56 protein-coding genes and 1 riboswitch (2 of these 57 cut by a window edge) are annotated in these 56,400 nt (G+C 70.4%); of the genes, 46 read left to right on the plus strand and 10 right to left on the minus strand.

The annotated features are described in order from the left end of the window. A protein-coding gene (locus ACTVCO_RS11275) for an AAA family ATPase (RefSeq protein ID WP_443728523.1) crosses the window boundary here: on the minus strand, nt 1-465 show its start. The gene continues 513 nt to the left of window position 1, outside the view; only the first 465 of its 978 coding nucleotides appear in the window; it begins with the start codon at nt 463-465; its stop codon lies off the left edge, out of view. Between the two features lie 435 nt (nt 466-900). Between ACTVCO_RS11275 and mraZ the strand changes: the two genes are divergently transcribed. The 26 genes from mraZ (at nt 901) to ACTVCO_RS11405 (ending at nt 28,906) form a co-directional block, all read left to right on the plus strand. Then, on the plus strand, nt 901-1,365 hold the full coding sequence (gene mraZ, locus ACTVCO_RS11280; RefSeq protein WP_443728524.1) for a division/cell wall cluster transcriptional repressor MraZ: 465 nt from the start codon (nt 901-903) through the stop codon (nt 1,363-1,365). A 170-nt stretch (nt 1,366-1,535) separates the two neighbouring features. Further along, nucleotides 1,536-2,543 carry a 16S rRNA (cytosine(1402)-N(4))-methyltransferase RsmH gene (gene rsmH, locus ACTVCO_RS11285; RefSeq protein ID WP_443728525.1) on the plus strand — a complete coding sequence of 336 codons (1,008 nt, stop codon included), beginning with the start codon at nt 1,536-1,538 and terminating at the stop codon, nt 2,541-2,543. After that, the gene (locus ACTVCO_RS11290) at nt 2,540-2,968 is read left to right on the plus strand and encodes a hypothetical protein (protein ID WP_443728526.1); all 429 of its coding nucleotides are present in this window, start codon (nt 2,540-2,542) and stop codon (nt 2,966-2,968) included. The genes rsmH and ACTVCO_RS11290 overlap by 4 nt, the downstream gene beginning before the upstream one ends. A 334-nt stretch (nt 2,969-3,302) precedes the next feature. Further along, the gene (locus tag ACTVCO_RS11295; protein ID WP_443728527.1) at nt 3,303-5,216 is read left to right on the plus strand and encodes a peptidoglycan D,D-transpeptidase FtsI family protein; all 1,914 of its coding nucleotides are present in this window, start codon (nt 3,303-3,305) and stop codon (nt 5,214-5,216) included. Between the two features lie 76 nt (nt 5,217-5,292). Beyond that, nucleotides 5,293-6,828 (plus strand): UDP-N-acetylmuramoyl-L-alanyl-D-glutamate--2,6-diaminopimelate ligase, encoded by a 1,536-nt coding sequence (locus ACTVCO_RS11300; RefSeq protein WP_443728528.1) that lies wholly within the window; start codon nt 5,293-5,295, stop codon nt 6,826-6,828. A 69-nt stretch (nt 6,829-6,897) separates the two neighbouring features. Then, on the plus strand, nt 6,898-8,298 hold the full coding sequence (locus ACTVCO_RS11305) for a UDP-N-acetylmuramoyl-tripeptide--D-alanyl-D-alanine ligase (RefSeq protein ID WP_443728529.1): 1,401 nt from the start codon (nt 6,898-6,900) through the stop codon (nt 8,296-8,298). Then, nucleotides 8,295-9,380, plus strand: coding sequence for a phospho-N-acetylmuramoyl-pentapeptide-transferase (gene mraY, locus ACTVCO_RS11310; protein WP_443728530.1), 1,086 nt, complete (start codon nt 8,295-8,297; stop codon nt 9,378-9,380). Before ACTVCO_RS11305 ends, mraY begins: the two co-directional genes overlap by 4 nt. Further along, complete coding sequence (murD, locus tag ACTVCO_RS11315) at nt 9,377-10,864, plus strand: UDP-N-acetylmuramoyl-L-alanine--D-glutamate ligase (protein WP_443728531.1); 1,488 nt, start codon at nt 9,377-9,379, stop codon at nt 10,862-10,864. Before mraY ends, murD begins: the two co-directional genes overlap by 4 nt. 10 nt (nt 10,865-10,874) lie before the next feature. Beyond that, complete coding sequence (gene ftsW / locus ACTVCO_RS11320) at nt 10,875-12,155, plus strand: putative lipid II flippase FtsW (RefSeq protein ID WP_443728532.1); 1,281 nt, start codon at nt 10,875-10,877, stop codon at nt 12,153-12,155. After that, nucleotides 12,148-13,278, plus strand: coding sequence for an undecaprenyldiphospho-muramoylpentapeptide beta-N-acetylglucosaminyltransferase (murG, locus tag ACTVCO_RS11325; protein ID WP_443728533.1), 1,131 nt, complete (start codon nt 12,148-12,150; stop codon nt 13,276-13,278). Before ftsW ends, murG begins: the two co-directional genes overlap by 8 nt. After that, nucleotides 13,275-14,714, plus strand: a complete 1,440-nt coding sequence (murC, locus tag ACTVCO_RS11330; RefSeq protein ID WP_443728534.1) for a UDP-N-acetylmuramate--L-alanine ligase — start codon at nt 13,275-13,277, stop codon at nt 14,712-14,714. Before murG ends, murC begins: the two co-directional genes overlap by 4 nt. Nucleotides 14,715-15,079: 365 nt before the next feature. Beyond that, entirely contained in the window at nt 15,080-15,898 is an 819-nt protein-coding gene (locus tag ACTVCO_RS11335) for a cell division protein FtsQ/DivIB (RefSeq protein WP_443728535.1), read from the plus strand. 180 nt (nt 15,899-16,078) lie between these two features. After that, the gene (gene ftsZ / locus ACTVCO_RS11340) at nt 16,079-17,434 is read left to right on the plus strand and encodes a cell division protein FtsZ (RefSeq protein WP_443728536.1); all 1,356 of its coding nucleotides are present in this window, start codon (nt 16,079-16,081) and stop codon (nt 17,432-17,434) included. Nucleotides 17,435-17,438: 4 nt separating this feature from the next. Next, nucleotides 17,439-18,224 (plus strand): peptidoglycan editing factor PgeF, encoded by a 786-nt coding sequence (pgeF, locus tag ACTVCO_RS11345; protein ID WP_443728537.1) that lies wholly within the window; start codon nt 17,439-17,441, stop codon nt 18,222-18,224. Between the two features lie 159 nt (nt 18,225-18,383). After that, on the plus strand, nt 18,384-18,863 hold the full coding sequence (locus ACTVCO_RS11350) for a cell division protein SepF (protein ID WP_443728538.1): 480 nt from the start codon (nt 18,384-18,386) through the stop codon (nt 18,861-18,863). 12 nt (nt 18,864-18,875) lie between these two features. Continuing rightward, on the plus strand, nt 18,876-19,172 hold the full coding sequence (locus ACTVCO_RS11355) for a YggT family protein (RefSeq protein ID WP_443728539.1): 297 nt from the start codon (nt 18,876-18,878) through the stop codon (nt 19,170-19,172). A 118-nt stretch (nt 19,173-19,290) separates the two neighbouring features. After that, complete coding sequence (locus tag ACTVCO_RS11360; protein WP_443728540.1) at nt 19,291-19,956, plus strand: DivIVA domain-containing protein; 666 nt, start codon at nt 19,291-19,293, stop codon at nt 19,954-19,956. 127 nt (nt 19,957-20,083) lie between these two features. Further along, nucleotides 20,084-20,545 carry a TraR/DksA family transcriptional regulator gene (locus tag ACTVCO_RS11365; protein ID WP_443728541.1) on the plus strand — a complete coding sequence of 154 codons (462 nt, stop codon included), beginning with the start codon at nt 20,084-20,086 and terminating at the stop codon, nt 20,543-20,545. Nucleotides 20,546-20,629: 84 nt separating this feature from the next. Beyond that, the gene (locus ACTVCO_RS11370) at nt 20,630-21,247 is read left to right on the plus strand and encodes a signal peptidase II (RefSeq protein WP_443728542.1); all 618 of its coding nucleotides are present in this window, start codon (nt 20,630-20,632) and stop codon (nt 21,245-21,247) included. Beyond that, nucleotides 21,244-22,173 carry an RluA family pseudouridine synthase gene (locus ACTVCO_RS11375; RefSeq protein WP_443728543.1) on the plus strand — a complete coding sequence of 310 codons (930 nt, stop codon included), beginning with the start codon at nt 21,244-21,246 and terminating at the stop codon, nt 22,171-22,173. Before ACTVCO_RS11370 ends, ACTVCO_RS11375 begins: the two co-directional genes overlap by 4 nt. Continuing rightward, on the plus strand, nt 22,170-22,706 hold the full coding sequence (locus tag ACTVCO_RS11380; RefSeq protein ID WP_443728544.1) for a GNAT family N-acetyltransferase: 537 nt from the start codon (nt 22,170-22,172) through the stop codon (nt 22,704-22,706). The genes ACTVCO_RS11375 and ACTVCO_RS11380 overlap by 4 nt, the downstream gene beginning before the upstream one ends. Before the next feature lie 10 nt (nt 22,707-22,716). Then, a complete protein-coding gene (gene dnaE / locus ACTVCO_RS11385) occupies nt 22,717-26,271 on the plus strand; it encodes a DNA polymerase III subunit alpha (RefSeq protein ID WP_443728545.1) in 3,555 nt (1,184 codons plus the stop codon). A gap of 49 nt (nt 26,272-26,320) precedes the next feature. Continuing rightward, nucleotides 26,321-26,728, plus strand: coding sequence for a pyridoxamine 5'-phosphate oxidase family protein (locus ACTVCO_RS11390; protein WP_443728546.1), 408 nt, complete (start codon nt 26,321-26,323; stop codon nt 26,726-26,728). A 63-nt stretch (nt 26,729-26,791) separates the two neighbouring features. Further along, nucleotides 26,792-27,019 (plus strand): RNA-binding S4 domain-containing protein, encoded by a 228-nt coding sequence (locus tag ACTVCO_RS11395; RefSeq protein WP_443728547.1) that lies wholly within the window; start codon nt 26,792-26,794, stop codon nt 27,017-27,019. A gap of 71 nt (nt 27,020-27,090) precedes the next feature. Then, nucleotides 27,091-28,419, plus strand: a complete 1,329-nt coding sequence (gene hisD, locus ACTVCO_RS11400) for a histidinol dehydrogenase (protein ID WP_443728548.1) — start codon at nt 27,091-27,093, stop codon at nt 28,417-28,419. A 1-nt stretch (nt 28,420) separates the two neighbouring features. Next, nucleotides 28,421-28,906, plus strand: coding sequence for an ASCH domain-containing protein (locus ACTVCO_RS11405; protein WP_443728549.1), 486 nt, complete (start codon nt 28,421-28,423; stop codon nt 28,904-28,906). Between the two features lie 76 nt (nt 28,907-28,982). On the opposite strand, the gene ACTVCO_RS11410 is transcribed toward ACTVCO_RS11405, so the two are convergent. Beyond that, the gene (locus ACTVCO_RS11410) at nt 28,983-29,891 is read right to left on the minus strand and encodes a DUF1697 domain-containing protein (RefSeq protein WP_443728550.1); all 909 of its coding nucleotides are present in this window, start codon (nt 29,889-29,891) and stop codon (nt 28,983-28,985) included. A gap of 107 nt (nt 29,892-29,998) precedes the next feature. After that, nucleotides 29,999-32,143, minus strand: a complete 2,145-nt coding sequence (locus tag ACTVCO_RS11415) for a RecQ family ATP-dependent DNA helicase (RefSeq protein WP_443728591.1) — start codon at nt 32,141-32,143, stop codon at nt 29,999-30,001. An 822-nt stretch (nt 32,144-32,965) separates the two neighbouring features. On the opposite strand from ACTVCO_RS11415, the gene ACTVCO_RS11420 reads away from it, so the two are divergent. The 6 genes from ACTVCO_RS11420 to ACTVCO_RS11445 are packed head-to-tail and all read left to right on the plus strand — an operon-like array spanning nt 32,966 to nt 37,508. Beyond that, nucleotides 32,966-34,105 carry a histidinol-phosphate transaminase gene (locus ACTVCO_RS11420; RefSeq protein ID WP_443728551.1) on the plus strand — a complete coding sequence of 380 codons (1,140 nt, stop codon included), beginning with the start codon at nt 32,966-32,968 and terminating at the stop codon, nt 34,103-34,105. Further along, entirely contained in the window at nt 34,102-34,710 is a 609-nt protein-coding gene (gene hisB / locus ACTVCO_RS11425; RefSeq protein WP_443728552.1) for an imidazoleglycerol-phosphate dehydratase HisB, read from the plus strand. Before ACTVCO_RS11420 ends, hisB begins: the two co-directional genes overlap by 4 nt. Continuing rightward, complete coding sequence (locus ACTVCO_RS11430; RefSeq protein ID WP_443728592.1) at nt 34,710-35,225, plus strand: hypothetical protein; 516 nt, start codon at nt 34,710-34,712, stop codon at nt 35,223-35,225. Before hisB ends, ACTVCO_RS11430 begins: the two co-directional genes overlap by 1 nt. Continuing rightward, on the plus strand, nt 35,222-35,869 hold the full coding sequence (gene hisH, locus ACTVCO_RS11435; protein ID WP_443728553.1) for an imidazole glycerol phosphate synthase subunit HisH: 648 nt from the start codon (nt 35,222-35,224) through the stop codon (nt 35,867-35,869). Before ACTVCO_RS11430 ends, hisH begins: the two co-directional genes overlap by 4 nt. Before the next feature lie 53 nt (nt 35,870-35,922). Next, nucleotides 35,923-36,654, plus strand: coding sequence for a bifunctional 1-(5-phosphoribosyl)-5-((5-phosphoribosylamino)methylideneamino)imidazole-4-carboxamide isomerase/phosphoribosylanthranilate isomerase PriA (gene priA / locus ACTVCO_RS11440; RefSeq protein ID WP_443728554.1), 732 nt, complete (start codon nt 35,923-35,925; stop codon nt 36,652-36,654). Further along, a complete protein-coding gene (locus ACTVCO_RS11445; protein ID WP_443728555.1) occupies nt 36,651-37,508 on the plus strand; it encodes an SseB family protein in 858 nt (285 codons plus the stop codon). Before priA ends, ACTVCO_RS11445 begins: the two co-directional genes overlap by 4 nt. Before the next feature lie 110 nt (nt 37,509-37,618). On the opposite strand, the gene ACTVCO_RS11450 is transcribed toward ACTVCO_RS11445, so the two are convergent. The 3 genes from ACTVCO_RS11450 to ACTVCO_RS11460 all read right to left on the minus strand — a co-directional run bounded on the left by ACTVCO_RS11450 (nt 37,619) and on the right by ACTVCO_RS11460 (nt 40,153). Continuing rightward, a complete protein-coding gene (locus tag ACTVCO_RS11450; protein WP_443728556.1) occupies nt 37,619-37,975 on the minus strand; it encodes a DUF1844 domain-containing protein in 357 nt (118 codons plus the stop codon). A gap of 156 nt (nt 37,976-38,131) precedes the next feature. Then, complete coding sequence (locus ACTVCO_RS11455; protein WP_443728557.1) at nt 38,132-39,634, minus strand: catalase; 1,503 nt, start codon at nt 39,632-39,634, stop codon at nt 38,132-38,134. Between the two features lie 75 nt (nt 39,635-39,709). Then, nucleotides 39,710-40,153, minus strand: a complete 444-nt coding sequence (locus tag ACTVCO_RS11460; RefSeq protein ID WP_443728558.1) for a Fur family transcriptional regulator — start codon at nt 40,151-40,153, stop codon at nt 39,710-39,712. 426 nt (nt 40,154-40,579) lie between these two features. Between ACTVCO_RS11460 and infC the strand changes: the two genes are divergently transcribed. The 7 genes from infC (at nt 40,580) to pheT (ending at nt 47,902) form a co-directional block, all read left to right on the plus strand. After that, nucleotides 40,580-41,512: a translation initiation factor IF-3 gene (gene infC / locus ACTVCO_RS11465; protein ID WP_443728559.1), complete on the plus strand. Its 933-nt coding sequence runs from the start codon at nt 40,580-40,582 to the stop codon at nt 41,510-41,512. A 103-nt stretch (nt 41,513-41,615) separates the two neighbouring features. Continuing rightward, nucleotides 41,616-41,810, plus strand: coding sequence for a 50S ribosomal protein L35 (gene rpmI / locus ACTVCO_RS11470; RefSeq protein ID WP_443728560.1), 195 nt, complete (start codon nt 41,616-41,618; stop codon nt 41,808-41,810). Nucleotides 41,811-41,872: 62 nt separating this feature from the next. Next, the gene (gene rplT, locus ACTVCO_RS11475; RefSeq protein ID WP_443728561.1) at nt 41,873-42,259 is read left to right on the plus strand and encodes a 50S ribosomal protein L20; all 387 of its coding nucleotides are present in this window, start codon (nt 41,873-41,875) and stop codon (nt 42,257-42,259) included. Nucleotides 42,260-42,306: 47 nt separating this feature from the next. After that, entirely contained in the window at nt 42,307-43,176 is an 870-nt protein-coding gene (locus tag ACTVCO_RS11480; protein WP_443728562.1) for a TrmH family RNA methyltransferase, read from the plus strand. A gap of 68 nt (nt 43,177-43,244) precedes the next feature. Next, a complete protein-coding gene (locus ACTVCO_RS11485) occupies nt 43,245-44,174 on the plus strand; it encodes an aldose 1-epimerase family protein (RefSeq protein ID WP_443728563.1) in 930 nt (309 codons plus the stop codon). A 105-nt stretch (nt 44,175-44,279) separates the two neighbouring features. Further along, nucleotides 44,280-45,347, plus strand: a complete 1,068-nt coding sequence (gene pheS, locus ACTVCO_RS11490) for a phenylalanine--tRNA ligase subunit alpha (RefSeq protein ID WP_443728564.1) — start codon at nt 44,280-44,282, stop codon at nt 45,345-45,347. Continuing rightward, complete coding sequence (pheT, locus tag ACTVCO_RS11495; protein WP_443728565.1) at nt 45,347-47,902, plus strand: phenylalanine--tRNA ligase subunit beta; 2,556 nt, start codon at nt 45,347-45,349, stop codon at nt 47,900-47,902. The genes pheS and pheT overlap by 1 nt, the downstream gene beginning before the upstream one ends. A gap of 76 nt (nt 47,903-47,978) precedes the next feature. On the opposite strand, the gene ACTVCO_RS11500 is transcribed toward pheT, so the two are convergent. The 4 genes from ACTVCO_RS11500 to ACTVCO_RS11515 form a co-directional block, all read right to left on the minus strand. Then, the gene (locus tag ACTVCO_RS11500; RefSeq protein WP_443728566.1) at nt 47,979-48,869 is read right to left on the minus strand and encodes a VOC family protein; all 891 of its coding nucleotides are present in this window, start codon (nt 48,867-48,869) and stop codon (nt 47,979-47,981) included. A gap of 102 nt (nt 48,870-48,971) precedes the next feature. After that, the gene (locus ACTVCO_RS11505; protein ID WP_443728567.1) at nt 48,972-49,778 is read right to left on the minus strand and encodes a GTP pyrophosphokinase; all 807 of its coding nucleotides are present in this window, start codon (nt 49,776-49,778) and stop codon (nt 48,972-48,974) included. Between the two features lie 58 nt (nt 49,779-49,836). Beyond that, nucleotides 49,837-50,196: a nucleotide pyrophosphohydrolase gene (locus ACTVCO_RS11510; protein WP_443728568.1), complete on the minus strand. Its 360-nt coding sequence runs from the start codon at nt 50,194-50,196 to the stop codon at nt 49,837-49,839. A gap of 4 nt (nt 50,197-50,200) precedes the next feature. Next, nucleotides 50,201-51,214 (minus strand): quinone oxidoreductase family protein, encoded by a 1,014-nt coding sequence (locus ACTVCO_RS11515; protein ID WP_443728569.1) that lies wholly within the window; start codon nt 51,212-51,214, stop codon nt 50,201-50,203. Between the two features lie 117 nt (nt 51,215-51,331). Beyond that, nucleotides 51,332-51,452: riboswitch (TPP riboswitch) on the plus strand. 120 nt (nt 51,453-51,572) lie between these two features. Here ACTVCO_RS11515 and ACTVCO_RS11520 point away from each other — a divergent pair. From ACTVCO_RS11520 to argJ, 7 genes are all read left to right on the plus strand, one after another. Beyond that, the gene (locus ACTVCO_RS11520; protein ID WP_443728570.1) at nt 51,573-51,866 is read left to right on the plus strand and encodes a thiamine-binding protein; all 294 of its coding nucleotides are present in this window, start codon (nt 51,573-51,575) and stop codon (nt 51,864-51,866) included. Further along, entirely contained in the window at nt 51,863-52,621 is a 759-nt protein-coding gene (locus ACTVCO_RS11525) for an ABC transporter permease (RefSeq protein WP_443728571.1), read from the plus strand. The genes ACTVCO_RS11520 and ACTVCO_RS11525 overlap by 4 nt, the downstream gene beginning before the upstream one ends. Then, a complete protein-coding gene (locus ACTVCO_RS11530) occupies nt 52,618-53,640 on the plus strand; it encodes an ABC transporter substrate-binding protein (protein WP_443728572.1) in 1,023 nt (340 codons plus the stop codon). The genes ACTVCO_RS11525 and ACTVCO_RS11530 overlap by 4 nt, the downstream gene beginning before the upstream one ends. After that, nucleotides 53,624-54,406: an ABC transporter ATP-binding protein gene (locus ACTVCO_RS11535; protein WP_443728573.1), complete on the plus strand. Its 783-nt coding sequence runs from the start codon at nt 53,624-53,626 to the stop codon at nt 54,404-54,406. The genes ACTVCO_RS11530 and ACTVCO_RS11535 overlap by 17 nt, the downstream gene beginning before the upstream one ends. A 146-nt stretch (nt 54,407-54,552) precedes the next feature. Then, nucleotides 54,553-55,134 carry a Dps family protein gene (locus ACTVCO_RS11540; protein WP_443728574.1) on the plus strand — a complete coding sequence of 194 codons (582 nt, stop codon included), beginning with the start codon at nt 54,553-54,555 and terminating at the stop codon, nt 55,132-55,134. A gap of 76 nt (nt 55,135-55,210) precedes the next feature. Then, nucleotides 55,211-56,260, plus strand: coding sequence for an N-acetyl-gamma-glutamyl-phosphate reductase (gene argC / locus ACTVCO_RS11545; RefSeq protein WP_443728575.1), 1,050 nt, complete (start codon nt 55,211-55,213; stop codon nt 56,258-56,260). Further along, nucleotides 56,257-56,400: the 5' portion of a bifunctional glutamate N-acetyltransferase/amino-acid acetyltransferase ArgJ gene (argJ, locus tag ACTVCO_RS11550; protein WP_443728576.1), read on the plus strand. The gene runs 1,026 nt beyond the window's last position; the window shows 144 of its 1,170 coding nt (coding positions 1-144); it begins with the start codon at nt 56,257-56,259; the stop codon falls past the right edge of the window. The genes argC and argJ overlap by 4 nt, the downstream gene beginning before the upstream one ends.

Here is a 56,400-nt window from a genome sequence, read left to right on the forward strand (position 1 = left end):
CGCGAGGACGAGGAAGGGGCGGGGGAGCTCGTGGGTTGTGCCGTCGACCGTGACCTGGCGCTCCTCCATGCACTGCAGGAGCGCGGACTGGGTCTTGGGTGAGGCGCGGTTGATCTCGTCGCCGATGACGATGTTGGCGAAGATCGGGCCCGGGCGGAACTCGAAGGTGCTGTCGTGGGTGCGGTAGATCGTCATGCCGGTGAGATCGCCCGGCAGGAGGTCGGGCGTGAACTGCACGCGTCCGACGGTTCCGCGGATCGTGCGGGCGAGCGCGCGCGCGAGGGTGGTCTTGCCGACTCCGGGAACGTCTTCGACGAGGAGGTGGCCCTCGGCGAGGAGGACCGCGATGGTCGTCATGACGACCTGGGGCTTGCCGGAGAGCACCTCCGCGAGGCCCTCGCGCATCGCGTCGCAGGTTCGGGTGATCTCGTTCAGCTCGTCGGGCGTCGGCGGTGTCGTCCTCACGGGTCCTCCTCGGTCGTGATTCGCAGCGTAGACGACTCGGGTGCCCCAGATCACGTTCGTCCGGCCACGGAAGTTTCCGGGTGCACGTGCGGCCGGGTCCGCGACGGGCGCTGGGTGCGCCGACCGCCGATCGTCGGGCGCGTGGGCGACGTCCCTCCACTTCGCTCCACGGGGGCGCGGCCGCGGGCGTCCGTCAGGTGCGTGGAGGCTGGCCGCCCGCGGATTCCTGTGGTTCTGGCATGCGGACGGTGCCGCGCTCCGCTGTGCACGGTCGGCGGCGGGGGCGGTGGTCCCGGAATGTCCCTCCACTGTTCACCACCGTCCTGACCTGCGGCGATATACCCCTCCGAGCCTAAGTCGCCGCATGTAGGCCTTGCTGGTGGGGGGAAGTGGAGTACAGTGGAGCAACCGGGGAGAGAGGGGAGGTGCATCCGGATGGCAGAGACGATCACTGGGGCGCCGAGCCTCCTGCTCGGGACGTACACGCCCCGGCTCGACGACAAGGGGCGGTTGCTCCTCCCGGCGAAGTTCCGGGGACAGCTCGCGTCGGGTCTCGTGATGACTCGCGGCCAGGAACGATGCCTCTACCTCCTGCCCATGGAGGAGTTCCGCCGGATGTACGAGCAGATCCGCCTCGCACCAGTGACGAGCAAGCAGTCGCGCGACTACCTGCGCGTCCTCCTCTCGGGGGCGAGCGACGAGATGCCCGACAAGCAGGGACGCATCTCGATCCCCGCCCCGCTGCGCGAGTACGCAAGCCTCGACCGCGACCTCGCCGTCATCGGCATGGGAACGCGCGTGGAGATCTGGGATGCGCCGACCTGGGAGGCGTACCTCGCCGAGCAGGAGTCCGGCTACGCCGACACCGCCGAGGAGGTCCTGCCGCCCTTCCCGTTCTAGCCCGAGGGTCCCGTCCGTACGACGAGGCCTCCTCCCGCCCCATCTGGCGCACTTCCCCGGCGCCAGCGGGGTCGCGGTGGGAGACCTGGTCGGGCGGAGGTCCACACCCTCCCGACCTGCCACTCACCACCCACGACGAATCGAACCAGTCCACAGAAGGGAGACACCGCATGACGCACGAGCCCGAGCGGGAGACGTCCGACCGCCACCGCCCAGTCCTCCTTCAGCGGTGCGTCGACCTCCTCGCCCCCGCGCTTGCGGCACCCGGTTCAGTTCTTGTCGACTGCACGCTCGGCATGGGTGGTCACACCGAGGCAGTTCTCGAGCAGATCCCGACGGCGCGTGTCGTCGGGATCGACCGCGACCCCCAGGCGATCGCGCTCGCGGGCGAACGCCTGGCCCGGTTCGGTGACCGCTTCACCCCCGTCCACGCCGTGTACGACGAGATCGGCGAGGTCGTCGCTGACCTTGGCCTCGACGGAGTCCAGGGCGTGCTCATGGACCTCGGCGTCTCGTCCCTCCAGCTCGACGAGGTCGACCGTGGCTTCGCCTACGCGCACGACGCACCGCTCGACATGCGCATGGACCCGACGACGGGGCTGACGGCTGCTGACGTCCTCAACACGTATGACGAGCGCGATCTCACGCGCATCCTGCGCGAGTACGGCGAGGAGCGCTTCGCCGGCAAGATCGCCCGGTCGATCGTCCGGATCCGCGAGGAGCGCCCCTGGTCGATGAGCGCCGAGCTCGTCGACCTCGTGCGCGCGTGCATCCCCGCGGCGACGCGCAAGACCGGGGGGCATCCTGCCAAGCGCACGTTCCAGGCGCTGCGCATCGAGGTGAACGGCGAGATCGACGTGCTCGCGCGTGCGGTTCCCGCGGCCGTCGAGGTCCTCGCGGTCGACGGTCGCATCGTCGTCGAGAGCTATCACTCGCTCGAGGATCGCCTCGTCAAGCGCGTCCTGCAGACCGGTGCCACGTCGTCCGCGCCCGCCGGCCTCCCCGTCGAGCCCGAGACGCACAAGCCCTACCTCGAGCTGCTCACGCGCGGCGCCGAAGAGGCCGACGACGCCGAGCTCGAGGCGAACCCGCGGGCACAGTCCGTGCGACTTCGTGCCGCGCGCCGGACCCGACCGACCCCCGACCACATGCGTCCTACCCGAGAGGCGGTGCGATGAGCGCCCAGCAGGCAGCGGCCCCCGCCGCATACGCCCCGCGGCCGATCGCGCCCGCGGCACCGCGGCAGCAGCCCCGTACCTCGGGCGGCCTTCGCCTCGTGCGGGCGCCCGAGACCTCGCGCTCGCGTGTGCCCTTCATCTTCCTGTGCATCGCGATCCTCGGCGTCGCTCTCGTCGGCGTCCTGCTTCTCAACACGACGATGGTGCACGGCGCGTACGAGCAGCGTGGGCTGCAGCGGGAGATCTCGCAGCTCGCGCAGGAAGAGCAGGCGCTGCTCGCCCAGATCGATGCGGCGTCCTCGCCTCATGCGCTCGCTGAGCACGCAGCACGCATGGGTATGGTTCAGGACTCGACCCCCGCCTTCGTCAGGCTCGCGGACGGTCGGGTCATCGGCGACGTCACTCCAGCACAGGCGAAGAACTGAGGTCAGCATGAGCGACGACGGTCGGGTCCGGCGCAGCGCACCGCGCCCCGCGGGCACTCGCGCGGCGGGGGAGGCTCCTGGGCGTCAGCCCGCGGCCCGCGGCACGTCCGGTCGTCAGGCTGTCGGTCGCGAAGGTTCTGGTCGCGGTGGCGCGGCTCGTCGTGCAGCGTCGGGCTCGGGGCGCCAGGCGGCGCCGAGCGCGGCGTCCCCGCGCGTTCCAGCAGGGGGCGCGGCCGCTCCGCGTTCTACGACCCCGCGCTCGGCGACCCCGCTTTCGGCGACCTCGCGCCCTGCGCGTCAGCGCGACTCCGCACCCCGCGAGGCTGCCGGGCGGATGTCACGCCCGGGTGCGAGCCAGCGTCGCACACCGGCAGAGGGCGCACGGGCGCTCGCGCAGCGCACGAGCCCGCGCTCGACCGCGGCACGTGGTTCGGGGACCCGGCGACCCCGAGCCGGCGCCTCGCCCGCACCTGCGCTCGCCATGCCCTCGTGGTGGACGGCGCGCACTGGCTCGCCCCACGCGCGCCAGCGCGCGCTGCTCGTCGGCGTCCTCACGATCCTCTGCGTCTTCGCCGGGCGTCTCGTGTACGTGCAGGCGGTCCAGGGGCCCGAGCTCGCGGCCGAGGCGCTCGCCGGCCGTCTCGTCTCCGGAGAGCTCGTCCCGAAGCGCGGCGACATCCTGGACGCGACGGGCACAGTCCTGGCGACCTCGGTGACCCGGTATGACGTCCTGGTGGACCAGACGCTCGTCCCCGACTGGAAGCGCGTCGAGGACGGCAAGCTCCTCGGGCAAGGTGCGGAGGCTCTTGCTGAGGTTCTTGCACCGATCCTCGCGCGTCCCGAGGCCGAGCTCGCGGCCGACCTCGTCGGTGACCGGCGGGGCAAGTACATCGCCCGTGGCGTTCTCCCTGAGACGTGGGCGGCGGTGAAGGCGCTCCGCATCGCGTTCATCAACGCGGAGGAGACGTCGGAGCGGAAGTACCCGAACGGGAACGTCGCGGGCAACGTCCTGGGCTTCGTCAACTCCGAGGGTGTGGGCTCTGCGGGTGTCGAGCAGTCGCAAGAGTCCCAGCTCCGCGGCACGAACGGTTCCTATCTCTTGGAGCAGGACCCGCGCGGGGCCCTCATCCCGACGGGTGAGAAGGAGCGCGTTGAGGCCGTCAACGGCCGCGACACGGAGCTCACCATTCACTCGGACCTGCAGTGGAAGGCGCAGTCGGCCATCGAGGCGGCTAAGCGCACCTACGGTGCGACGTACGCGAACATCGTCGTCTCGGATACGCGGACGGGTCAGATCCTCGCTCTCGCCGAGACTGACACGGTCGACCCTGCGAACCTCGCGAAGACTGACCCGTCGAACTGGGGCTCGCGTGCGATCTCCACCGTCTTTGAGCCGGGCTCGACCGCCAAGGTCATCACGATGGCTGCCGCGCTCGAGACGGGCGCGTGGACGCCGGCGTCGAAGTTCACGGTTCCGTACACGTACGTGACGGACAACAAGCAGACGATCCGCGACTCGCACGCGCACCCCGACCAGCGGCTGACGCTCGCGGGCGTCTTCGCTGAGTCGTCCAATACCGGAACCGTGATGATCGGCGAGAAGATCCCGATGCAGGTGCGGTACGACTACCTGGAGAAGTTCGGGTTCGGTCAGACGACAGGCATCGGCCTGCCGGGGGAGTCTGCGGGAATCCTTCACCCCGTCGAGAAGTGGGACGGGCGTACGCGGTGGAACGTCCTCTTCGGTCAGGGTGTCGCGGTGACCGCGATCCAGAGCAACGAGGTCTTCGCGACGATCGCCAACGGCGGGGTCCGCAACTCGCCGCGCATCATCAAGGGCTATCGGAACGCGGACGGGACGTACGAGCCGGTTGCGCCCGCCGAGACGACGCGCGTCGTGTCCGAGGAGACCGCCGACACGGTGCTCGCCATGATGGAGACCGTCGTCTCCGAGGGAACGGGCCAGAAGGCGGCCATCCCGGGCTACCGCGTGGCGGGCAAGACGGGAACCGCTCAGGCGCCCAACCCGCTCACGGGGACGTACGACCACTACGTGGCCTCGTTCAACGGGATCGCCCCGGCCGACGACCCGCGCATCGCGGTGTCGGTGTCGCTCTACGCGGACAAGCTGCTCTACGGCGGCAGCTCTGCGGGCCCCGTCTTCTCCGATGTCACGGCGTTCGCGCTGCAGTACCTCGGGATCGAGCCCAGCGGTTCGAAGGCGACAAAGTTCCCCACCGAATGGTGATCCTGCACGAACCTCTCACGTACGGCAGCGGCCTTCCCACGACGTCCTGCACGCGACGGCGGGTAGGTTCACACCCGTGACAGACCCCCGTACGCTCCCTGCACACCGTGACGCCGTGCCCGTCGGGCAGCTGGCCGACGACCTCGGTCTCGAGCTCCGCGGCGATCCCCACGTGAGCGTCTCCTCGGTCGTCCTCGACGATCGTCGGGCGATCGCCGGCGACCTCTTCGCTGCGCTCCCAGGCGCGCGCGCACACGGTGCGTCCTACGCCGCGGCAGCGATCGCGCGGGGCGCGCAGGCCGTGCTCACGGACGCAGCAGGCGCCGAGATGCTCGCCGACGCAGGGGTCCCGCTCCTCGTCGCGGACGATGCACGCGCCGAGCTCGGGCGACTTGCGGCACGGGTCCACGGTGCGCCCGCGTCGCGGATGACGACGTTCGGCGTCACCGGCACGAACGGGAAGACGACGACGACGTTCCTCCTCGAGCGGCTCCTGGCGACGATGGGCCGCCGGGTCGGGCTCGTCGGCACGGTCGTCTCGCGGTACGCGGGACGTGACGTCCCCAGCCGCCTCACGACCCCCGAGGCCCCGGAGCTCCAGGGATGGCTCGCCGCCATGGCCGAGGCGGAGGTGAGCGCGCTCGCGATGGAGGTCTCCTCGCACGCGATCGAGCTCCGCCGCGTCGACGGCATCGTCTACGACGTCGTCGGGTTCACGAACCTCAGCCAGGACCACCTCGACTTCCACGGGACCCTCGAGAGCTACTTCGCGGTCAAGGCCTCGCTCTTCACCCCGGAGCGCGCACGGCTGGGCGTCGTCGTCATCGACGACGAGGCAGGCAAGGCCCTTGCCGCTCGTGCGGGCGTCCCCGTGACGACCATCGCGACCCAGGGTGGTGACGCAGACTGGCGGGCCCTCGACGTCGTCGCGGGCGTCGACGGTTCGAGCTTCACGCTCGTCGGCCCGAGCGGGGAGCGCTTGAGGGCGCACGTGCCGATGCCCGGGAGCTTCAACGTCGCCAATGCCGCGCTTGCCGTCGTCATGGCGCTCGTCGGGGGAGCGACCCTCGCCGACGTCGCCTCGGCGCTGTCCCGGGACGGGCTCGACGCCGCCGTTCCGGGTCGGATGGAGGTGCTCGCGACGTCCCCGCGTGTCGTCGTCGACTTCGCACACAACGCCGACGCCCTCGGCCTCGCCCTCGCGGCGCTCCGCCCGACGACCCCCGGACGGCTCGTCGTCGTCTTCGGGGCGACCGGTGAGCGCGACACGGGCAAGCGTCCGGTCATGGGCGAGGTCGCCGCGCTCGGCGCGGACACCGTCATCGTCACCGACGACGACCCCCACGGTGAGCCTCCGGCGCCCATCCGTGAGGCCGTGCTCGCGGGGGCACGGGCCGCTGCAGCGACTCGCGACGCGGATCGCTGGCCTGCGATACTCGAGGTTGCGCCCCGGGCGGATGCCGTACGGCGGGCTGTCCTTGAGGCCGGCCCCGACGACACGGTGCTCGTCGCGGGGCGCGGTCACGAGACGATCCAGGACGTCAACGGTGTGGAGATCGCGCTCGACGACAAGGTCGAGGCGCGCGCCGCTCTTGCGGCACGCCACGACTGACACGGCACGGCAGGACGAGAACAGACTGCGGGACCGCGCCCGGCGCGGACGAACGGAGACGAGAACCACATGATCGATCTCGGAGTTGAAGAGATCGCGGCCGCGACCGGCGGCCGCGTCCTCGGCGACGTGGCAGCGCGTGTGACGGGCCCCGTCGTCATCGACTCGCGGCTCGTCGTGCCCGGGGCACTCTTCGTCGCCCTTCCTGGCGAGAACGCCGACGGACACGACTTCGTCGAGACCGCACTGGCCGCGGGTGCGTCCGCGGTCCTCGTCTCTCGCGAGGTCGAGGCCTCGGCGGCGATCGTCGTCGACGACGTCCAGCTCGCCCTGGGAGCGCTCGCACGCGAGGTGCTCGCGCGGCTGCGCGCCGCGGGTGAGATCGAGGTTGTCGGGATCACGGGCTCGGTCGGCAAGACGACGACGAAGGACCTCGTCGGGCAGCTCCTCGCGCCCGAGGCACCAACGGTCGTCCCGCAGGGGTCGTTCAACAACGAGATCGGCCTGCCGCTCACGGTCCTCGAGGCCGACGAGGCGACCCGGTACCTCGTGCTCGAGATGGGGGCGAGCGGGGTCGGCCACCTCACGTACCTCACGAGCATCGCTGCGCCCGACGTGGCCGCCGTCCTCGTCGTCGGTTCCGCGCACCTCGGCGAGTTCGGCGGGATCGACGCGGTCGCCCAGGCGAAGACCGAGCTCGTCACGGGGCTGCGTCCGGGCGGCACCGCTGTCCTCAACGCTGATGATCTGCGCGTCGCCGCCATGGCGGAGGTCGCCCACGGACCCGTCGTCACCTTCGGGACCGTGACGGGCGCGGGAATCCGCGCGGTCGACGTCCGCATCGACCGCGGTGGTCGCGCATCGTTCACCCTCGTGGCGGGGCAGACGCAGACCCCGGTGTCGTTGCAGCTCGTCGGCGAGCACCACGTGACGAACGCTCTCGCAGCTGCGACCGTCGCCCTTGAGCTCGGGCTCCAGCCCGACGTCATCGCCGCGCGCCTCGCTACGGCCGCGGCCGTGAGCCCGCACCGCATGCAGGTCTCGGAGCGGCCCGACGGCGTCACCGTCATTGACGACTCCTACAACGCCAACCCCGACTCGATGCGCGCCGCGCTGCGTGCGCTCGCCGTCGTCGCGGGGCGCGAGCGCCGCTCGATCGCGGTGCTCGGCGAGATGCTCGAGCTCGGCGAGGACTCGCGCGAGCGCCACGACGAGGTCGGCCGGCTCGCTGTGCGGCTCAACATCAAGCTCACCGTCGTCGTCGGCGAGGGTGCGTGGGCGATCCGCGAGGGCGCGATGATGGAGGGCTCGTGGGGTGACGAGGTCATCCATGTCCCGGACGTCGCGTCGGCGGCGGCGCTGCTCGACGACGAGCTCCTCGCGGGCGACGTCGTGCTCATCAAGGCGTCCCACGGCACGGGACTGTGGCGGCTGGGCGACCAGCTGACCGGAACGGGGGCGTCCGCATGATCGCACTTCTCGTGGCGGGGGGAACCTCGCTCGTCGTCTCGCTCCTTGCGACCCCCTTGTTCATCCGCTTCCTCGAGAAGCGCCAGTACGGACAGTTCGTCCGTCACGACGGCCCGACGTCGCACCTCACCAAGCGCGGCACGCCCACGATGGGGGGCGTCGTCATCATCGGGGCGACTCTCGTCGCGGTCGGCGCAGGGTCGCTCGTCTCGGGCCGGTTCCCCAGCGTCTCGGCGCTTCTCGTGCTCTTCCTCATGACAGGGCTCGGGCTCGTCGGCTTCGCAGACGACTTCACCAAGATCACGCGTCAACGCAGCCTCGGCCTCTCGCCCATGGGCAAGATCCTCGGCCAGGGCATCGTCGGTATCAGCTTCGCTGTGCTCGCGCTGCAGTTCCCGGACGAGGGCTTCCGCACGCCCGCGTCGACGCGGATCTCCTTCATCCGTGACACGGGGATCGACCTGGCGTTCGCCGGCGTGACGGTCGGTCTCGTGCTGTTCGTCCTGTGGTCGAACTTCCTCATCACAGCGTGGTCGAACGCGGTCAACCTCACTGACGGCCTCGATGGTCTGGCGACCGGTGTCTCGCTCGGCGTCTTCGGTGCGTACACGTTCGTCGGGATCTGGCAGTGGAACCAGCGGTGCTCGTCGGCCGCGTCGGCAGGCCCCGCCTGCTACGACGTCCGTGACCCGTGGGACCTCGCGATCGTGGCTGCTGCGATCACGGGCGCGTGCTTCGGATTCCTCTGGTGGAACGCGTCGCCAGCGAAGATCTTCATGGGGGACACGGGTTCGCTCGCGCTCGGAGGTGCCCTTGCTGGGCTCTCGATCCTGTCGCGCACCGAGATCCTCGCGGCGATCATCGGCGGGCTCTTCGTCCTGGTCGTGCTCTCTGACGTCATCCAGATCGGTGGGTTCAAGCTCACGGGCAAGCGGGTCTTCAAGATGGCGCCCCTGCACCACCACTTCGAGCTCTCCGGATGGGGCGAGGTGACGATCGTCATCCGGTTCTGGATCATCGCGATGATCTTCGCGGCGGTCGGCCTGGGGATCTTCTACGCGGAGTGGGTGGCCGGAGCGTGACCGACGACGTGCTCGGTTCGACCGAGACCGTTGAACCAGCCCGCCCCCTGTCCTCGGCGCACGTCGTCGTCGCGGGGCTGGGCGTGACGGGACGCGCGGTCGCGGCGGCCCTCGCGGGTCGGGTCGCCCGCGTGACGACGGTTGATGCCACGGCGTCCGACGCGGACGTCGCGGACGCGGCGCTCGTCGAGCTCTCGGGCGTCGACCTTGTCGTCACCTCACCGGGCTGGCGTCCCGATCATCCGCTGCTTGCCGCGGCGCTCGCCGCGGGAATCCCGGTATGGAGCGAGATCGAGCTTGCCTGGCGCCTGCGCGTCGACCGGGCATCCGGGCGTGGGCCGGCGCCATGGCTCGGAGTCACGGGGACCAACGGCAAGACGACGACCGTGGGCATGCTCACCGCGATCCTCGAGGCGGCTGGCGAGAAGGTCGCTGAGGTCGGCAACGTCGGGACGCCCGTGCTCGAGGCGGCGCTCGATCCCAGCATCGACGTCCTTGCGGTCGAGCTCTCGAGTTTTCAGCTGCGCTTCACCCACACGGCCGCTCTCGAGGCGGCGGCGGTCCTCAACGTCGCGCCCGACCACCTCGACTGGCACGGGTCGTTCGAGCGCTACGCCGCCGACAAGGGTCGCATCTTCGCGCGCGCCCAGAACGCGTGCGTCTACAGCACGACCGACGCGGTGACGCGCGCGCTGGTCGAGGACGCCGACGTCGCCGAGGGCTGCCGCGCGGTGGGCTTCGCGCTCGGGGCGCCCGGACGTGGCGAGCTCGGCCTCGTCGACGATCTTCTTGTCGACCGGGCGTTCCACACGGCAGCGGACGATCCTGCGCGGCACGGACACGCCGAGGAGCTCGCGACGCTCGACGACCTCGCACACCTCGGCGGGGGTGGGGCGCCACCCCCGCACGTCGTCGCGAACGCTCTCGCGGCTGCGGCACTTGCTCGCGCGCACGGCGTGAGCGCGCCCGACGTGCGCGCGGGACTGCGGGCCTTCACGGGCGGGCACCACCGCATCGAGACGGTTGCCGTGCGCTCGGTCGACGGCGGCACGGTCCGTTACGTCGACGACTCGAAGGCGACGAACGGCCATGCAGCATCAGCCTCGCTCGCTGCGTGCGAGCCGGGCACGGTCGTGTGGCTCGTCGGCGGCCTCGCCAAGGGCGCGGAGTTCGACGACCTCGTCGCGCAACGTGCTGACCGGTTGCGCGCTGCCGTCGTCATCGGGGTCGACGCGACGCAGATCATGGGCGCCCTCGAGCGACACGCGCCCCAGATCCGCGTCGTCCGCATCGATCCGTCCGACACTGGGAGCGTGATGACGCGTGCGGTCGCGGCCGCAGCGGAGCTCGCCCTCCCGGGCGACACCGTGCTTCTCGCTCCGGCGAGCGCGTCGATGGACCAGTTCCGTAGCTATGCACACCGCGGCGATGACTTTGCCGCCGCGGCGCGAGCGGGCGCGGGCGTGCCCACGGAGGACGACTGAAGGAGCAGCGATGACGGCGAACGAGACGGCAGGGCGCACGAGCGCCACGCCGACGCGACGCGCGTCCCTCCTCGGGTCCTGGGACACGCCCGTGACGAGCTACTACCTCATTCTCGGGCTCACGATCCTGCTCGTCGTCTTCGGGCTCGCGATGGTGCTCTCGGCGTCGTCCGTGCGCTCGATCTCACGCGGGGACAGCGCATACTCGATCTTCCTCGGACAGGCGGTCTACGCGGTCCTCGGCGTCGTGGCTCTCGCGATCACCGCGAGCCTGCGCCCCGCGGTCTACAAGAAGCTCTCGTGGATCATCCTGCTGGCCAGCCTCGTTCTTCAGTCGCTCATCTTCGTCCCCGCCATCTCGGTCTCCGCGCTCGGCAACACGAACTGGATCAAGGTTCCGGGGACGAGCTTCACGCTCCAGCCCTCGGAGATCGTCAAGCTTGCGCTCGCGCTCTGGCTCGCGGCGGTGCTCGCACGCAAGGGCGAGCTGCTGCGGCAGTGGGGGCATGTCATCGTCCCAGCGGTTCCCATCGCTGCGATCGCGATCCTTCTTGTGCTCTCGGGCCACGACCTCGGCACCGCGATCATCCTCATGGCCATCGTTGCGGGAGCGCTGTGGATCGCGGGTGTTCCTGTGCGCATGTTCGCGGTCGGCGGGGCTCTCATGGCCGCGGGCGTGACCGCGATGATTCTCTTGCAGGTCAACAAGAACCGGCTCGGGCGCATCGACGCCTGGCTCGGTCGCGACTGCGGTGTGGGTGATGCCTGCTACCAGACGAAGCACGGCCTGTGGGCGCTCGGCACCGGTGGGTGGACGGGCGTCGGGCTCGGCGCAGGTCGCGAGAAGTGGCTCTACCTGCCCGAGGCTCACAACGACTTCATCTTCGCGGTCGTCGGTGAGGAGCTCGGGCTGCAGGGCACGATCCTCATGCTCGTTCTCTTCGGCGCCCTCGCCTGGGCGATGTCACGCATCGTCGTGCGCCACCCGGATCCGTTCGTCAAGGTCGCGACCGGGGCGATCATGTGCTGGATCATCGGCCAGGCTCTCATCAACATCGGCGTCGTCATCGGGGCTCTTCCCGTCATCGGAATCCCGCTCCCGCTCGTCTCTGCGGGAGGTTCGGCCCTCATCATGACGATGGCTGCCATGGGGGTCGTCCTGTCGTTCGCCCGTGACGAGCCGGACGCCCGCGAGGCTCTCTCCGGCCGCGCGAGCGTCGTCCGTCGGTCGCTCGCGATCGTCGGAGGGTCCGTCCACCGCTCCCGGAAGGGGAGAAATACCCGTGCTTGAGTCAGTCCTGCTTGCTGGAGGCGGAACCGCCGGCCACGTCAACCCGCTGCTCGCGGTCGCCGACGAGCTCCGTGCTCGTCACCCCGCGGCGCGGCTGACGGTCCTCGGCACGGCCGAGGGGCTCGAGGCGGAGCTGGTTCCGGCGCGTGGCTATGACCTGGTTCCTGTGCCGCGCGTCCCGCTGCCGCGGCGTCCGTCGGCCGATCTCTTCTCGGTCCCCGCGCGGCTGCGCGCGGCCGTGCGCGTCGCTCACGACGCGATCGAGGCGACGGGTGCACAGGTTGTCGTCGGCTTCGGCGGGTACGTGTCGACCCCCGCCTACCTTGCGGCGCGGCGCGCCGGCGTGCCGGTCGTCGTGCACGAGCAGAATGCGCGGCCGGGCCTCGCGAACCGGATCGGCGCGCGACGCGCGGCCGCGGTCGCGGTGACCTTCCCGGGAACGCCGCTGCGCGGGGCGCGGCTGACGGGGCTGCCGTTGCGTCGCGAGATCGCTGCGCTCGCGCTCGCGCGCCGCACCGACGTGGCCGATGCCCGGCGGGAGGCGGCGGCGATGTTCGGTCTCGATCCCGGGCGCCCGACGCTCGTCGTCACGGGTGGCTCGCTGGGCGCTCAGAGCCTCAACACGGCGATGTCGGGTGCTGCCGGGGCGCTCGCGAAGCTCGGGGCATCGCGGCCCCAGGTGCTCCACCTCACGGGTCGGGGCAAGGACGCTGACGTGCGTGCCGCGGTCGAGGCGGCGAGCCTCGGCGGCGACTACATCGTCGCGGAGTACGTGCTCGAGATGGAGCGTGCGCTCGCGCTCGCCGACTTCGTGCTGTGCCGTGCCGGAGCCGGCACGGTCGCCGAGCTCACAGCGCTGGGGATCCCGGCGGCCTACGTCCCGTTGCCCATCGGCAACGGTGAACAGCGACTCAACGCCCAGCCCGCCGTCGACGCGGGTGGTGGCTTGCTCATCGAGGATCGTCTGCTCTCCCCGGCGTGGGTCGCGGCAACGCTTCTGCCGTTGCTCGGGGATTCCGCGCGGCGCGTGGACATGGCGTCGGCAGCCGCCCGTGTGGGTCGCCCCGAGGCGACCGCCGCGGTGGTCGATCTCGTCGAGGATGCGGCGGGTGGGGCGCGATGACGGGCTCGACCGCGTGGCGGGACACGCCAGCGACGCTGGACGGGCTCGGTCGGGTCCATCTCATCGGCATCGGCGGGGCCGGGGTGTCGGTCGTCGCGCGGCTGCTCGCTGCGCGCGGCATTGCGGTCCAGGGGTCCGACGCGCACGGCTCGGACGTTGTTGACGCGCTGCGCGCCGAGGGTGTCACCGTGTGGGTGGGGCATGACGCGTCCCAAGTCGCCGGGGCCGACACGCTCGTCATCTCGAGCGCGGTCCGCGAGACGAATCCCGAGCTGGCTGCCGCGCGCGCGGCAGGCCTTCGGGTCCTGCACCGTTCGGAGGCGCTCGCGCTGCTCATGGATGGCACGCGTGCGGTCGCGGTCGCGGGTGCGCACGGCAAGACGACGACCTCCGCGATGATCGCGGTCATCCTTGCCGAGGCCGGGGCCGATCCGTCGTTCGCGATCGGCGGTTCGGTGCGGCTGTCCACGGGCGCGGTGCCGGGCGGTCACCTCGGGTCGGGGGACGTGCTCGTCGCTGAGGCTGACGAGTCCGACGGCTCCTTCCTCAACTATCGGCCCGAGATCGCTGTCGTGACGAACGTCGAGCCCGATCACCTCGATCACTACGGAACGCGCGAGGCCTTCGAGGCAGCGTTCGTCGAGTTCGCTGCGCGCATCCGTCCGGGCGGGCTGCTCGTGGCGTGCGCCGACGACCCGGGGGCCGCCGCGCTCACGGCGGCACATCGTGCGGCGGGCGGTGAGGCGCTCACGTATGGCGGACCGGGCGCCGACGTCGTTGTCGCTCACCATGTCGCGGACGGCGACGGGGGTCGCTTCACGCTCACTGTTCCCGCCGCATCAGGTCTCGTGCCTGCCGATGCGACGCGCGAGGTGGTGCTCGAGGTCCCGGGTCTTCACAACGCGCTCGACGCGGCGGCGGCTCTTGTCACGACGCTGCGGCTCGGGCTCGAGCTTGATGCTGCGGTCGCGGGCATCGCCCGCTTCCTGGGCACCGGGCGTCGGTTCGAGGAGCGCGGCACGTCCGGTGGCGTGCGCGTGATCGACGACTACGCGCACCACCCGACGGAGGTCGCTGCGCTGCTTCGTGCGGCACGGCCCGCCGCGGCGGGCGGTCGTGTCCTCGTGCTCTTCCAGCCGCACCTGTTCTCGCGGACGCGGACGTTCGCGCGTGAGTTTGCCGACGCGCTCGAGCTGGCCGACGTCGCGGTCGTCACCGATGTCTATGCGGCGCGCGAGGACGTCGATCCGCTCGTCACGGGGGCGACGATCACGGATCTCATGAGCGGGCGGGGTCGTCATGTGGCCGGGAAGCGAGAGGCCGCGCTCGCCGTCGCGGCGCTCGCGCGGGCGGGCGATGTCGTGCTCACGGTGGGCGCGGGCGACGTCACTCATCTGGCTCCCGTCGTTCTCGAGGCCCTCGCGGACCGCCCGTGAAGCCTCCGGCACGCCCCCGGCCGACCCCTCCCCGGCGCCCCGAGGAGCCGATGGCTCCGCGGGGCCCCCGGACGAGGGACGAGCGGACGGGCCTGCGTCCGCCGGGCGAGGCGCCGCCGGACGAGGCCCCGCAGGGTGAGGCCCCGGGGAGCGAGCGCGCGGCGGGTGCGCGCGGGACGAGCCCCGCGTCATCGAGGTCACGTGCCTCGTCGTCTGCGTCGTCGTCTGCGTCGTCACCTGCGCCGTCGTCGCGTCCCGCGTCCGTTCCGCCGGCCGCTGGCCGGCCGACGGGTGCGCGCCGTGGTGGGGGCACGACAGGTGAGACGCCTCGGTCGGCGGCGTCGTCGGGCGCTGCGCGTCCGACGGTGAGCCTGGCGTCCGCAAAGACGGTCGCGTCCGCGCGCACGGGTGCTGTTCCGCTCGTCGCGGGGCCGCGGCGTCAGGTCGTCTCGACCGGTCTGGCGGCACGGCGGGCGGAGATCGACGCGCAGCGTCGCAGGCGCTGGTGGGTGCGGAGCGCGTGGGCTGCTGCGGGCGTCGTCGCCCTCGGCGCGCTCGTGTGGGGCGTCTTCTTCTCGCCCTTGTTCGCGCTCGACCCGGGTGAGGTTGTCGTCTCGGGGGAGGGCACCGTCATCGAACCGGGCGATGTCTCGCGGGTCATCGACGAGGTGGCGGATGTTCCGCTCACGCGGCTCGACACCGTGGCGTTGCGCGGCCGGATCCTCGACGTCCCCGGTGTGCGCGACGCACGGCTCACGCGTGACTGGCCTCGGGGGCTGAGGGTCGAGCTTGTCTCGCGCGAGCCCGTCGCTGCGGTCCCGCAGGGGCCGGGTGTCGTCCTGCTCGACGACGAGGGCGTCCAGGTGGGCCGCGCGGCTTCGGCGCCTGAGGGGCTGCCGACGATGACGTTCGACATCGCCGACGAGGGGCGTCGGACGCTCGAGTCGGCGCTCATCCTGCTCAATGCGTTGCCGGAGTCGCTCGCGCGCGAGGTGCGGACGATCTCGGCCGAGAGCCCGGATGACGTGCGGATGACGTTGAGCGGGGGAGCGACCGTGCTGTGGGGCGGCAAAGCGGATGCGGCGCTCAAGGTCCGGGTGGTCGAGGTGTTGCGGACCGCGCAGAAGACGAAGGGCTCGAAGGTCTTCGACGTGTCTGCACCCACGGCGCCCATCACACGGTGACGTACGTCGCGATCCGTTCTGTCCGAGCTGTCGGGGCCAGTGGCGCGACACGCGCGACACGCGACGCCGAGGTGCTTGGTCCTTGGCGCGGTCCGACCTACCGTCGACGTAGCACAATCTGACATAACTCTAACCCTCTACCTGAGGGTGAAGGTTGCGACCGACCGAGAGGCACCTCCCGTGGCAACACCGCAGAACTACCTGGCAGTCATCAAGGTGGTGGGCATCGGCGGTGGTGGCGTGAACGCCGTCAACCGCATGATCGAGGTCGAGCTCAAGGGCGTCGAGTTCATCGCGATCAACACCGACGCACAGGCCCTTCTCATGTCGGACGCCGACGTCAAGCTCGACGTGGGCCGCGAGCTCACGCGTGGTCTCGGGGCGGGCGCCGACCCCGAGGTCGGCAAGAAGGCAGCCGAGGACCACGCGGAGGAGATCGAGGACGTCCTGCGCGGCGCCGACATGGTCTTCGTCACCGCGGGCGAGGGCGGCGGCACCGGCACGGGTGGCGCGCCCGTCGTCGCGCGCATCGCACGCTCGCTCGGCGCATTGACGGTGGGCGTCGTCACGCGGCCGTTCTCGTTCGAGGGTCGTCGTCGTGCCAACCAGGCCGACGCCGGCATCGAGGCGCTGCGCAACGAGGTCGACACGCTCATCGTCATCCCGAACGACCGCCTGCTGTCGATGGCGGACCGCTCGGTGTCCGCGCTCAGCGCGTTCCACCAGGCTGACCAGGTGCTCCTCTCAGGTGTCCAGGGCATCACCGACCTCATCACGACGCCGGGTCTGATCAACCTCGACTTCGCGGACGTCAAGTCCGTCATGCAGGGCGCGGGCTCTGCGCTCATGGGTATCGGTTCTGCTCGCGGCGAGGACCGTGCGGTCCAGGCCGCCGAGCTCGCGATCTCCTCCCCGCTCCTCGAGGCCTCGATCGACGGCGCCCACGGCGTGCTCATCTCGATCCAGGGTGGCTCTGACCTCGGCCTGCAAGAGATCAACGAGGCTGCACGTCTCGTCCATGAGGCCGCCCACCCCGAGGCGAACATCATCTTCGGTACGGTCATCGACGACGCGCTCGGCGACGAGGTGCGCGTCACGGTGATCGCCGCGGGCTTCGACGGCGGTGCGCCTCTGCCCCGCAAGGACGGCCGCGGCCTCGGTCAGGTCGAGCCCGCAGCCGGCCGACCCGCTGCCGCGCCCGCCGCGCAGGCACCGGCTGCTGCGGCCCGCCGCGAGCCGTCGGCCCAGACGGGTGCGCACTCGCAGGTCCGTCCGATCCTCCCGATCGAGGACGACGCGGATCGTCCGTCGTGGCAGCGCGCGGTTCAGCCGCAGAGCACGCACCCCGCTGACGCGGAGCCCGTGCGTCCGGCGTCGCCGTACGCGCGCTCGGCAGCGGGCGAGCAGGTTCCCGCGTTCCTCGGCGACACCGACGAACCGCAGGCGACCGGACGGCTCGAGGTCCCGCGAGTCTTTGAGGAGGAAGCTCCGCGTCGGCGTGCCGACGACCTGGATATCCCGGACTTCCTCAAGTGACCCGATGACCCTGGCTCCACGCGAACCCCGGCTGTCCGAGTACGACCTCGGCGCTGGGGTTCGCGCTGTCTTCACGGAGTCGGCGGGCGGGGTGTCGCCCACCCCGTGGGGTCCGCTCGACGCACCCGGGCTCAACCTGGGGCTCACGTGCGGTGACGAGGCCGAGCGAGTGCGGGCCAACCGAAGGCTGCTCGCGCGCTCCCTCGGGCTCGAGGTCGTGTACGCCGTCCAGGTGCACGGCGCGACCGTCCTCGAGGCGGCGGGGCCGATGAGAGTGGACGTCGACGCCGTCGGCGAGGCCGACGGCCTCGTCACGTCCACGGTCGGCCTCGGCCTCGCGGTCCAGGTGGCGGACTGCGTCCCGGTTCTGCTCGCTGACGCGCGCGCGGGTGTCGTCGGCGTGGCCCACGCCGGTCGCCGTGGCGTCGAGCGTGACGTCGTCGGCGCGGTTCTCGACGCGATGGCGGGCCTCGGTGCGACGGCCGCCCGTACGCGGGTCGTCGTCGGCCCGAGCGCGTGCGGGCGCTGCTACGAGGTGCCGGCGACCTTGCAGGAGGCTGTCGCGGCCCTCGCTCCGTCGTCGATGTCGACGACGTCGTGGGGGACACCTGCGCTCGACCTTCCTGCCGCCGTCATCGCGCGCCTGCGGCGCGCGGGCGTCGAGGACATCACGCACGACGCGCGGTGCACGATCGAGGACCCTTCGCTCTTCTCCCATCGCCGCGCGACCCGGCCGGGTGGCCCCGGTACGACAGGCCGTCTCGCGGGAGTCGTCGCGCTCACGGCGTGAGGGCGCCGGCGGCGAGCCGGCGGTGCCGACTCCGGTCAGTGCCTCACCGTGGATTCCCCCGGGCGACACGGGCGTGTCGGTACGGGAGGAGCACGGGGGTGCCGGTTAGCGTGGAGCCACCCCCATGGGTGAACTGGACGACGACGGAGGAGCAAGGCGATGGCCGGAGCGCTGCGCAAGACGATGCTGTACCTGGGCCTCGCGGACGACCGCGGCGGCCAGGAGTACGCCGAGGACTACCACGACGAGTACGTCGAGGACTACCAGGACTTCGAGCCCGAGGTGGAGACCGTGAGCGAGACGCATGCACAGGTAACCCCGATCAGCCGTGGTGTGCAGGCGGTGGCGTCGGCTCCCGAGCTGCGTCGCATCACGACGGTTCACCCCCGGTCGTACAACGACGCACGTCAGATCGGCGAGGCCTTCCGGTCCGGGACGCCCGTCATCATCAACCTCTCGGACATGGACGACTCGGACGCCAAGCGTCTCGTCGACTTCTCGGCAGGGCTGATCTTCGGTCTCCGTGGCTCGATCGAGCGCGTGACGAACAAGGTCTTCCTCCTGTCTCCCGAGAGCGTGGAGATCTCCGGTGAGAACCGCGGCGAAAACGCGCGCGCCGGCATCTTCAACCAGAGCTGACGCGCAGGTTCCGTGGACCTCCTTCTCTCCGTCCTGAGCCTCGTCGTCTGGCTCTACATGCTCGTCCTTCTGGCTCGGGTCGTCATTGACTGGATCCAGGTCTTTGCGCGCGACTGGCGGCCGCGCGGATTCGTGCTTGTCTTGTGCGAGTTCGTCTTCACGATCACCGATCCGCCACTGCGGCTGCTCAGGCGCTTCATCCCGCCCCTGCGTCTCGGACGGGTGCAGGTCGACCTGTCGTTCATCGTCCTCTTTCTCGCGTGTTCGCTTCTCATGAACGTTCTCGGGATACTCGCCCGATCGTTGTAGCGTGCACACCATGACGGCGTCGATGACGACCGTCCCCTAATTTTCCGATAGCGTGATCCTCGGCGTACCTGACGTCAGGTCCGTCAGGATCCGCAACGACTGCAACAGAGGTGACCCGATGGAACTGCTGACCACGGACGACATCCTGAACAAGAAGTTCACGGCGACGAAGTTCCGCGAGGGCTACGACATCGTTGAGGTCGACGACTTCCTCGATGAGGTGCTCAACACGCTGCGCGCTTACGAGGGCGAGAACGGCGACCTCAAGAGCAAGCTCGCCGCAGCCGAGCGTCGGGTCGCAGAGCTCACGCGTCAGAACGCGGCCCAGGCTGCCGCGGCCGCATCCGCGCCGGCTCCGGTGCACACGCCCGAGCCGACCCCCGCGCCCGCACCTGCTCCCGAGCCGGCGCCCGTCGCGCCGCCGGTCCCGGCCGCGCAGATGCGGATGTCCGAGCCCGAGTCCGCGACCGGCATGCTTCAGCTCGCGCAGAAGCTCCACGACGACTACGTGCGTTCGGGCCAGGAAGAAGGCGACCGTCTCGTGACGGAGGCGCGCAGCGAGGGTGAGCGCATCGTCCGCGAGGCGCAGGAGACCTCCGCTCGCACGCTCGGTCAGCTTGAGCAGGAGCGTGGTCTTCTCGAGAGGAAGATCGACGAGCTTCGCCAGTTCGAGCGTGACTACCGCACGCGTCTGCAGAGCTACCTCGAGAACCTTCTCGGGGACCTCAACAACCGCGGTGCTGTGATGCCGGCCAACGAGAAGGACTCCGGCCGCTCCATCTGACGGCGCCGCCCGCCTGAACGGGCACCCGTATTTTCGGTCGGGACGGACCCGCTGCACCTTGTGCGCGGTTGTCCGTCCCGACTGTGACGTCTATCCTCAGCATTCCCGTAGTCAGAGAGGCCAGCCGATGTCGATCCAGGACGCTACGCCCGCCCCCACGTTCGCCGAGCGCTTTCCGCGTCTTGCCAAGGACGTCAAGCTGTTCCAGGTGCGCGACGGCGAAGAGCCGTGGACGACGAAGGAGGTGAAGACGCTGGCCCTCGGCCTCATCGAGGAGTCGGAGCGTCTTGAGATCGAGCTCGAGACCGCGGACGCGGACCTCACGGAGCTGCTGCGCAACTCTGGCGAGGGCGCCGGGGACGACCAGGCGGACTCGGGATCGAGCGCGCTGGAGCGCGAGCAGGAGCTGACGCTCGTCAACAACACCCGTGACCTCCTCGACCAGAACCGTCGCGCGCTGTCCCGCATCGCCGACGGCAGCTACGGGACGTGTGAGGTGTGCGGTGGGCCGATCGGGAAGGCGCGTCTCGAGGCGTTCCCCCGCGCGGCGATGTGCGTGCGCTGCAAGCAGCTTGCCGAACGTCGCTGATCGCTGCGGGGAGTACGGCCCTGGCCGTGGCAGACTGAGGCGGCCATGACTGACGAGACGACGCCCCCAGCGGCACATACACCCGTGCGTGCGACCACTGCCCCCACCCGGCAGCGACGGCTTCTGTGGCCGATCCTCCTCGGTGCGCTCGTGCTCGCCGGGATCGATCAAGCCACGAAGGAGCTCGCGCTCGCGCGGCTCGAGCCCGGGGCCGAGACCCACTGGTTCCTCGGGGAGCTGCTCGGCTGGAAGCTCGTCTTCAATCCGGGCGCTGCACTGTCGATCGGCGAGGGCTTTACGTGGATCCTCACGCTTCTCGTCGTCGGTGTCTCGATCGTCATCGTGCTGAGCTCGCGTCGGATCACGTCGCGTCCGTGGGCCTTCGCGCTCGCCCTCATCCTGGGTGGCGCGGTCGGCAACTTGGTGGATCGTCTCGCGCGGGATCCCGGCTTCGGGCACGGGCACGTCGTCGACTTCATCAACTACGCGGGATTCTTCGTCGGCAATGTCGCGGACATCGCGATCGTCGGCGCAGCGATCCTCGTCGTCTGGCTCTCGTTCCGCGGGGTGCCCTTTGGTGACGAGTCCGGTCGTGCGCCCGCGAGCCCGACGGACGACAGCGCCCCCGCGGACGCGGATGCGACCGACGACGGTTCGGCCGAGGACGTGGACGCGCCGACGCACGAGGGCACCCCGTCGTGACCTCACGCTCGCTGCCCGTTCCCGACGGTCTCGCCGGTGAGCGGGTCGATGCAGGCCTTGCGCGCCTGCTCGGCCTGTCCCGCTCGCGTGCCGCGGAGATCGCGGAGGCCGGGGGCGTCATCCTCGACGGCAAGGTCGTCGGCAAGTCGGACCGCCTCCCCGCTGGATCCTGGCTCGAGGTTGAGATCCCCGCGTCGACGCCGCACGTCGAGGTGCCGCCCGAGCCGGTCCCCGGCATGGTGATCCGCTACGACGATGACGATTGCGTCGTCATCGACAAACCTGTGGGCGTCGCGGCGCACGGCGCACCGGGGTGGACGGGACCGACGGTCGTCGGCGCGCTTGCCGCCGCCGGGTATCGCATCTCGACGTCGGGCGCTCCCGAGCGCCAGGGCATCGTGCACCGTCTCGACGCAGGCACGAGCGGACTCATGGTCGTCGCCAAGAGCGAGCATGCGTACACGGTCCTCAAGCGTGCGTTCAAGGAGCGCACGGTCGAGAAGGTCTATCACGCGCTCGTCCAGGGGTATCCGGACCCGTCGGTCGGCACGATCGACGCACCCATCGGCCGCCACCCGTCCTCGGACTGGAAGTTCGCGGTCGTCGCGGGGGGCAAAGAGTCCGTGACGCACTACGAGGTTCTCGAGATGTTCCCGGCGGCGAGCCTCGTCGAGGTGCACCTCGAGACGGGGCGCACCCATCAGATCCGCGTGCACTTCTCCGCGCTGCGGCACCCGTGCGTCGGCGACACGATGTACGGCGCCGACCCGACGCTCGCGGAGCGCGCGGGCCTCTCGCGCCAGTGGCTGCACGCGATGCGGCTCGGTTTCGCGCACCCCTCCGACGGACGGTGGATCGAGGTGACGTCGGAGTACCCGGACGACCTGACGCACGCGCTCGACGTGGTCGCCGAGGGCTACCGGTGAGCTCCGACGGCACGCGTCCCGTCCTCGGTGAGGGGGCCGTGAGCGTCGTGCGTCTGGACGATGCGACGCGGCTCGGGGACTGCCTCGCCGTGCGGCTCGAGGTGTTCGTCGAGGAGCAGCGGGTTCCGCTCGACGAAGAGATCGACGCGCTCGACGACGCTGCGACGACGACGCACCTGCTCGCGCTCGACGCGGACGGCACGGTGCTCGGGACTGCGCGCGTCCTGGCAGACCCGGAGCACCCGGGTGAGATTCACGTGGGCCGGGTGGCCGTGCGAGCGATCGCACGCGGCCGGGGCGTGGGGCGCGCGCTCATGCACGCGGCCCACGCGGTCGCGTTGGCCGACCACGGCGTCGACGGCGCCGTGAGGTCTGTCCTCTCGGCGCAGGTGCAGGCGTTCGGCTTCTACGAGTCGCTCGGCTACACGGTCGTCGGCGAGACCTACCTCGATGCTGGGATCGAGCACCGGGACGCGTACCTCGACCTCGCGCGGCCACCCGCCGAGGCCAAGAAGGTCGGCGGCTCGTCCTAGACTCGGGGGCATGTCGCCGAGCACCTCTGAGGACTTCGTCCACCTGCACGTCCACACGGAGTACTCGATGCTCGACGGCGCGGCGCGCGTCGGTGACCTCATGAAAGAGGTCGAGCGTCAGGGCCAGGCGGCGATCGCGACGACCGACCACGGCTACCTCTTCGGGGCCTTCGACTTCTGGCGTCAGGCGACGGCCACGGGGATCAAGCCGATCCTCGGGGTCGAGGCGTACGTGACCCCGGGTACGAGCCGCTTCGACCAGACCCGGGTGCGTTTTGGCGTCCAGGGTCAGGAGTCCGACGACGTCTCGGCGCGTGGGGCGTACACCCACATGACGATGTGGGCGCGCAACAACGAGGGTCTGCACAACCTCTTCCGCGCGTCGTCGTACGCGTCGCTCGAGGGGCAGATGGGCAAGTGGCCGCGCATGGACCGCGACCTGCTCGAGCGCTACTCGGGGGGTCTCATCGCATCGACGGGCTGCCCGTCGGGCGAGGTCCAGACGCGGCTCCGGCTCGGCCAGTGGGACGAGGCTGTGCGTGTCGCGGGCGAGCTGCAGGACATCTTCGGCAAGGAGTACTTCTACGTCGAACTCATGGACCACGGGCTGGACATCGAGACGCGCGTGTCCGCGCAGCTCCTCGAGCTCTCGCAGAAGATCGGCGCCCCGCTCCTTGCGACCAACGACCTCCATTACGTGCGCGAGGAGGATGCTGCGAGCCAGGAGGCGCTCCTTGCGATCAACTCCGGCTCGGCGCTCACGGAGCCGACGTACGAGCAGGGTGGCAACCGCTTTGCCTTCCAGGGCACGGGCTACTACGTGAAGAGCGCCGCCGAGATGCGGCGGCTCTTCGCCGACCACCCCGAGGCGTGCGACAACACCCTCCTCGTCGCGGAGCAGTGCGAGGTGTCGTTCGACACCTCGGCGAACTACATGCCGAACTACCCTTGCCCTCCGGGCGAGGATGAGACGAGCTGGTTCATCAAGGAGGTCGAGACCGGCCTCCGCGTGCGCTACCCGGACGGCATCCCCGACGATGTGCGCCGTCAGGCTGACTACGAGGTCGGCGTCATCGTTCAGATGGGCTTCCCCGGCTACTTCCTCGTCGTCGCGGACTTCATCAACTGGGCGAAGAACAACGGCATCCGTGTCGGGCCGGGCCGTGGTTCGGGAGCGGGCTCGATGGCCGCCTACGCGATGCGCATCACCGACCTCGACCCGCTGCAGCACGGCCTCATCTTCGAGCGGTTCCTCAACCCCGAGCGCGTCTCGATGCCCGACTTCGACGTCGACTTCGACGAGCGTCGGCGGGGCGAGGTCATCCGGTACGTCACCGAGAAGTACGGCGAGGACCGCGTCGCGCAGATCGTCACCTACGGCACGATCAAGGCCAAGCAGGCTCTCAAGGACTCCTCGCGTCTGCTCGGTTTCCCGTTCGCCATGGGCGAGAAGCTCACCAAGGCGATGCCGCCCGCGATCATGGGCAAGGACATCAGCCTCACGGGGATCTTCGACCCGTCGGACAAGCGGTACCACGAGGCCGACGAGTTCCGGCAGATCCACACCGCCGACCCAGACGCACAGCGCGTCGTCGAGATGGCGCGTGGCATCGAGGGCCTCAAGCGCCAGTGGGGAGTCCACGCGGCCGGCGTCATCATGTCGAGCGACCCGCTCATCGACATCATCCCGATCATGCGGCGGCCCCAGGACGGCGCGGTCATCACGCAGTTCGACTACCCGACGTCCGAGGGCCTCGGCCTCATCAAGATGGACTTCCTCGGCCTGCGCAACCTCACGATCCTTGACGATGCGCTCGAGAACATCGTGATGAACGGCAAGGAGCCGCTCGTCCTCGAGGACCTCGAGCTCGATGACGTGGCGAGCTATCAGCTCCTTTCGCGCGGTGACACGCTCGGGGTCTTCCAGCTCGACGGCGGTCCCATGCGGTCGCTCCTGCGCCTCATGAAGCCCGACAACTTCGAAGACATCTCGGCGGTCCTCGCGCTCTACCGCCCGGGCCCCATGGGCGTGAACTCGCACACGAACTATGCGCTGCGCAAGAACGGGCTCCAGGAGATCACCCCGATCCATCCGGAGCTCGCGGATCCTCTCTCGGAGATCCTCGACGGCACCTACGGCCTCATCGTCTACCAGGAGCAGGTCATGGCGGCCGCGCAGAAGGTCGCCGGGTTCTCGCTCGGTCAGGCCGACGTGCTGCGGCGGGCCATGGGCAAGAAGAAGAAGTCCGAGCTCGACAAGCAGCAGGCGGACTTCTTCGCGGGCATGACAGCCCACGGCTTCTCCTCCGAGGCGCAGCAGGCGTTGTGGAACGTCCTTGAGTCGTTCGCCGACTACGCCTTCAACAAGGCGCACACGGCCGCGTACGGGCTTGTCTCGTACTGGACCGCGTACCTCAAGGCGCACTACCCGGGTGAGTACATGGCTGCGCTCCTCACGAGCGTGCGCGACGACAAAGACAAGTCGGCGCTCTACCTCGGTGAGTGTCGACACATGGGCATCACGGTGCTCCCGCCCGACGTCAACTCCTCGGCCGCGAACTTCACCGCGGTCGGAGCCGACATCCGCTTCGGGCTCACCGCGATCCGCAACGTGGGCGCCAACGTCGTCGACGCGATCGTTCGTGCGCGCGAGGAGAAGGGGGACTTCACCTCGTTCACCGACTTCCTCGACAAGGTTCCGGCGGTCGTGTGCAACAAGCGCACGATCGAGTCGCTCATCAAGGGCGGCGCGTTCGACTCGCTCGGCCACACGCGTCGCGCGCTCGTCATGGTCCACGAGCAGGCGGTCGACGCCGTGATCGGCGTCAAGCGCAAGGAGGCCGAGGGGCAGTTCGACCTCTTCGCCGACTTCGGAGGTGCGGACGAGGACGCCGTCGGCTTCTCGGTGGAGGTCCCGGACCTGCCCGACTGGGACAAGAAGCAGCTCCTCGCCTTCGAGCGCGACATGCTCGGGCTCTATGTGTCCGACCACCCCCTCTCGGGCCTCGAGCACGTTCTCGAGCGTGCTGCCGAGACCTCGGTGGCGAGCCTCATCGCCGACGAGGCGCGGCCTGACGGCTCGACGGTCGTCATCGCGGGGCTCATCACGGGGCTCCAGCGCAAGATGTCGAAGAACGGCAACCCGTGGGCTGCGGTAACCATCGAGGACCTCGAGGGCTCGATCGAGGTGATGTTCTTCGGCGAGACCTACACGGCCTACTCGACCGTGCTCGCAGAGGACCAGATCGTCGTGCTGAGAGGCCGCGTGCGTCGCCGCGACGAGTCGATGTCGCTTCAGGCGATGGAGCTCTCGTTGCCTGACCTCTCGGTGGGTCCCGACGCTCCCGTGCGCGTCGTCGTGCCGGAGTCGCGGTGCACACAGTCGGAGATCGAGAAGCTGCGCGAGATCCTTCGGGCGCACCCGGGATCCTCCGAGGTCCACATCCGTGTGACGCGACCTGGGCGTGCCACGCTCCTGCGCGCTGCTGACCGGTTCCGGGTCGACCGCACCCCTGCGCTCTTCGGCGACCTCAAGGTCCTCTTCGGTCCGAGCTGCCTCGGCTGACGCCGCGCGCACCGGTCCGTCCACCATCGCTCCCTCCCGAAAGGCCATCGTGCGCTCCCTCACCCCTGAGCAGACGATCTTCCTCACTGAGCGGCACCTCGCCACGCTCACGACGCTGCGTGCCGACGGCACGCCGCACGTGGTTCCCGTCGCGTTCACGTGGGACGGGGACGCGCACCTCATCCGCATCACGACCGAGCGCACGAGCGTCAAGGCGCGCAACATCGCGCGCGGTGACGGTGCAGGTGGCCCGGCACGGGTGGCGATCTGTCAGGTCGACGGCGGACGGTGGCTGACCGCCGAGGGCACGGCGACCGTCTCGGACGACCCGGCCGAGGTTGCTGAAGCCGTCCGTCGGTATGCCGTGCGCTACCGGAAGCTGGAGGACAACCCGGAGCGCATCGTGCTGCTCGTGCGCCCTGACCGTGTGCTCGGGTCGGGGTACATGACGCGGTGAGGCGCGGTCATGCCCGACGCTCGTCTGTCAGGGGGCGGCGCGGGCGCCTGCGAGAATGGATCCATGCACGACGTGACGATCCGCGATGAGTCCATCCGCCTCGGCCAGTTCCTCAAGCTGGCTGACCTTGCCGAGTCCGGAGCCGAGGCGCGTGACCTCGTGACCGAGGGTGAGGTACGCGTCAACGGAGAGTTCGACACGCGCCGTGGACGTCAGCTCGTCCCCGGTGACGTCGTCGAGGTCGCGGGGCCCGGTGGGACCCGATCGGCGCGCGTCGTACGCGACGCCTGATCCCCGGCCCAGCCGCGTCCGCTCGGCGAAATCCAGTGCAGCCTGTGTCCCGTGAGGGCTAGGCTCGAGCGGTGATCAACCGTCTGGACCTGCGTGGTCGCTCCCTGTCCGCCCGTGAGCTTGCTGCGGTTCTGCCGCGTCCCGAGGTCGGCGTCGAGGACGCGACCCGGGTCGTCGCCCCCGTCGTGGAGGACGTGCGTGCGCGCGGCGCTGCAGCGCTGCGTGACTACGCCGAGACGTTCGACCGGGTCCGGCCCGAACATCTTCGGGTGCCCGCTGAGGCGATGACGGCGGCGCTCGCCAGCCTCCCGACCGAGCTCCGCGCGGCACTCGATGAGACGATCGCGCGGGTCCGCGCGGTCCACGCGGCCCAGCGACCCGCCGACTTCACTGTCGACGTGGCCCCGGGGGCGACCGTGCGTCAGCGGTGGATCCCCGTCCAGCGCGTCGGCCTCTATGTTCCTGGCGGTCTCGCGGTCTACCCGTCCTCGGTCATCATGAACGTGGTCGCGGCTCAGGAGGCCGGGGTTGCCTCGCTCGCGGTGACATCCCCGCCCCAGGCTGTCGATGGCGGGCTGCCGAACGCGACGATCCTCGCGGCGTGCGAGCTCCTCGGCGTCGAGGAGGTCTACGCGGCAGGTGGCGCACAGGCCATCGCGATGTTCGCGTACGGCGCGGTCGGCTCCGAGCCGCAGGACGGCGAGATCCTCGCCGAACCGGTTGACGTCATCACAGGCCCGGGCAACGTCTATGTTGCCGCGGCGAAGCGGCTCGTCCGGGGCGTCGTCGGAATCGATGCTGAAGCCGGGCCGACCGAGATCGCGATCCTTGCGGATGCGACCGCTGACGCCGAGCACGTTGCGGCCGACCTGCTGAGCCAGGCGGAGCACGATCCGATGGCGGCGTCGGTGCTCGTCACGGACTCCCTCGAGCTGGCGGACGCGGTCGAGGGTGCGCTCGCACGGCGGTCCGCAGCGACGAAGCACGTCGAGCGTGTTGCGACGGCTCTCGGCGGCCCGCAGTCGGCGATCGTCCTTGTCGACGACATCGAGCAAGGTCTTGCGGTCGTCAACGCCTACGGCGCCGAACACCTGGAGATCCAGACGGCCGACGCGGCTGCGCTCGCGAACCGTGTGACGAGTGCGGGAGCGATCTTCGTCGGCGCCTACTCGCCGGTTCCGCTCGGCGACTACATGGCGGGCTCCAACCACGTTCTTCCGACGGGTGGCTGCGCGCACTACTCGAGCGGCCTCGGGGTGCACTCGTTCATGAGGGCCGTCCAGGTGGTCGACTACTCGCGTTCCGCGCTCGAGGAGATTGCCGGTCGCATCGTGACCTTCGCTGACGCGGAGGACCTTCCTGCGCACGGTGAAGCGGTGCGCGCGCGCTTCGAGAGCTGAGATGTCGCCCGATCTCGCAGCCGCCCAGGCGATGTGGCGGGCGTACGCCGCATCGGGAGCTGTCCCAGCGGACACCCGCCCTGTGGGCATCGAGTCTTTTGGTGACAGTCCGCGTCTCGCAGACGAGCTCCTCCACCTTGTGCTGACGGGGGCCAAGCGTGGCACGGCGACGCTCGAGGCCGAGGTGACCGCGGGTGGAGAGACCGCGCCCGCTGTGGATGATCACTGGGTGATGTGCGACGGCGCTGGCATGCCGCGGTGCGTGCTGCGCACGACGACCGTCGAGGCTGTGCGGTTCGACGAGGTCGACGAGGACTTTGCCCGGGCCGAGGGTGAGGGTGACCTCTCGCTCGAGTCATGGCGTGAGGGGCACGAGCGATACTGGAAGCGCGCCGCGGTGCGTCTCGGGGTGCCGTTCGGTCCGGGCAGCATCGTCATTGCTGAGCGTTTCGTCGTCGTGTGGCCGCCCGAGGTCGCTGACCACTGAGTCCGCGACCGATCGCCGGACGGAACTGGCGGACGTGAGGTGGGAGACACGCGCCTCTGGGGCGGCTCGAGCAGGGTCAGGAGAGCCTGAGCAGGGTCCTCACGTTGCGCGTCGTCGTGCTGGCGAACTTCTTGCGGGCGAGCGTCTTCGCGAGCGGGGTCGTGAGGGACGAGCCGCGGGGGCAGCGCCACCACAGTGCGTCGAGGCCGACGGCCGCGAGCCGTGCTGCGAGCTCTGCCGGTGGGTGCTGCCAGCTCTCGATGAGATCGCCAGCCGGCTCGTCGCGCTCGGCGCCTCCGACGAGAAATGCGGCGGCGACGACCGAGCAGGCCTCGGTGCGTCCCGTGCGCATCCGTAGCTCGGTGACGCGCTCCTGGGCTGCGGCATTCGCGGCGAGGGCATCGTCGAGGGTCCGGCGCGAGGACGCGCGAGCACGCACCTCGGCGAGGCGGCTGCCTTCGGGGGCGTCGATCGACGACGGGCCGGGGGCAGCCGTGGGCTCGGGCGTGGTCGCCTGCGGGGGTGGAAGCTCTGCTGAGGTCGGCTCGGGGGCCTGGGGCTCGAGGTCCAGCGCTGCTGCGGTCTCCTGCGCGAGCTGGTCCTGCGTGAGTGCTGTCGCCTCACGTAGCAAGCCGGGCTCGGTCGAGAACGCGACGTAGATGTGCCACGCGTCGTCGCCCACCCACGGCGCGCCGGCAGCGAGGTCCTCGATGAGCTCGAGCGGGACGAGCGCGATGTGCGCGTCGAAGTCGAAGTGTTCGCTGACAGCCTTTTCGAGCTCTGCGCGCACCTCGGCGTGCGGCCGCTCGGATCCGACGTCGAGCAGGACGTTGCCGCTCGCGAGGACTGTCCGGACCTGGCTCGCACCGGTGCGCGTGATGACGTCGCGCAGCTCGTACATGGCGATCGTGCGCCCTCCGACGTTGACGCCCCGCAGGAGTGCGGCGAGCCGGACATCGGTGGGGGCAACTTCAGGTGCGGGCATAGGGCGAGGCTAGCGCGACGGCGTCCGGCCGTCCTCATCGGTGACCGTGATAAAGACGGCGATCACCGTGCGTGCGCGGCGGTGTCGATGCGTGGGCAAGGGCTGGCCTAGGCCTGCGCGAGGACGAACGGCAGGACGGCGGACGCCCCGGCCTGGCGCAGGAGCCGGGCTGCGACCGTGAGGGTCCATCCGGAATCGGTGTAGTCATCGATGAGCAGGACGCGCCTGCCGGGCAGACCGGTGCGTGCGGCGTCGGACAGTGCAGGGCGCAGGCGCTGGACGACCCCCGCGAGGCGCAGTGCCGAGTTGACGTCGTGCCTGCCCGCTGTGGTCCCGGGCTCGGGCACGATCTCGCCCACCACGGGCTTCGACAGGTAGCGGCCGAGGCCATGCGCCAGGTGGCTGACGAGCGCGGGGCGGGTCGCCGAGGCGATGAGGACGATGCCGTCGACCGTCTGGACGTCGGACCATTCGTCGAGCACGCGGGCAGCTGCCGTTCGTAGTGCACGGGGCACCTCGCCGTCGGGTGTCGACGGCGCGAAGAGCTCTCGGAGCGGCGCGGACCACCCCAGGCCGTCGAGGCGCGCGACGGCACGCCCCGGCTCGGCGAGCTCGTCCGCTCCGAGACGTCCCGAGAGGTCGACCCCGAGCGATGACATGCCGCTCGGCCACTGGCGGCGCGTGGTGATCTCGATGCCAGGCCGGTCCATGCGCTCACGCGCTGCGGACACGGCGCTGTGGTCGGGCAGGGGAGGCAGCGACATGGAGGCGCAGCGATCGCAACGACCGCAGCGCCAGGAGGGGGCGAGGTCAGGATCGTCGAGCTGTGCTCGGAGGAAGGCCATGCGGCAGCCTTCGGTGCGCTGGTAGTCGAGCATCGCCTTCTGCTCGTGCTGCCGCGCCTGCTCGACGCGCCGGTAGCGGTCGGCGTCGTAGTGCCAGGTCTCACCGGTTGCCGTCCAGCCGCCGCGGACGCGGCGCACCGCGCCGTCGACGTCGAGGACCTTGAGCATGGTCTCGAGGCGCGACCTCTTGAGGTCGACCCGCGTCTCGAGCTGGGGGAGTGACATCGTCGCGCCCTCGCCGAGGGCGTTGAGAACGGTGCGCACCTGCTCCTGTGCGGGGAACGCGAGCGAGCCGAAGTACTCCCAGATCCGTTGGTCCTCCTCACCAGGCGCGAGGACGACGACCGCTCGGTCGACGCCGCGTCCTGCGCGTCCGACCTGCTGGTAGTACGCGATGGGTGAGCTCGGTGCGCCGAGGTGGATGACGAAGCCAAGGTCTGGCTTGTCGAAGCCCATGCCGAGGGCGCTCGTGGCGATGAGGGCCTTGACCCGGTCGCCCTTGAGATCAGCCTCGAGCTGCTCGCGTTCTGCGGAGTCGGTGCGTCCCGTGTAGGCCTTGACCGCGAGCCCCGCGCCGCGGAGCTGCTCGGCGACCTGCTCAGCGGCCGAGACGGTGAGGCAGTAGACGATTCCCGAGCCGTCGAGCTCGGCGAGCGCAGAGATGAGCCATGCGATGCGTGTGGGCTGGTCGGTGACGGGCAGGACGGCGAGGTGGAGCGACTCGCGGTCGAGGGCCCCGCGCAGCACGAGGACGTCCTCGCCCGCGGGGGAGCCTGCGTGCACCGCGAGCTGTTCGGCGACGTCGCGTGTGACGCGCTTGTTCGCGGTTGCGGTTGTGGCGAGCACGGGGATCCCTGCGGGCAGGTTGGCGACGAGGTCGCGGATGCGGCGGTAGTCGGGGCGGAAGTCGTGGCCCCAGTCGGAGATGCAGTGGGCTTCGTCGACGACGACGAGGCCCGCGTCAGCGGCGAGGCGTGGCAGGACGGTGTCGCGGAAGTCCGGGTTGTTGAGGCGTTCGGGCGAGCACAGGAGGACGTCGACCTCGCCCGCGGCGATCTTGTCGTGGATGTCATCCCATTCGGTGACGTTCGAGGAGTTGATCGTCACGGCGCGGATTCCAGCGCGTTCGGCGGCTGCGACCTGGTCGCGCATGAGTGCGAGAAGGGGGGAGACGATGACGGTCGGGCCTTCGCCCGCCTCCCGCAGGAGGGCGGTTGCGACGAAGTACACGGCCGACTTGCCCCAGCCCGTGCGTTGCACGACGAGAACGCGACGCTGGTGGGCGACGAGTGCTTCGATCGCTGTCCACTGGTCCTCGCGCAGCTGCACGTCGTCGCGCCCGACGAGCCTGCGCAGGATCGTCTCGGCGGCGTCGCGTCCGCCGACGTCCGGGTCGGAGCGCGGCACGCGGGGGCGGGGGACTGGCGTGGCTGCGGGGCGGGGCGCGGTGCGCACGACGGGCGTCGGGTCCCAGGGCTCCTCGGGCGGGACGTCGTCAAGGTCCGCAGGCGGTTCGATGAGCGGCACACCCTCGTCGTCCCAGACGACGTCGGGTGCCGCTGGCACGTGCTGCGCGTCGGGGCGTCCCGCGGGCTGGGCCGCTGGAGTGGCGTCCGGAATCCTTGCAGGGGGCGTGGGCTCTGTCGCAGCCGTCGCAGCCGACGCGGCCGACGTAGGCGCTGCCTGCGCGGCCGGCTCGTCCGGGACCCGTGGCTCAGGAGCGAGGGCCGACCCGTGCGACCAGGCGGGTGCCGCCTCGGGGTCGTCGGGCGCGTGGGCGAGGGTCCGGGCATCGAGCGCGCTCGCACCCCACCCGGGGCCCGTGTCCTCGATGTGTCGACGCGGACGCCCCTCGAGGAGCGACCAGTCCGGCTCGGCACCCCAGCGTCCCGGTGTGCCACGACGCGGCTCGTCCGCGGTCTGCTCCGGCGCCGTTGCTGCGGCGATGCGCGGCTCGGTGCCGGACGGCGGCGAGCTGTCCTCGGGAGTGCGAGGGGCCCCGGTGTGCGGGGAGACGTCGGGGTGCTGGAGCTCGTCGGACATGGTTCCCAGCCTACGGACAGTCACCGACATGTGTGGCCTGCGCACGCACCTGCGGTGGACGGCACGTCGGAGCGCCCCGCCGGGGTCGGATCGACCGCGGCGTGCGAGGCGCCGGACGCCGCGTGCGACGGCCCAGAGCGTGGAATCAGATGCCGCCCGAGGTCGCCCGAGTCCTAGGATCGCCTCGTGACTACCCCCGACCGCGCACTGAGGTTGCCGATCCGTCCCGAGCTCGCGGACGAGGTGCCCTACGGCGCCCCCCAGCTCGACGTGCCCGTGCTCCTCAACGTCAACGAGAACCCGTACGCACCCTCCGCCGAGGTCGTCGAGTCCGTCGCGCACGCCGTCGCGCAGGCGACCGCGGGGCTCAACCGCTACCCCGACCGCGACTTCCTCGGGCTGCGCGGCGACCTCGCCGACTACCTGGCAGAGGAGTCTGGGGTCCGTCTCGGGGCCGAGCAGATCTGGGCCGCCAACGGCTCGAACGAGGTCATGCTTCACGTCCTGCAGGCTTTCGCCGGACCGGGGCGCACCGTGGTCTCGTTCGCACCGACCTACTCGATGTACCCCGAGTACGCGCGTGACACGCACTCGCGCTACGTCGTGGGACGACGCGAGGAGGACTTCACGCTCGACGCGGCGCACGCCGTCGGCATCGTCCGTGCGGAACAGCCGTCGGTCATCATCCTCACGAGCCCCAACAACCCGACGGGCACCGCGCTGCCCCTGGCCACGATCCGAGCGGTCCTCGACGCGGCCCTCGAGGTCGACGTCGACGGAGCACCGGCGATCGTCGTCGTCGACGAGGCCTACGCAGAGTTCCGGCGCGCAGGTGTGTCCAGTGCCCTCGAGCTGCTCGCGGAGTACCCCAACCTCGCTGTGAGCCGCACGATGTCCAAGGCGTTCGCGCTCGCGGGCGCCCGGGTGGGCTACCTCGCCGCTCGGACGGAGCTCGTCGACGGCCTGCGGGTCGTCCGCCTGCCGTACCACCTCTCGGCCGTGACCCAGGCGGTCGCGCGCGCCGCGCTCACGCACGCTCCGTCCCTTCTCGGCAAGGTGGCCGAGCTGCGTGAGGAGCGTGACGCGACGGTTGCGTGGCTCCGGGCCCAACGGGTCGACGGGCGTCCGCTCGCCGTTGCGGACTCGGACTCGAACTTCGTGCTCTTCGGAACGTTCCCCGACCGCCATGCCGTCTGGCAGGGCTTGTTGGATCGGGGCGTGCTCATCCGGGAGACTGGTCCCGATGGCTGGCTGCGCGTGTCGATCGGCACGCGTGAAGAGATGGTGGCGTTCAAGAACGCCCTCGTGGAGGTAGTTGACCTGTGACTGCGACCAAGCGCACCGCGCGTATCGAGCGCACGACGTCGGAGTCGAGCGTCGTCGTCGAGCTCGATCTCGACGGCAGCGGCCGCACCGAGATCTCGACGGGCGTGCCGTTCTACGACCACATGCTCACCGCTCTCGGCAAGCACTCGCTCATCGACCTCACGGTCCGGGCCGAGGGCGACACGCACATCGACGCGCACCACACGGTCGAGGACGTCGCGATCTGCCTCGGCGAGGCCCTCAGGACGGCGCTCGGTGACAAGCGTGGCATCGCACGTTTCGGTGACGCGCACGTGCCGCTCGATGAGGCGCTCGCGCGCGCCGTGGTCGACGTCTCGGGCCGTCCCTACCTCGTGCACGACGGTGAGCCGGCCGGGCAGGAGTACCACCTCATCGGCGGGCACTTCACCGGGTCGCTCACGCGCCACGTCCTCGAGTCGATCGCGCACCACGCGAACATCTGCTTGCACGTCACGGTGCTTGCGGGTCGTGACCCGCACCACATCGTCGAGGCGCAGTTCAAGGCGCTCGCGCGGGCGCTGAGGGCCGCCATCGCGTTCGACCCGCGGGTCGACGGCATCCCGTCGACGAAGGGCGCCCTGTGATGTCGCAGGACCTGCCCGACGACCTCTCGTTCGAGGTGCCCGACGACCTCTCGGGGCTCGATTCCCTCGGCTCGGCCCCCGAGCCGAGCATAGCGCTCCTGCTCACGCAGGTCGCTGGCGCGGAGCCGCTTGTCGCGCTGTGCGCGCTCGCGCAGGTGGCCGCTGACGTCGTCCCGAGCCGGATCGGTGCTATCGCGGTGCTGCGCGAGCGCGCCGGAACAGCGCCCCTCGAGGCCGCGTCCGCGGTCTCGGGCCTCCTGCAGGGCTCCGAGGTCGTGCTTGTCACGCGCTCGGGCTCGCAGCTGAGCGCGAGCCGCTGGGAGGGCGGGGAGCGCGGTGCCGACATTCCCGCTGGTCTCCTGCTCGACTCGGCTCCCGCCGACCTTGAGGACCTCATCCTCGGTGAGAAGACGATCGCTGACCTGCAGGGCGTCGCGGACTCGACGACGCTGTCGCGCCTCGGCGCGATGCGAGCGCTGAAGAAGATCGCCAAGAAGATGCGGAAGGAGCAGTGACCGCACGGAGCGTCGTCGTCCTCGACTACGGTTTTGGCAACGTGCGATCAGCTGTCCGCGCCCTCGAGCGGGTCGGGGCACAGGTCGAGCTGACGTCAGACCGTGACGCCGCGATGGCGGCCGACGGTCTCGTCGTGCCCGGCGTCGGCGCATACGCCGCCGTGATGGCGGGCCTGCGAGGCGTGCGTGGCGACTGGATCGTCGAACGCCGCCTCGCAGGTGGTTTGCCCGTGCTGGGCATCTGCGTCGGCCAGCAGGTGATGTTTGACGCGGGTGTGGAGCACGGCGTGAGCACCGAAGGGCTCGGCCAGTGGCCGGGCGTCGTCGAGCGGCTCGCGGCACCCGTCGTTCCCCACATGGGCTGGAACACAGTCGAGGTCCCCGAGGGCTCGCGGCTCTTCGCGGGGATCGAGGACGAGCGCTTCTACTTCGTGCACTCCTACGCCGCCCAGTCCTTCGCGTTGGGGACGGACGAGCCCGACGACACCCGCTTCCCGGCGCCGCGCGTCACATGGGCCGACCACGGTGGCCGATTCGTTGCTGCAGTCGAGAACGGCCCGCTTGCCGCGACGCAGTTCCACCCGGAGAAGTCCGGCGATGCGGGAGCCCAGCTGCTCTCGAACTGGCTCGGCACGCTGCGCTGAGCCGCAGTCATATTCCTCGGCGCGATCGCGCCTCGACAGTCCACGGAGTTGTCATGTCCGACCGTCTCGTCCTCCTGCCCGCCGTCGATGTCGTCGACGGCCAGGCTGTCCGTCTCACGCAGGGGGTGGCCGGGTCCGAGAAGAGCTACGGCGACCCGCTCGAGGCAGCGCTCGAGTGGCAGGCGGGCGGTGCCGAATGGCTGCATCTCGTCGATCTTGACGCGGCCTTCGGACGCGGCTCGAACGCTGAGCTGCTGCGGGAGGTCGTGGGCCGCCTCGACATCTCGGTCGAGCTCACGGGTGGGATCCGCGACGACGCTTCGCTCGAGCGGGCGCTCGGAACAGGAGCGGCGCGTGTCAACCTCGGCACGGCCGCCGTCGAGAATCCGGAGTGGACCGCGCGCGTGCTCGGCGAGTACGGCGACCGCGTTGCTGTGGGGCTCGACGTGCGCGGGGAGACGGTTGCGACGCGCGGCTGGACCGAGGACGGCGGCAACGTGTGGGAGGTCCTTGCGCGTCTCGACGCAGCTGGGTGCTCGCGCTACGTCGTGACCGACGTGACCAAGGACGGCATGCTCCAGGGCCCGAACGTCGAGCTGCTCGCAGAGTTTGCGCGTCGCGCGGCGGCGCCGGTCGTCGCCTCGGGTGGGATCTCGAGCCTCGATGACCTGCGGGCACTGCGCGCCCTCGTGGGCGTGGGTGTCGACCAGGCGATTGTCGGCAAGGCCCTGTACGACGGCGCGTTCACGTTGCCCGAGGCTCTCGACGTTGCGGGTCGGCTGTGAACGACCCCGTGGCGGGCAGCGATGACGTCGTGCGCGCTCCGGACGCCGACGGGCATGTCCGCGCTGTTCCTCAGCAGGTGGCTGCTGTGCGTGAGGGGGCGGATGGCCCGAGCGACTCGGCCGGTGTCCCTTGGGGCGGCCGGCAGCTGCGTGAGAACCCGTTCGCGGGCGATGACGGAACGGTTGATGCTGCCCTCGGTGCGGCGCTCGACGCACACGCGGCGGCGCCCTCCTCGGACACGATGGGGGCCGTGGTCGCGGCACTGGGTGAGGCTCGCGTGCTTGTGCCCGTGCTCGCGGAGCTCGAGACTGGCGTGACGTCGGATCACGGGGTCGAGGCTGACAAGGAGGCTTCGGCGGGCGTCGTCGCGCTTGAGGCCCCTGACGGCCGACGCGCGTTGCCCGTCTTTTCGTCGGTCGCCACGATGGCCGCGTGGCGCGCTGATGCGCGTCCGGTGCCGTCGTTCGCCTCACGTGCCGCGCTCTCGGCTGTTCAGGAGAACTGGTCGCTCGTCGTCGTCGATCCGGGCGGTCCCGTGACGGTTCTCGTGCCGCGACCTGCCGTATGGGCTCTCGCACAGGGCAAGCCGTGGCGTCCGGCGGTCGTTGGCGGCGTCGTCGACGACGAGGTGCGCGAAGCGGTGCGCGCGGCGTGCCTGCCCGCGCAGCACGTCGTGCGCGCGGACGCGGAGCCGGGCCGGTCGGCCGAGGTCGCCGTCGTGCTCGGGATCGACGCGGGCCTCGACCGCGCGGGCCTCGACGGGGTGCTGCGCTGGATCAACTCGGCGCTCGCCTCGAGCTCGGTGATCTCTGAGCGCGTCGATGCCCTCGAGATCCGCGTCGGCAAGGCCTAGACGTCTGGTTGCGCGTCAGCACCACGGCCCCGCGGGCGGAACTGCGGGGCCGTGGTGCTGTGGTGCTGTGGTGGTGACGGGCCGGGGCCCTGACGGGTTGTGGCGCGAGCTCAGGACACGTGGCCCGTGAGCTTCTCGCCCGGGCCCTCGCCAGGAGCGTCGGGGATGACGCTGGCTTCACGGAACGCGAGCTGAAGGGTGCGCAGGCCGTCGCGCAGGGAGCGGGCGTGCTGGCTACCGATATCGGGAGCCGACGTCACGATGAGGCCGGCGAGCGCGTTGATGAGCTTGCGCGCCTCGTCGAGATCGGTGAGGTGCTCCTCGCCCTCCGCGAGCCCGAGCTTGACCGCTGCGGCACTCATGAGATGAACGGCGGCGGTCGTGATGACCTCGACCGCGTTGACCTCGGCAATGTCGCGAACTGCCTGCTGGGTGACGTCGTCGTCGTGGGTGTGCTCGGTGCTCATGCCTCCATCATCGCGCATGAGACGTGCGGGCGTGACCGTGTCTCCGCGGGGTCGTGCGGAGATGGCCGAGGCCCCCGTGCCGTCCTGTGGTGGACGGCACGGGGGCCTCAGGGTCGAGCCGCGCGCGATGGCTGGGCCAGCCGCGTCGCGCCCGGGTCAGTAGCCGATCGGCTCCGCCTCGGAGTCGCCGCCCGCCGCGGCGACCGGGGCGAGGTGCCCGACGGTCTCACGGAGCTGCGCGCCGAGGGTGGGGTCGACCTGGCCCCAGTACCAGAAGAAGCGCTCCCGGATCTCGGGAACCGTGATGGCCGAGCCCTGTCCCGTGAGGGTGACGAGGAAGCGTGCCTTGGACGCGTCGTCGAACACGTCGCGGTAGAGCGTGCCCGCCTGTCCGAAGTCGGAGTCGTCCGAGCGGAGCGTCTGGGCGGCGCGCACGAGCGCACCGTCCGTCTCCCACCCGACCTCGCCTGCGCGGGCCTCGTCGGCCGCGGGGGCGCCGGCTGAGTTGGTGGCGTGGACGGGGGTCGTCGCGGAGCTGAACTGGTACCGCATCTGCCCCTCGTGCTGGTAGTTGCGCACCTCAGCCGCGTGGGGCTGGTTGACGGGGAGCTGGTTGTAGTTCGCTCCGATGCGGTACCGCTGCGCGTCGGGGTAGGCGAACATGCGACCCATGAGCATCTTGTCGGGGGAGATGCCGATGCCCGGGACGAGGTTCGACGGCGAGAACGCGGCCTGCTCGATCTCGGCGAAGAAGTTCTCGGGGTTGCGGTCGAGGGTGAGCTCGCCGACCTTGATGAGGGGGTAGTCCGCGTGAGCCCAGGTCTTGGTGATGTCGAACGGGTTGAAGCGGTAGGTCTTGCCCTCTTCGTAGGGCATGACCTGGACGAAGAGGTCCCACACCGGGTTCTCGCCACGCTCGATCGCCTCGTAGAGGTCGCGGCGGTAGTGGTCGGCGTCGGAGCCGGCGAGCTTCTCGGCTTCGTCGTTCGTCATCGACTCGACGCCCTGGCGGGACTTGAAGTGGTACTGGACCCAGAAGCGCTCGCCGTCGGCGTTCATCCACGAGTACGTGTGCGAGCCGTAGCCGTTCATGTGGCGCCATGAGAGCGGCAGACCGCGGTCGCCCATGACGTAGGTGACCTGGTGGGCCGACTCGGGGGACAGTGTCCAGAAGTCCCACTGCATGTCGGCGTCGCGCAGGCCCGAGGCGCCCAGGCGCTTCTGGGAGTGGATGAAGTCGGGGAACTTGATCGCGTCGCGGATGAAGAACACGGGGGTGTTGTTCCCGACGATGTCGTAGTTGCCCTCGGACGTGTAGAAGCGCAGCGAGAAGCCGCGCACGTCGCGCCACGTGTCGGGGGAGCCCTGCTCGCCTGCGACGGAGGAGAAGCGCAGGAGCGTCTCGACCTCGGCGCCCGGCTGGAAGACCGCCGCCTTGGTGTAGGCCGAGACGTCCTCGGTGACGACGAAACGGCCGAACGCGCCGCCGCCCTTGGCGTGCGGGTTGCGCTCCGGGACGCGCTCCCGGTTGAAGGAGGCGAGCTTCTCGACGAGGAAGCGGTCGTGCAGGGCGGTGATGCCGTCGGGGCCGGTCGTGAGCGAGTGCTGGTCGCTCGGGATCGGTGTCCCGGACTGGCTTGTCGTGAACTGCTGGGTCACAGGTTCTCCTTGTGCGTGGTGCGGCGCCGTTTCACGGGCGAACGGTGGTCACAGTGGTGGGCGCTGAGGGCCGGGTCATGCGGTCGGGCGACAGGACGGGCACGTTCCCCAGTAGAGGACCTCGGCCGTGTCGATCGTGAAGCCGTGGTCGTTCGAGGGGATGAGGCACGGGGCGTGGCCGGTGGCGCAGTCGACGTCGCTCACGGCGCCGCACGAGCGACAGACCACGTGGTGGTGGTTGTCGCCGCGGCGCCTTTCGTAGCGGGCCGGGTGTCCCGCGGGCTCGATGCGCTGGATGAGCCCGTGGGCGTCGAGTACGTGGAGGACGTCGTAGACGGCTTGGACCGACACGGAGCCGAGTTTGGCGCGGACTGCGCCGATCACCTGGTCGGCGCTCGCGTGAGGCTGGGTGCTCAGTGCCGCGAGGGTCGCGAGCCGCGGCGCGGTGACGCGCAGGCCTGCGGAGCGCAGGAGTGCCTCGTCGTCCGTCCGGCTCTTGGCCGTGTTCGCGGTGGTCATGCGCCTAGTCTGCCATGCTTTCTGGAAGGACTCCAATCTCGTAGTCGGTCCACACTGGAGGGTGGGTGCAGTGCTGACGGCCCCCGTTCGCGGCATCCGTGACGCAACGCACCCGGTAGGAGTCAAGAGCCGGGGCATCCCTGTGCTACCGTTTCTTGCTGGACCGCCGCCACGTTCGTGAGGACGCAGCGGCACGCAAGCGGAGTAGCCTCCCACCTGATCACCGACTGGCCGTGTGCCGACAGGAGACGGGTCTGGTCCGACGCTCACCGTCAGGTGAGGGCTCGTGCGTGTCACGGGCTGTGTCGGACGTATGAGGCCTCCACCTGCATCCCAGGTCGGAGGCCTTCTCCGTTCCTGGGCCCGACATCTTGACGATCTGAGGAGTCTCACATCACCGAGCCCCGCATCAACGAGCGGATCCGCGTGCCTGAGGTCCGCCTGGTCGGCCCCCAGGGCGAGCAGGTGGGCATCGTCCGCGTGGAGGACGCCCTCCGCCTTGCGCAGGAAGCCGACCTCGACCTGGTCGAGGTTGCGCCCGACGCGCGTCCCCCCGTGTGCAAGCTCATGGACTACGGGAAGTTTAAGTACGAAGCTGACATGAAGGCGCGTGAGGCCCGTCGCAACCAGGCCAACACCGTCCTCAAGGAGATCCGCTTCCGTCTGAAGATCGACCCGCACGACTACGGCACCAAGAAGGGCCACGTCGAGCGCTTCCTGTCCGCAGGCGACAAGGTCAAGGTCATGATCATGTTCCGTGGCCGCGAGCAGTCGCGCCCGGAGATGGGCGTGCGTCTGTTGCAGCGTCTGGCTGAGGATGTCGCCGAGCTCGGCTTCGTCGAGTCGATGCCGAAGCAGGACGGTCGCAACATGACGATGGTCCTCGGCCCGACGAAGAAGAAGTCCGAGGTCAAGGGCGAGGTTCGCCGTCGTCGTGAGCCGCGTCCGCAGGATCTCGTGGACGACCTGACCGAGGTCGAGCACGACGACGAGCCCACCACCGACGTGACGCCCGCCGCCGCACCCGTTGAGGTGGCAGCGACCGAGCCCGCTGAGGTCACGGCGCCTGCTGCGCCCGCGGCCGAGGCAGCACCGGCGCCCAAGGCTGCTCCGGCGGCCAAGGCCACGCCCGTGGCGAAGGCTGCGGCCCCGAAGTCTGCCGAGCCCAAGTCCGCTGAGCCCAAGGCCGCTCCGGCGTCCAAGCCTGCGGCCGTGAAGCCCGCGGCGGCCCCCAAGCCCGCTGCAGCACCGAAGCCGACGGCCACTCCGAAGCCGGTCGCGACGCCCAAGCCGGCGGCGCGACCCGCCCCGAAGCCTGCTCCGAAGCCGGCCGCACCGCGGCCGAAGAAGAGCGAGTGACCAGCACGTCCTGACGCAGAGGCGACGACCAGCGCACACGGTCCCGCCCCGCCCACGTCGCCCACCACCCGGTGGGCGACCGACCACGAGGAGAACGGCAGCCATGCCGAAGAACAAGACGCACTCCGGTGCCAAGAAGCGGTTCCGCATCACCGGTACCGGCAAGGTCATGCGTGAGCAGGCCGGCAAGCGCCACCTGCTCGAGCACAAGTCGAGCCGCCGCACGCGCCGCCTGAGCTCCGACCAGGTCGTCTCGGCCGCCGACACCCCCAAGATCAAGAAGCTGCTCGGCAAGTGAGCCCGTGGGCGCGTCAGCGCCCCAGGTGAACTTGTGAGCCCCCTACCTACAAGGAGCATCACGTGGCACGCGTGAAGCGGGCAGTCAACGCCCAGAAGAAGCGTCGTTCGATCCTCGAGCAGGCGAGCGGTTACCGTGGTCAGCGTTCGCGCCTGTACCGCAAGGCCAAGGAGCAGGTCACTCACTCAGGCGTCTACGCCTACCGTGACCGCAAGAAGCGTAAGGGCGACTTCCGTCAGCTCTGGATCACGCGCATCAACGCCGCGGTCCGCGCCGAGGACATGACGTACAACCGCTTCATCCAGGGCCTCAAGGCCGCGGGTGTCGAGGTCGACCGTCGCGTTCTCGCGGAGCTCGCAGTCTCCGACATGGGTGCCTTCAAGGTGCTCGTCGAGGTCGCGAAGAAGGCGCTCCCCGCCGACGTCAACGCCCCCAAGGACGCTGCCTGAGCGCTATGCGCTCCCTGAGCAGCCCTTGATCTAAGGACGCCCGGACGATGCCTGATCTTTCCAACCCCCGTGCTGAGCGGGTGCGATCGATCAAGGCACTGTCCGGGCGTTCTGCGCGCGTGCGTGCGGGGCGGTTCCTCGTCGAAGGGCCCCAGGGTGTACGCGAAGCTGTCATCCACGCCGTGGATGACGTGCGCGAGGTGTATCTCACGGAGGCCGCGGCCGAGCGCTACCCGGAGATCGTCGCGGCGTGCGAGACCCTGTGGCTGCGCACGGCGACGCCCGAGGTGCTCGAGGCGATGAGCCCTGACGCGCAGGGGGTGCTCGCGGTCCTCGAGAGTCGGACCCCGTGTCTCACTGACCTGCTCGAAGATTCGCCTCGGCTCGTGGCCGTCCTCGTCGACGCGCGCGACCCGGGCAACGCAGGGACCGTCGTGCGCGCGGTCGACGCCGCAGGCGGGACGGGCGTAGTGCTCGCGGGTTCGAGCGTCGACCCGTACAACCCGAAGGTCGTGCGTTCGACCGCAGGTTCTCTCTTCCACGTCCCCGTCGTCACGGGCGACGAGACGCGAGAGCTGGCTCCCGTCATCGAGCGCCTTCGCGCGGCGGGTCTTCAGGTGCTGGCGGCCGACGGGTCCGGCTCGTACGACCTCGATGATCTGCTCGATGTCGCGGGCGCTGCCCCGGTCGGCGTGCCGGACCTCAGCGCCCCGACCGCGTGGATCTTTGGCAACGAGGCCCGCGGGCTCACCGATGAGCAGCGCGCGCTGGCGGACCACGTCGTGCGGGCTCCGTTGCGAGGCCGCGCCGAGTCGCTCAACCTCGCGATGGCAGCCACCGTGTGCCTCTACGGGAGCGCGCGAGCGCAGCGCGACCCCTCTCGCCGCTCCGGGGGCGTCACCGGTCCCCGGGAGTAGTTGACGCTGGTCGCCTTGCTCGGCGGGTTCGGCTGCATGTCGGGTTCCACGGAGATTATGGTGGGTCAATGAACATTCCTGCCTCGGGCACGCAGCATGAGATCACGTGGGGTTCCTATCGCGCTGTCGTCGCGGACGTCGGCGCGACGCTGCGGGTCCTCGAGCACGACGGGCGCCCCCTCGTCGTCCCGTTCGACGCGGACCGGGTGCGTCCGTACTTCCGGGGTGCCAACCTCACGCCGTGGCCCAATCGCGTCGTCGACGGTCGCTACACGTTCGGTGACCAGACCCACGAGCTCGCGCTCACCGAGCCGGGTCGTGGCCACGCGCTGCACGGGCTTGCTGCCTGGGCCATCTGGTCGGTCGTCGCGACGTCAGCGCACGCCGTGACGCTCGAGACCGAGATCGCCCCGCAGGCGGGCTACCCGTGGCGCGTCGTCACGCGCGTCACCTACACCCTGAGCGAGGCCGGCCTCGAGTGGGCCGTGACCACGACGAACACGGGCGACGGTCACGCACCGTATGGAACGGGTCCGCACCCCTACCTCGTCGCGGGCGAAGGCACGCTCGAGCGGTGGTCGCTCACGTTGCCCGCAGCCCGAGTGCTCGAGGTGACGCCGGACCGTCTCGTCCCCGTGGGACTCGCGTCGGTCGCAGAGTCCGCAGGCGGAGCGCTCGACTTCCGCACCGAGCGCACGATCGGCTCGACGTTCTTCGACCACGCGCTCACGGACATCGTGCGCGACGACGACGGTGTCGCCCGCGTCGAGGTCCGCGCACCTGAAGGCACGGGCGTCGTCATGACGTTCGACGGAGCCAGCCCGTGGGTCCAGGTCCACACGCCGGTGGGCCCGGGACTGCCCGCCGAGGACGTGCGTGCGGGCCTCGCGGTCGAGCCCATGACGTGCCCGCCCGGGGCGTTCAACGACGGAACAGACCTCATCGTCCTTGCACCCGGCGCGAGCCACAGCGTCTCGTGGGGGATTGCCGCGCTCTGAGCCCCCGCGGACGCGCGCATGGGTTGCCTCGGTGGTCACTAGACTGTCGGGGTGGTCGGGCCATGTTGTGGCGCCCGGCTGTCCGTTCGCCTTTGGAAGGTCTGGATGTCCACCTCCGACACGTCGCCCCTGTCGCCCCTTGATGTCGCTGGCATCGATGCGGCCCTCTCCGCTGCGCTTGCCGCAGCCGACGAGGCCGCTGACCTCGATGCCCTCAAGGAGGTCAGGCTCGCCCACGCGGGGGAGCGCAGCCCCCTCGCGCTCGCGAACCGGGCGATCGGCCAGCTCGCCGGTCCTGACAAGGCGACAGCGGGCAAGGTGCTCGGTCCGGCGCGAGGGCGGCTCAACCAGGCGCTCGCTGCGCGCGCCGAGGTCCTTGAGGCTGAGCGAGCGGCACGCGTGCTCGTCACCGAGGCCGTCGACGTCACGCTCCCGACCGACCGCATCATGGCAGGTGCGCGCCATCCTCTCGAGCTGCTCCAGGAGCAGGTGGGCGACTTCTTCGTCGGGATGGGCTGGGAGATCGCCGAGGGCCCCGAGGTCGAGGCCGAATGGTTCAACTTCGACGCGCTCAACTTCGGGGTCGATCACCCCGCGCGCCAGATGCAGGACACGTTCTTTGTCGAGCCACCCGCCGGCGCGGACGCCTCCGGGCTCGTCCTGCGCACACACACGTCGCCCGTCCAGGCGCGCACGATGCTCTCGCGCGACGTCCCGATCTACATCGCGTGCCCCGGCAAGACGTTCCGCACCGATGAGCTCGACGCGACGCACACGCCCGTCTTCCACCAGGTCGAGGGTCTCGCGGTCGACCGCGGCCTGACGATGGCGCACCTCAAGGGAACGCTTGACGCCTTCGCGCGCGCGATGTTCGGGTCCGAGGCGCGCACGCGCCTGCGTCCGAGCTTCTTCCCGTTCACGGAGCCGTCCGCCGAGATGGATCTGTGGTTCCCGCAGAAGAAGGGTGGCGCGGGCTGGATCGAGTGGGGTGGCTGCGGCATGGTCAACCCCAACGTCCTGCGCTCCGCGGACATCGACCCGGAGGAGTTCACGGGCTTCGCGTTCGGAATGGGGCTCGAGCGCACGCTCATGCTCCGCCACGCGATCTCTGACATGCACGACATCATCGAGGGAGACGTCCGCTTCTCCCGTCAGTTCGGAATGGGGTTCTGATGCCGAACATCGCACTGGACTGGCTCGGCGACCACGTCGAGCTCCCGGCCGGCCTGACCGCTGAGCAGCTTGCTGCCGATCTCGTGCGGGTCGGCCTCGAGGAAGAAGCGATCCACGGGCCGGCGGTCACGGGCCCGCTCGTCGTCGGAACGGTGCTCTCCCTCGTCAAGGAGGAGCAGAAGAACGGCAAGACGATCAACTGGTGCCAGGTCGATGTCGGGCCACACAACGCGCCTGACGACGCCGGCGCTCCGACGCTCCCGCGCGGCATCGTGTGCGGCGCACACAACTTCGAGGCCGGTGACCGCGTCGTCGTCGCGCTTCCGGGCGCCGTGCTCCCTGGACCGTTCGCGATCGCGTCGCGCAAGACGTACGGGCACGTCTCCGACGGCATGATCTGCTCGCAGCGTGAACTCGGCCTGGGCGAGGACCACGACGGCATCATCGTGCTCGACAGGCTCGGCTTCACGGGGCAGCCGAACGGCACGGACGCCGTCGAGCTGCTGGGTCTCGGCGAGCAGGTCCTCGAGATCAACGTGACGCCTGACCGGGGCTACTGCTTCTCGATGCGCGGGGTCGCTCGCGAGTTCTCCCACTCGACAGGCGCGACGTTCACGGACCCGGGGCTCGCCCCCGTTCCCGCGCCGACCGCGGACGGCTTCGCCGTCGAGGTCGACGACGAGGCGCCGATCCACGGCGAGGTCGGCTGCGACCGCTTCGTCACGCGCATCGTGCGAGGCATCGATGCTGCCGCTGAGACTCCGGAGTGGATGCGCAGGCGGCTCACGCAGGCCGGCATGCGTCCGATCTCGCTCGCGGTCGACGTGACGAACTACGTCATGCTCGACCTCGGCCAGCCCCTGCACGCCTACGACCTCGAGAAGATGACGGCGCCGATCGTCGTCCGCCGCGCGCGGGCTGGCGAGACGCTGACGACGCTCGACGACGTGGCGCGCACGCTCGACGCGTCCGACCTCCTCATCACCGACTCGCCCGACGGTGCGCGCGGTGCCCGCATCCAGGCCATCGCGGGAGTGATGGGTGGCCAGGGCTCGGAGGTCTCGGAGACGACGACGGACGTGCTCATCGAGGCGGCGCACTTCGACGCAGTATCGATCGCTCGCTCCGCACGACGCCACAAGCTCCCGTCAGAGGCGTCCAAGCGCTTCGAGCGTGGGGTCGATCCGCAGCTCGCACCCGTCGCTGCCCAGCGGGTCGTCGATCTGCTCGTCGAGCACGGCGGCGGCACGGCCGACGCCGCGGTCTCGGACCTCGACGCGACGCGCGCGCCCGCAGCCATCACGTTCGCGTGGTCGGCGACGGCGCGCCTCACGGGCGTCGAGCACCCGCGTGAGCGCATCGCGGAGATCCTCGAGAAGATCGGGTGCACGCTCGCAGGTGGCGAGGGTGAAACCCTCACGGTGACGCCCCCGACGTGGCGTCCTGACCTCACTGGACCCGAGCACCTCGTCGAAGAGGTTGCCCGCATCGACGGCTACGACGCGATCGAGTCGATCGTGCCGACGGCGCCGGGCGGCACAGGCCTCACGCACGCTCAGCGTGCTCGGCGCTCGGTTGCCCGTGCGCTCGCTGGGGCGGGCTTCGTCGAGACGCTCTCCTACCCCTTCGTCGGAGCGACGCAGCACGACGCGCTCGGGCTGCCCGCCGACGACGCACGTCGTCGTGCTCTGCGGCTCGCGAATCCCATGTCTGACGCTGCGCCTGAGATGCGGACGAACGTGCTGACGACTCTTCTCGGGACGGTGCGTCGCAATGTCAGCCGTGGACTCGGTGACCTCGCGATCTCTGAGATCGGGCTCGTCACGCGGCCGCGTCAAGGCGCTCCGGCGGCTCCGCAGCTGCCGGGCGGTCGTCGTCCGTCGTCCGAGGACCTCGCCGCACTTGCGGCTGCTGTTCCGGACCAGCCTCGCCACGTCGCCGGTGTTCTCGTCGGTGCGCGCGAGCGCGCGGGCTGGTGGGGCGCTGGCCGTGCCGCGAGCTGGGAGGACGCGCTCGAGGCTGCGCGCCTCGTCGGCCGGACCGTGGGCGTCGAGCTGAGTGCGGAGCACGATGCCGAGACGATGCCGTGGCACCCGGGACGCTGTGCACGCTTGACCGCCCCGTCGGGCGAGGTCGTCGGCTGGGCTGGCGAGCTGCACCCGCAGGTGCTCGAGCGTCTCGACCTGCCGGCGCGGGCGTCGGCGTTCGAGCTCGACCTCGACGCGATCGTCGCGGCGAGCGAGGCGGGTCCTGTCCAGGCCGTGCCCGTCTCGCCGTTCCCGCCCGCCAAGGAGGACTTCGCGTTCGTCGTTGACGTGGCCGTGCCCGCGGGCACCGTGCGTGACGTCGTCGCCCGGGCGGCCGGTGACCTGGCAGAAGAGGTCCGGGTGTTCGACGTCTTCACGGGCGAGCAGGTGGGCGAGGGCAAGAAGTCGGTCGCGGTCGCAGTGCGGCTGCGCGCCGCGAGCTCGACGCTCACGGCTGAGCAGATCGCCGAGGTCCGCGGCCGCGTCGTCAAGCGTGCCGCCAAGGAGCTGGACGCCCAGCTGCGCTGACCCGCGCTGCGCGGACGCACGAAGGCTCCGGGGGATCGGAGCCTTCGTGCGTGTGCTTGAGGCCGTCGGCCGAACGTCAGAAGCCGTCGATGACGAGCTTCGTCATCTCCAGCATGTGCTCGAACGCGTGCGGACGGGCCATGAGCTCGTCCATGTGCGCGGGGATGATCTGCCAGGAGACGCCGAACTGGTCGGTGCACCAGCCGCACTGCTCGGCTTCGGGGACGGTTGAGAGCACGGCCCACACACGGTCGATCTCGGCCTGGTCCCGGCATGCGAGCTGGTAGGAGACAGCGGGGGTGAACGTCGTGTCCTGGACGGAACCTGCATCCATGACGTAGACGCGCTGGCCGGCGAGCCTGACCTCGGCGAACATGAGGGCGTCCCTGGACGCTGGTCCTGTCGAGTCTGTGAACGGGACAGTGCGGACGACGCGGGAGTCCGGCAGGAGCGCCGTCCACTGGGCGATGGCCTCCGCAGCACGGTTCTGGGCCTGGCCGCCGAAGAGGAGCGTCGGCACGATCGACGGCTCGTCGCGTATCGTGGGGAACGCGACGGTGAGCTGCCAGGAAACGCCGAAGCGGTCCTCGACCCACGTGTAGCGGTCGCTGAACGGGTACTGCTGGAGCGGCATGAGAACGCGTCCGCCCTCCGCGAGCGCGGCTGCGGCCGCGTCGAGCGCGGCAACCGCGTCGGTGTCGTCGGCTGCGCCGAACGTCACGGTGAACGACGACGCGGGGGTCGGCCGGAACTCGGGTCCCGCATTGATGAGGACGAGATCGCAGCCGGGACCTTCGAGGTGGATCGTCAGCTCCTTGCCGGCGAGCGGCTCCTGGAAGGGGAGCAGGCCCTCGGTGGGGTAGCGGTCTGTTCGGGTGACTGTCGTCTCCGGCAGGACGCGGGCGTAGAGTGCAGCTCCGTCCACGGCGTCGCCGGCGAACCAGATGGTCGGTGTCAATGTGCGCATGGGATCCTCCAGGGTCGACGGGACGTCGTCCTTCGAGTGTCCGTCCGGACGGGCGAGGCCACCACCGGGTCCGCGTGCGGGTGAGGTTCGGTCGCTGGGCGGTCAGTCCTGCCGGGAACGCATCGTGAGGAGGCGTTCGAGGAGAGAGGGCTGTGGGACGATCGCCGCGTCTGCGGGGATCGCCCCCGGCAGGGTCGTGCCGCTGAACGAGGACGTCGGCGCGTGGCGGTCGTCGAGTGCCTGGACCTGGTCACGCAGGTCCGTCATCGTCGCGTCGAGCTCGGCGGCGACGAGCGCGGACTGCCGGAGCCTGTCAACGATCTCCGTGGGCACCTGCCGGGCGTACTTGTAGTAGATCTTGTGCTCGAGCGACGCCCAGAAGTCCATCGCGCTCGTGCGGATCTGGATCTCGACGGTGACGGGAACGGTGCCCGAGGAGAGGAAGACGGGAACCGAGACGATGAGGTGGAGGGAGCGGTAGCCGTTGGGCTTGGGCTCGGCGATGTAGTCCTTGACCGCCAGTACCGTGAGGTCGTCCTGCCGCCGCAGAGCCTCGAGCACCGTGTAGATGTCGGGGACGAACGAGCAGATGATCCGCACGCCCGCGATGTCGAGGATCGAGGATCGGATCGCCTCGAAGTCCGGCATGACACCTTTGCGTTCGACCTTGTCGAGGACCGACTCGGGCGACTTGAGGCGCGAGGTGACGTGCTCGATCGGGTTCTCGTGGTGAAGGTGCGTGAACTCGTCGCGGAGGATCGAGACCTTCGTGAGGACCTCGTCGATCGCGAACTTGTACTGGAGCATGAACGCCGTGAACTCGTTGCGGAGCTCGAGCACGCGGGAGATCGTTGCGTCGTCCGGGAGGAGCTGCGCGAGGTCGCCGAGAGGTTCGTGGGGCGCGGTCATGCCCCCAGGGTAGATGCCGCGGCTGGGAAGGCCCCGGGACCTTCTGGGGAGCGGGCGCTCACGAGGCGGCGGGCCGGTTGCTGCGGAGCCCCAGCGAGGTGCCGACGGGAAACCGCTCGTGGTTGTGGGCAAGCTTGCGCCGAGCCGCGGCCATGAGGTCGATTCCTGTGACGTCGGCGAGGCGCGCCAGGTAGATCGTGATGTCCGCCATCTCCATGGCGACGCGCTCGCGAAGCTCGTCGTCGTCACGGACCGCGGTGCGGGACTCCTCGGAGCCGAGCCACTGGAGCTCGGCAGCGAGCTCACCTGCCTCGCCAGTGATCGCCATGGAGAGGTTCTTGGGGCTCTGAACGGTGGACCAGCCGCGCTCCTCGGAGAAGGCGCGGACGTCGGACACGAGGTCGTCAAAGTCGCTCATAGCGTCAATGTAGTTGCCGGGATCTCTCGGGGTCAGCGGTGACCTCGAGCAGCACCTTGCCCGTCGTGCGCCGCCCCTCGAGCGCAGCGTGCGCCGCAGCGCCGTCCTCGAGCGGGACGACGAGCCCGAGCCGGGTGCGCAGCGCACCGATCTGTGCAAGGCCGAAGAGCGCGTCGGCGCGCTCGAGGAGCTCGCCACGTGTGCGCACGTGGTCGCTCAGGGTCGGCCGGGTGACGACGAGGGAGCCACCTGAGTTGAGCCGTTGCAGGTCGAACGGTGGCACCTGGCCCGAGGAGCCACCGAAGAGAACGAGCGTCCCGCGTACCGCGAGGCTCGCGAGAGAGGCGTCGAACGTCGCGCGGCCGACGCCGTCGTAGACGGCGGCGACGCCGTGAGGAACGAGGTCGCGCACGAGCCGGGGCAGCTCGGTCGTGATGTCGTCGAGCAGGTCGTACCGCACGACGTCGCTTGCGCCGGCCTCCCTCGCGAGCGCCTCCTTCTCGGCCGACGACACCGTGGCCACGACGCGTCCGCCTCGGGCGACCACGAGCTGGGTGAGCAGGAGGCCGACGCCGCCCGCGCCCGCGTGGATGAGGACGTCGTGGCCGGGGCCGACGGTGAACGACGAGGTTGCGAGATAGTGCGCGGTGAGACCCTGGAGGCCGAGTGCAGCGGCGGTCGGAAGGTCGATGTCGTCGGGCACGGGCAGGGTGCGGGCGCTCGCGACGATGACGTGCTCCGCATAGGAGCCGGGTGCGTCGAACCATGCAACCCGGTCGCCGACGGCAATGTCGGTGACGCCCGGCCCGAGCGCGGCGACGATGCCCGCGCCCTCGACGCCGGGGACGTGGGGGAAGGTGCTGGGGTAGATGCCGCTGCGCCGGTAGGTGTCGATGAAGTTCACACCCGCGACGACGACGTCGACCAGGACGTCGCCTGGCCCTGGGACGGGCACAGGGATCTCGACGAGGTCGAGGACGTCGGGGCCGCCGGGGCGTGCTGCCTGAAGAGCTCTCACGGACCCAGACAACCACCGCTGGGCGGGCGACGCATGCACCACGGGGGCGTGGTGACCGACGGGTGAGACGGCCCGCCTTCTCCCGAGCTCTTCCTCCGGGGGTCGCTATCGTGGCCGTGTCACACGCCGGGGAGCTCGGTACACCGAGCTGAGAGGGCGGATGGGCCACGTGCCCGAGCCGCCGACCCGCGAACCTGAACTGGGTCATGCCAGCGGAGGGAGCGTGGGGTGACCTCACCGGTGCCCCGAGCCTGCCGCGCATGCCAGGGGCGCGGTCTGCCTCGGGCACGCGAGGTGGCGCACTCATGCGTCTCGACGCGCCTCGTCCGGCACGACCCTCGACAAGAGGAGTCACCACATGATTGCCGAGATCCAGGTCGCACCCCGCCCCGGGGGAACCGACGCCGAGCCCTATCGTCACGTCGACGCCGCGATCGCCGTCATCAAGGCCTCGGGCCTCACCCATGAGGTCGGTGCGATGGGGACGACGTTCGAGGGATCGCCCGACGCCGTCTGGGCCCTCGTGCGCGACGTCCACGAGGCGTGCCTCGCCGCGGGCGCGCTCGCGGTGACGAGCCACATCAAGGTCGGACAGGCCGCCGACGACGCGGGTCCACAGATCGCCGACCTCGTCGCGAAGCACCGCCCATGAAGGTACGGGCGGTCCTCCACGGAGTGTGGCCGCCCGCCCTGCTCGCCGCCGCGCTCCTGCTCGCGTGGGAGCGCGCGGCGCGCTCGGGCGTGCTGCCCGCTTACGTCCTGCCCGCACCCTCCGAGGTCGCGGCACGCGCGGTGAGTGCGGCGCCCATCCTCTCGGCGCACCTGGTGACCACCCTGACCGAGGCCGTGGCCGGGCTGATCGTCGGCGTGGTCGCGGGTGCCCTGCTCGCGATCGCGACGGCAGCCTCGCGCTGGCTCGCACGTGCGGTCGGTCCCCTCATCACCGTCACCCAGACGATTCCGTCGATCATCCTCGCACCGCTCCTCGTCCTGTGGCTCGGCTTCGGTCTGACCCCCAAGATCGTCATCGTCGCGCTCACGGTCTTCTTCCCCGTGCTCGTCGCGGCCACGACCGCGATGCGCGAGGCCGACGGCGCGCTCGCCGACATGGTGCGCGGCCTCGGGGGTGGACGGGTGCGCACTCTCGTCGTCGTCCGCATCCCCGCGGCGCTCCCGGGCGCGCTCGCGGGCCTCCGGGTCGCTGCGACGTATGCGATCGGGGCCGCGGTCGTCGCGGAGTACCTCGCGGCGTCGAGCGGCCTCGGCGTCGTCGTCCAACGTGCTCGAAAGTCCTACGACGTCGAGCTCGTCCTTGTCGCGATCGCCGCAGTCTCGCTGCTCACCGCGACCGTCTACCTCGTTGTCGACGCGCTGTGCCGCGTCGCCCTTCCCTGGAGAACCTCATGACCCCTCGTCCTAGCTCCCGACCCTCGCGTCTCGCGCGCGTGGGTGCCCTGGCCGCCATCGCGGGCCTCGTCACCTCCGGCTGCGGGGCCGACGCCCGCGCTGACGCCGACGATGAGCTGCGTCCCGTACGGATCGTCCTCGACTGGACCCCCAACACGAACCACGTCGGCCTCTACCTTGCGCTCGAGAACGGGTGGTTCACCGAGGCGGGGCTCGTCCCCGAGATCATCGAGCCCGGGGAGGCCTCGGGCCTGCAGCTGGTCGCTGCCGGCCAGGCCGACGTCGTCTACTCCGTCGCTGAGGCGCTCGTCCCCGCACGGGAGAAGGGTGCCGACGTCGTCGCGGTCGCGACGGTCATCCGCTCCAACACCTCGAGCCTCCTCGCGCTCGCGGAGGACGGCATCACTCGTCCGCGCGACCTCGAGGGCAAGCGTTACGGCGGATACGGAGGGCAGCTCGAGAACGCGCTCATCGACACGCTCATGAGGTGTGACGGGGCGGACCCCGACCTGCTCGAGCGCGTGCCGATGGTGAGCCAGGACGCGCGTGCCGACCTCGAGCAGGACTTTTACGACACGACGTGGGTCTTTGACGGGTGGGACACGGTGCGCATGCGTGAGGTCGACGATCTCGACGTCACCACCATCCCGTTCGTCGAGCACACCGACTGCATCCCGGACTGGTACACCCCGCTGCTCGCGGCCGGGGGAGAGCGCCTGGAGTCGGACCACGCGCTCATCGACGACACGATCGACGTGCTCGCCCGCGGCTATCGGGCTGCGATGGCAGATCCCCAGGCAGGGGCTGACGCACTCCTCGCGCGGGTTCCCGAGCTCGATCGGGCGCTCGTCGAACCCAGCGCACGCTATCTTGCGGAGCACTTCGCGCCCGATGCGGCCGGCTGGGGCCGGCAGGAGGAGGCGACATGGACGGCGTTCGTGGCGTTCCTCGAAGCCAACGAGCTCATCGCTCCCGGGTTCGACACCGCGGCGGCGTGGACCAATGAGCTCCTCGACTGACCTGCGGGCGGGCGTCGGCGCGGCGCGCCCGGACGAGCTCGAGGGGCGTTCCCTTCTCGCCGACGTGCGGGGGCTGCGGGTGGCGTTCAACGGCCGGCCCGTTCTCGGCGGCGTCGATCTGTGGGTCCACGACGGTGAGGCCGTCGCGGTCCTCGGTGCCTCCGGCTGTGGCAAGTCGACGCTGCTCCGCGTGCTTGCGGGTCTGGAGCCGCGCGCGGCGAGGACGTCCGTGGACGCTCTCGCCGTCCCCATGCGTGAGGGTGCCCGGGACGTCGCGTGGATGCCTCAGCACGACGCGCTGCTGCCGTGGCGCCGCGCTCTCGGCAATGTCGTCCTTGGGGGCCAGATCCGTGGCCTGCCGCGGCGTGAGGCACGGGAGCGGGCGGTGCACCTGCTTGAGCGCTTCGGTCTGGGCTCGTCGTTGCGCGCCTGGCCGCACGAGCTCTCGGGCGGCATGCGCCAGCGGGTAGCCGTCGCGCGCACGGTGCTCGCGGGCCGTCGTCTGCTTCTGCTCGACGAGCCGTTCGGCGCGCTCGATGCGCTCACGCGTCGTCGGACCGGCGCATGGCTGGACGAGGAGAGGCGGTCAGGTGGGCTCGGCCCGACGCGCGGCATCGTGCTTGTCACGCATGACGTGGAGGAGGCGCTTGCGCTCGCGGACCGGATCGTCGTCCTGCGCGGGTTCCCGGCGCGGGTCACCGCAGTCGCGAGCGTCGCCGAGCTCGGTGCGCAGAGCGCGCGGCGGACCGTGCTCGCGGCGCTGTAGGGGGAGCTGGGTGCCCGGGCCCGGTTGCCGGGCCCGCAGGGCAGGCCTAGCGTCGTTGACGACGGGTGCCGGTGCGCCGAGGCGTCCCGGGATCCCCAGGGCGTGGACGTCCGCCCTGTTCCGACCGACTGACGAATGGAGTGGTCATGGCGACGACGACGAAGAAGAAGCCGACGACGACGAAGAAGGCGGCGGCGGGGGCGCGAACCGTGACGGTCGCGGCGGATGCCGGGCCTCGTCGGACCAGCCGTGAGAATGCCGAGACCGGGTTCCGTGCGTCGGAGCGACTCATGTCCAACCTTCAGGAGGTCCTCGTCGACCTCATCGAGCTGAGTCTGCAGGGCAAGCAGGCGCACTGGAACGTCGTGGGACCGAACTTCCGCGACACGCACCTGGTGCTCGACGAGATCGTTGCGATCGCCCGGGAGGCGAGCGACACGGTAGCGGAGCGTATGCGCGCGCTTCACGCGGTCCCGGATGGGCGCTCGGACGTGGTTGCTGCGTCGACCACCCTCCCGGCGCTGCCGGGTGGTGAGGTGAGCACCGCTGACGTCGTCGACCTCGTGGTGACCGCGATCGAGGCGACGACGGGCACGGTGCGTCGGGTGCATGACGAGGTGGACGAGGACGACCCGACGAGCGCAGATATCCTTCACGGGATCCTCGAGCAGCTCGAGCAGTACGCGTGGTTCGTCAGTGCGGAGAAGCGCAAGCCTCGCGTGCTGTGAGCCTCTCGTGCATCGGCCGTCCGCAGAACGCGGGCGGCCGATGCATGTTTATGCGTGACAGTGTATGGTGATGCGCATGACGTTCTCAGTCGCTGTCGCCGGTGCAAGCGGATACGCCGGAGGAGAGATCCTTCGGCTCCTCGCGGACCATCCAGAGGCACGGATCGGCGCCCTCACGGCCCACAGCTCGGCAGGTCAGACGCTCGGGCAGCACCAGCCGCACATCCGCGCGCTCGCGGACCGCATCCTCGAACCGACGACACCCGAGGCCCTCGCCGGGCACGACGTCGTCGTCCTTGCGCTGCCGCACGGAACGTCCGGTGCGATCGCCGCGCAGCTGCCCGCTGACACGCTCGTGGTCGACCTCGGGGCCGACCACCGGCTCGCGTCCGCCGGTGACTGGCAGGACTACTACGGGTCGGAGCACGCAGGCACCTGGCCCTACGGCATGCCCGAGCTCATCACGCCGGGGGGTGGACGCCAGCGCGACAATCTCGGTGGCGTCCGGCGCATCGCCGTTCCGGGGTGCAACGTCACCGCGGTGACGTTCGGCCTCCAGCCCGGCGTGGCCGCAGGGCTCATCGAGCCGGTCGACCTGGTGGCCGTCCTCGCGAACGGGTACTCGGGCGCGGGCAAGTCCGTGCGCACGCACCTCCTCGCGTCCGAGGCCCTCGGCTCCGCGTCCCCGTACGCGGTGGGCGGCACGCACCGCCACATCCCCGAGATCGCCCAGAACCTGCGCTCGGCGGGGGCCAACGACGTGACGATCTCGTTCACCCCGACGCTCGTCCCCATGTCGCGCGGGATCCTCGCGACAGCGACGGCCCGTCTCACCGACCTCAGCGTGAGCGACGACACGGTCCGCGCCGCGTGGTCCGACGCCTATGCGACGGAGCCGTTCGTCCACCTGCTCCCCGAGCGCACGTGGCCGTCGACCGCCATGACGCTCGGCGCGAACACGGCGCTCGTCCAGGTCGCCGTCGACCGCCGCGCCGGGCGCGTCGTCACCGTCACCGCGATCGACAACCTCGTCAAGGGGACCGCGGGCGCCGCCGTCCAGTCCATCAACCTCGCCCTGGGCCTCCCCGAGACCTGCGGCCTCACCGTCCAAGGAGTGGCACCGTGAGCGTGACCTCAGCACAGGGCTTCCGAGCCGCCGGCGTGACGGCAGGCCTGAAAGCGTCGGGCGCACCGGATCTTGCTCTCGTCGTCAACGACGGCCCGCTCGCCGTCGCCGCAGGCGTCTTCACGTCGAACCGCGTCGTG

The sequence above is a fragment of the Sanguibacter sp. A247 genome, assembly GCF_052324925.1.
Taxonomy (GTDB): domain Bacteria; phylum Actinomycetota; class Actinomycetes; order Actinomycetales; family Cellulomonadaceae; genus Flavimobilis.

Coding starts and splice junctions, on each gene's coding strand:
- mraZ (WP_443728524.1), top strand. CDS start 901: ATGGCAGAGACGATCACTGGGGCGCCGAGCCTCCTGCTCGGGACGTAC.
- rsmH (WP_443728525.1), top strand. CDS start 1,536: ATGACGCACGAGCCCGAGCGGGAGACGTCCGACCGCCACCGCCCAGTC.
- ACTVCO_RS11290 (WP_443728526.1), top strand. CDS start 2,540: ATGAGCGCCCAGCAGGCAGCGGCCCCCGCCGCATACGCCCCGCGGCCG.
- ACTVCO_RS11295 (WP_443728527.1), top strand. CDS start 3,303: ATGTCACGCCCGGGTGCGAGCCAGCGTCGCACACCGGCAGAGGGCGCA.
- ACTVCO_RS11305 (WP_443728529.1), top strand. CDS start 6,898: ATGATCGATCTCGGAGTTGAAGAGATCGCGGCCGCGACCGGCGGCCGC.
- mraY (WP_443728530.1), top strand. CDS start 8,295: ATGATCGCACTTCTCGTGGCGGGGGGAACCTCGCTCGTCGTCTCGCTC.
- ftsW (WP_443728532.1), top strand. CDS start 10,875: ATGACGGCGAACGAGACGGCAGGGCGCACGAGCGCCACGCCGACGCGA.
- murC (WP_443728534.1), top strand. CDS start 13,275: ATGACGGGCTCGACCGCGTGGCGGGACACGCCAGCGACGCTGGACGGG.
- pgeF (WP_443728537.1), top strand. CDS start 17,439: ATGACCCTGGCTCCACGCGAACCCCGGCTGTCCGAGTACGACCTCGGC.
- ACTVCO_RS11350 (WP_443728538.1), top strand. CDS start 18,384: ATGGCCGGAGCGCTGCGCAAGACGATGCTGTACCTGGGCCTCGCGGAC.
- ACTVCO_RS11360 (WP_443728540.1), top strand. CDS start 19,291: ATGGAACTGCTGACCACGGACGACATCCTGAACAAGAAGTTCACGGCG.
- ACTVCO_RS11365 (WP_443728541.1), top strand. CDS start 20,084: ATGTCGATCCAGGACGCTACGCCCGCCCCCACGTTCGCCGAGCGCTTT.
- dnaE (WP_443728545.1), top strand. CDS start 22,717: ATGTCGCCGAGCACCTCTGAGGACTTCGTCCACCTGCACGTCCACACG.
- ACTVCO_RS11395 (WP_443728547.1), top strand. CDS start 26,792: ATGCACGACGTGACGATCCGCGATGAGTCCATCCGCCTCGGCCAGTTC.
- ACTVCO_RS11405 (WP_443728549.1), top strand. CDS start 28,421: ATGTCGCCCGATCTCGCAGCCGCCCAGGCGATGTGGCGGGCGTACGCC.
- ACTVCO_RS11410 (WP_443728550.1), bottom strand. CDS start 29,891: ATGCCCGCACCTGAAGTTGCCCCCACCGATGTCCGGCTCGCCGCACTC.
- ACTVCO_RS11430 (WP_443728592.1), top strand. CDS start 34,710: ATGTCGCAGGACCTGCCCGACGACCTCTCGTTCGAGGTGCCCGACGAC.
- priA (WP_443728554.1), top strand. CDS start 35,923: ATGTCCGACCGTCTCGTCCTCCTGCCCGCCGTCGATGTCGTCGACGGC.
- ACTVCO_RS11450 (WP_443728556.1), bottom strand. CDS start 37,975: ATGAGCACCGAGCACACCCACGACGACGACGTCACCCAGCAGGCAGTT.
- ACTVCO_RS11460 (WP_443728558.1), bottom strand. CDS start 40,153: ATGACCACCGCGAACACGGCCAAGAGCCGGACGGACGACGAGGCACTC.
- rpmI (WP_443728560.1), top strand. CDS start 41,616: ATGCCGAAGAACAAGACGCACTCCGGTGCCAAGAAGCGGTTCCGCATC.
- ACTVCO_RS11480 (WP_443728562.1), top strand. CDS start 42,307: ATGCCTGATCTTTCCAACCCCCGTGCTGAGCGGGTGCGATCGATCAAG.
- ACTVCO_RS11485 (WP_443728563.1), top strand. CDS start 43,245: ATGAACATTCCTGCCTCGGGCACGCAGCATGAGATCACGTGGGGTTCC.
- pheS (WP_443728564.1), top strand. CDS start 44,280: ATGTCCACCTCCGACACGTCGCCCCTGTCGCCCCTTGATGTCGCTGGC.
- pheT (WP_443728565.1), top strand. CDS start 45,347: ATGCCGAACATCGCACTGGACTGGCTCGGCGACCACGTCGAGCTCCCG.
- ACTVCO_RS11500 (WP_443728566.1), bottom strand. CDS start 48,869: ATGCGCACATTGACACCGACCATCTGGTTCGCCGGCGACGCCGTGGAC.
- ACTVCO_RS11505 (WP_443728567.1), bottom strand. CDS start 49,778: ATGACCGCGCCCCACGAACCTCTCGGCGACCTCGCGCAGCTCCTCCCG.
- ACTVCO_RS11510 (WP_443728568.1), bottom strand. CDS start 50,196: ATGAGCGACTTTGACGACCTCGTGTCCGACGTCCGCGCCTTCTCCGAG.
- ACTVCO_RS11520 (WP_443728570.1), top strand. CDS start 51,573: ATGATTGCCGAGATCCAGGTCGCACCCCGCCCCGGGGGAACCGACGCC.
- ACTVCO_RS11525 (WP_443728571.1), top strand. CDS start 51,863: ATGAAGGTACGGGCGGTCCTCCACGGAGTGTGGCCGCCCGCCCTGCTC.
- ACTVCO_RS11530 (WP_443728572.1), top strand. CDS start 52,618: ATGACCCCTCGTCCTAGCTCCCGACCCTCGCGTCTCGCGCGCGTGGGT.
- ACTVCO_RS11535 (WP_443728573.1), top strand. CDS start 53,624: ATGAGCTCCTCGACTGACCTGCGGGCGGGCGTCGGCGCGGCGCGCCCG.
- ACTVCO_RS11540 (WP_443728574.1), top strand. CDS start 54,553: ATGGCGACGACGACGAAGAAGAAGCCGACGACGACGAAGAAGGCGGCG.
- argC (WP_443728575.1), top strand. CDS start 55,211: ATGACGTTCTCAGTCGCTGTCGCCGGTGCAAGCGGATACGCCGGAGGA.